Source organism: Streptomyces sp. BV286 (assembly GCF_019090165.1).
Taxonomy (GTDB): Bacteria; Actinomycetota; Actinomycetes; order Streptomycetales; family Streptomycetaceae; genus Streptomyces.
Genome location: NZ_JAHRIB010000141.1, coordinates 1 through 56,519 on the forward strand (window position 1 = coordinate 1; position 56,519 = coordinate 56,519).

Annotated in this window: 54 protein-coding genes (1 of these 54 running past the window's edge); 16 read left to right on the forward strand and 38 right to left on the reverse strand. The window is 72.4% G+C overall.

Annotation, left to right across the window (positions count from 1 at the left end):
- Together KUF83_RS19780 and KUF83_RS19785 are read right to left on the reverse strand one after the other, a co-directional pair.
- Positions 1-644: DUF3105 domain-containing protein (locus KUF83_RS19780; protein ID WP_217456061.1), on the reverse strand; the 644-nt coding region annotated here is incomplete at its 3' end.
- Between the two features lie 88 nt (positions 645-732).
- The gene (locus KUF83_RS19785; RefSeq protein WP_217456062.1) at positions 733-1,113 is read right to left on the reverse strand and encodes a hypothetical protein; all 381 of its coding nucleotides are present in this window, start codon (positions 1,111-1,113) and stop codon (positions 733-735) included.
- Between the two features lie 138 nt (positions 1,114-1,251).
- On the opposite strand from KUF83_RS19785, the gene KUF83_RS19790 reads away from it, so the two are divergent.
- Complete coding sequence (locus KUF83_RS19790; protein ID WP_217456063.1) at positions 1,252-1,830, forward strand: TetR/AcrR family transcriptional regulator; 579 nt, start codon at positions 1,252-1,254, stop codon at positions 1,828-1,830.
- Positions 1,827-3,218 (forward strand): MFS transporter, encoded by a 1,392-nt coding sequence (locus KUF83_RS19795; protein ID WP_308403064.1) that lies wholly within the window; start codon positions 1,827-1,829, stop codon positions 3,216-3,218. Before KUF83_RS19790 ends, KUF83_RS19795 begins: the two co-directional genes overlap by 4 nt.
- Positions 3,219-3,278: 60 nt before the next feature.
- On the opposite strand, the gene KUF83_RS19800 is transcribed toward KUF83_RS19795, so the two are convergent.
- Together KUF83_RS19800 and KUF83_RS19805 are read right to left on the reverse strand one after the other, a co-directional pair.
- Positions 3,279-4,487, reverse strand: a complete 1,209-nt coding sequence (locus KUF83_RS19800) for a damage-control phosphatase ARMT1 family protein (RefSeq protein WP_217456065.1) — start codon at positions 4,485-4,487, stop codon at positions 3,279-3,281.
- A 163-nt stretch (positions 4,488-4,650) separates the two neighbouring features.
- Complete coding sequence (locus KUF83_RS19805) at positions 4,651-6,048, reverse strand: S1 family peptidase (protein ID WP_217456066.1); 1,398 nt, start codon at positions 6,046-6,048, stop codon at positions 4,651-4,653.
- Positions 6,049-6,324: 276 nt separating this feature from the next.
- Between KUF83_RS19805 and KUF83_RS19810 the strand changes: the two genes are divergently transcribed.
- Positions 6,325-7,347 (forward strand): alpha/beta fold hydrolase, encoded by a 1,023-nt coding sequence (locus tag KUF83_RS19810; RefSeq protein ID WP_217456067.1) that lies wholly within the window; start codon positions 6,325-6,327, stop codon positions 7,345-7,347.
- A 103-nt stretch (positions 7,348-7,450) separates the two neighbouring features.
- Here KUF83_RS19810 and KUF83_RS19815 read toward each other — a convergent pair whose 3' ends face one another.
- From KUF83_RS19815 to KUF83_RS19880, 15 genes are all read right to left on the reverse strand, one after another.
- Entirely contained in the window at positions 7,451-7,984 is a 534-nt protein-coding gene (locus tag KUF83_RS19815) for a hypothetical protein (protein ID WP_217456068.1), read from the reverse strand.
- A gap of 18 nt (positions 7,985-8,002) precedes the next feature.
- Positions 8,003-8,887, reverse strand: a complete 885-nt coding sequence (locus KUF83_RS19820; protein ID WP_217456069.1) for an oxidoreductase — start codon at positions 8,885-8,887, stop codon at positions 8,003-8,005.
- Positions 8,888-8,909: 22 nt separating this feature from the next.
- The gene (locus tag KUF83_RS42025; protein ID WP_308403065.1) at positions 8,910-9,686 is read right to left on the reverse strand and encodes a class F sortase; all 777 of its coding nucleotides are present in this window, start codon (positions 9,684-9,686) and stop codon (positions 8,910-8,912) included.
- Positions 9,676-10,287, reverse strand: a complete 612-nt coding sequence (locus KUF83_RS42030; protein WP_254644098.1) for a hypothetical protein — start codon at positions 10,285-10,287, stop codon at positions 9,676-9,678. Before KUF83_RS42030 ends, KUF83_RS42025 begins: the two co-directional genes overlap by 11 nt.
- Before the next feature lie 373 nt (positions 10,288-10,660).
- A complete protein-coding gene (locus KUF83_RS19830) occupies positions 10,661-11,131 on the reverse strand; it encodes a GNAT family N-acetyltransferase (protein WP_217456070.1) in 471 nt (156 codons plus the stop codon).
- Between the two features lie 462 nt (positions 11,132-11,593).
- The gene (locus KUF83_RS19835) at positions 11,594-13,129 is read right to left on the reverse strand and encodes an ABC transporter ATP-binding protein (RefSeq protein ID WP_217456071.1); all 1,536 of its coding nucleotides are present in this window, start codon (positions 13,127-13,129) and stop codon (positions 11,594-11,596) included.
- Positions 13,126-14,052: an ABC transporter permease gene (locus KUF83_RS19840; protein WP_217456471.1), complete on the reverse strand. Its 927-nt coding sequence runs from the start codon at positions 14,050-14,052 to the stop codon at positions 13,126-13,128. The genes KUF83_RS19835 and KUF83_RS19840 overlap by 4 nt, the downstream gene beginning before the upstream one ends.
- 59 nt (positions 14,053-14,111) lie before the next feature.
- Positions 14,112-15,065, reverse strand: a complete 954-nt coding sequence (locus KUF83_RS19845) for an ABC transporter permease (RefSeq protein ID WP_217456072.1) — start codon at positions 15,063-15,065, stop codon at positions 14,112-14,114.
- Positions 15,062-16,642, reverse strand: coding sequence for an ABC transporter substrate-binding protein (locus tag KUF83_RS19850; protein ID WP_217456073.1), 1,581 nt, complete (start codon positions 16,640-16,642; stop codon positions 15,062-15,064). Before KUF83_RS19850 ends, KUF83_RS19845 begins: the two co-directional genes overlap by 4 nt.
- 98 nt (positions 16,643-16,740) lie before the next feature.
- Positions 16,741-17,520: a class I SAM-dependent methyltransferase gene (locus tag KUF83_RS19855; protein ID WP_217456074.1), complete on the reverse strand. Its 780-nt coding sequence runs from the start codon at positions 17,518-17,520 to the stop codon at positions 16,741-16,743.
- On the reverse strand, positions 17,517-18,749 hold the full coding sequence (locus KUF83_RS19860) for an MFS transporter (protein WP_217456075.1): 1,233 nt from the start codon (positions 18,747-18,749) through the stop codon (positions 17,517-17,519). The genes KUF83_RS19855 and KUF83_RS19860 overlap by 4 nt, the downstream gene beginning before the upstream one ends.
- Complete coding sequence (locus KUF83_RS19865; RefSeq protein ID WP_217456076.1) at positions 18,733-19,779, reverse strand: dipeptide epimerase; 1,047 nt, start codon at positions 19,777-19,779, stop codon at positions 18,733-18,735. The genes KUF83_RS19860 and KUF83_RS19865 overlap by 17 nt, the downstream gene beginning before the upstream one ends.
- On the reverse strand, positions 19,776-20,867 hold the full coding sequence (locus KUF83_RS19870; protein WP_217456077.1) for a PLP-dependent cysteine synthase family protein: 1,092 nt from the start codon (positions 20,865-20,867) through the stop codon (positions 19,776-19,778). Before KUF83_RS19870 ends, KUF83_RS19865 begins: the two co-directional genes overlap by 4 nt.
- Positions 20,864-21,784 (reverse strand): Rossmann-like domain-containing protein, encoded by a 921-nt coding sequence (locus KUF83_RS19875; RefSeq protein ID WP_217456078.1) that lies wholly within the window; start codon positions 21,782-21,784, stop codon positions 20,864-20,866. Before KUF83_RS19875 ends, KUF83_RS19870 begins: the two co-directional genes overlap by 4 nt.
- The gene (locus KUF83_RS19880) at positions 21,781-23,037 is read right to left on the reverse strand and encodes an ATP-grasp domain-containing protein (RefSeq protein ID WP_217456079.1); all 1,257 of its coding nucleotides are present in this window, start codon (positions 23,035-23,037) and stop codon (positions 21,781-21,783) included. Before KUF83_RS19880 ends, KUF83_RS19875 begins: the two co-directional genes overlap by 4 nt.
- 407 nt (positions 23,038-23,444) lie before the next feature.
- Between KUF83_RS19880 and KUF83_RS19885 the strand changes: the two genes are divergently transcribed.
- The 4 genes from KUF83_RS19885 to KUF83_RS19900 all read left to right on the forward strand — a co-directional run bounded on the left by KUF83_RS19885 (position 23,445) and on the right by KUF83_RS19900 (position 29,509).
- Complete coding sequence (locus KUF83_RS19885; RefSeq protein WP_217456080.1) at positions 23,445-24,191, forward strand: cyclopropane-fatty-acyl-phospholipid synthase family protein; 747 nt, start codon at positions 23,445-23,447, stop codon at positions 24,189-24,191.
- A 213-nt stretch (positions 24,192-24,404) separates the two neighbouring features.
- Positions 24,405-25,103 carry a peptidoglycan-binding protein gene (locus KUF83_RS19890; protein WP_217456081.1) on the forward strand — a complete coding sequence of 233 codons (699 nt, stop codon included), beginning with the start codon at positions 24,405-24,407 and terminating at the stop codon, positions 25,101-25,103.
- A gap of 292 nt (positions 25,104-25,395) precedes the next feature.
- Positions 25,396-27,996 (forward strand): LuxR family transcriptional regulator, encoded by a 2,601-nt coding sequence (locus KUF83_RS19895; RefSeq protein WP_217456082.1) that lies wholly within the window; start codon positions 25,396-25,398, stop codon positions 27,994-27,996.
- A 115-nt stretch (positions 27,997-28,111) separates the two neighbouring features.
- Positions 28,112-29,509, forward strand: coding sequence for an FAD-binding oxidoreductase (locus KUF83_RS19900; RefSeq protein WP_217456083.1), 1,398 nt, complete (start codon positions 28,112-28,114; stop codon positions 29,507-29,509).
- Between the two features lie 34 nt (positions 29,510-29,543).
- Here KUF83_RS19900 and KUF83_RS19905 read toward each other — a convergent pair whose 3' ends face one another.
- From KUF83_RS19905 to KUF83_RS19920, 4 genes are all read right to left on the reverse strand, one after another.
- On the reverse strand, positions 29,544-30,353 hold the full coding sequence (locus tag KUF83_RS19905; protein WP_217456084.1) for an SAM-dependent methyltransferase: 810 nt from the start codon (positions 30,351-30,353) through the stop codon (positions 29,544-29,546).
- A gap of 32 nt (positions 30,354-30,385) precedes the next feature.
- Positions 30,386-30,904 (reverse strand): hypothetical protein, encoded by a 519-nt coding sequence (locus tag KUF83_RS19910; protein WP_217456085.1) that lies wholly within the window; start codon positions 30,902-30,904, stop codon positions 30,386-30,388.
- A gap of 186 nt (positions 30,905-31,090) precedes the next feature.
- Positions 31,091-31,336, reverse strand: coding sequence for a DUF397 domain-containing protein (locus tag KUF83_RS19915; RefSeq protein ID WP_217456086.1), 246 nt, complete (start codon positions 31,334-31,336; stop codon positions 31,091-31,093).
- Positions 31,337-31,339: 3 nt separating this feature from the next.
- Positions 31,340-32,161: a helix-turn-helix transcriptional regulator gene (locus KUF83_RS19920; RefSeq protein WP_217456472.1), complete on the reverse strand. Its 822-nt coding sequence runs from the start codon at positions 32,159-32,161 to the stop codon at positions 31,340-31,342.
- A gap of 291 nt (positions 32,162-32,452) precedes the next feature.
- On the opposite strand from KUF83_RS19920, the gene KUF83_RS19925 reads away from it, so the two are divergent.
- Entirely contained in the window at positions 32,453-33,865 is a 1,413-nt protein-coding gene (locus tag KUF83_RS19925; RefSeq protein ID WP_217456087.1) for a hypothetical protein, read from the forward strand.
- A 35-nt stretch (positions 33,866-33,900) separates the two neighbouring features.
- Here the strand turns inward: KUF83_RS19925 and KUF83_RS19930 are convergent, their stop codons facing one another.
- Positions 33,901-34,725 carry an SDR family NAD(P)-dependent oxidoreductase gene (locus KUF83_RS19930; protein WP_217456473.1) on the reverse strand — a complete coding sequence of 275 codons (825 nt, stop codon included), beginning with the start codon at positions 34,723-34,725 and terminating at the stop codon, positions 33,901-33,903.
- 155 nt (positions 34,726-34,880) lie between these two features.
- On the opposite strand from KUF83_RS19930, the gene KUF83_RS19935 reads away from it, so the two are divergent.
- The gene (locus KUF83_RS19935; protein WP_217456088.1) at positions 34,881-35,441 is read left to right on the forward strand and encodes an ATP-binding protein; all 561 of its coding nucleotides are present in this window, start codon (positions 34,881-34,883) and stop codon (positions 35,439-35,441) included.
- On the forward strand, positions 35,438-36,217 hold the full coding sequence (locus tag KUF83_RS42815; RefSeq protein ID WP_308403066.1) for a DUF6624 domain-containing protein: 780 nt from the start codon (positions 35,438-35,440) through the stop codon (positions 36,215-36,217). Before KUF83_RS19935 ends, KUF83_RS42815 begins: the two co-directional genes overlap by 4 nt.
- 94 nt (positions 36,218-36,311) lie before the next feature.
- Here KUF83_RS42815 and KUF83_RS19945 read toward each other — a convergent pair whose 3' ends face one another.
- From KUF83_RS19945 to KUF83_RS19965, 5 genes are all read right to left on the reverse strand, one after another.
- Positions 36,312-36,668 carry a hypothetical protein gene (locus tag KUF83_RS19945; protein WP_217456089.1) on the reverse strand — a complete coding sequence of 119 codons (357 nt, stop codon included), beginning with the start codon at positions 36,666-36,668 and terminating at the stop codon, positions 36,312-36,314.
- 171 nt (positions 36,669-36,839) lie between these two features.
- The gene (locus tag KUF83_RS19950) at positions 36,840-39,842 is read right to left on the reverse strand and encodes a helix-turn-helix transcriptional regulator (protein ID WP_217456090.1); all 3,003 of its coding nucleotides are present in this window, start codon (positions 39,840-39,842) and stop codon (positions 36,840-36,842) included.
- A 74-nt stretch (positions 39,843-39,916) separates the two neighbouring features.
- Positions 39,917-40,267, reverse strand: a complete 351-nt coding sequence (locus KUF83_RS19955) for a UBP-type zinc finger domain-containing protein (RefSeq protein WP_217456091.1) — start codon at positions 40,265-40,267, stop codon at positions 39,917-39,919.
- The gene (locus KUF83_RS19960) at positions 40,264-41,712 is read right to left on the reverse strand and encodes an ATP-binding protein (protein WP_217456092.1); all 1,449 of its coding nucleotides are present in this window, start codon (positions 41,710-41,712) and stop codon (positions 40,264-40,266) included. The genes KUF83_RS19955 and KUF83_RS19960 overlap by 4 nt, the downstream gene beginning before the upstream one ends.
- Complete coding sequence (locus KUF83_RS19965) at positions 41,709-43,385, reverse strand: FAD-dependent oxidoreductase (RefSeq protein ID WP_217456093.1); 1,677 nt, start codon at positions 43,383-43,385, stop codon at positions 41,709-41,711. The genes KUF83_RS19960 and KUF83_RS19965 overlap by 4 nt, the downstream gene beginning before the upstream one ends.
- Positions 43,386-43,562: 177 nt before the next feature.
- Here KUF83_RS19965 and KUF83_RS19970 point away from each other — a divergent pair, with 177 nt between their 5' ends.
- On the forward strand, positions 43,563-44,390 hold the full coding sequence (locus KUF83_RS19970; protein ID WP_217456094.1) for a DUF1206 domain-containing protein: 828 nt from the start codon (positions 43,563-43,565) through the stop codon (positions 44,388-44,390).
- A gap of 178 nt (positions 44,391-44,568) precedes the next feature.
- Here KUF83_RS19970 and KUF83_RS19975 read toward each other — a convergent pair whose 3' ends face one another.
- Both KUF83_RS19975 and KUF83_RS19980 read right to left on the reverse strand, forming a co-directional pair.
- Entirely contained in the window at positions 44,569-45,735 is a 1,167-nt protein-coding gene (locus KUF83_RS19975) for a S1 family peptidase (RefSeq protein WP_217456095.1), read from the reverse strand.
- A 261-nt stretch (positions 45,736-45,996) separates the two neighbouring features.
- A complete protein-coding gene (locus KUF83_RS19980) occupies positions 45,997-46,437 on the reverse strand; it encodes a PPOX class F420-dependent oxidoreductase (RefSeq protein ID WP_217456096.1) in 441 nt (146 codons plus the stop codon).
- Positions 46,438-46,771: 334 nt separating this feature from the next.
- Here KUF83_RS19980 and KUF83_RS19985 point away from each other — a divergent pair, with 334 nt between their 5' ends.
- Positions 46,772-47,539, forward strand: coding sequence for a L,D-transpeptidase family protein (locus tag KUF83_RS19985; protein WP_217456097.1), 768 nt, complete (start codon positions 46,772-46,774; stop codon positions 47,537-47,539).
- A gap of 91 nt (positions 47,540-47,630) precedes the next feature.
- Here KUF83_RS19985 and KUF83_RS19990 read toward each other — a convergent pair whose 3' ends face one another.
- Complete coding sequence (locus KUF83_RS19990) at positions 47,631-48,152, reverse strand: putative immunity protein (RefSeq protein WP_217456098.1); 522 nt, start codon at positions 48,150-48,152, stop codon at positions 47,631-47,633.
- Between the two features lie 162 nt (positions 48,153-48,314).
- Between KUF83_RS19990 and KUF83_RS19995 the strand changes: the two genes are divergently transcribed.
- The 3 genes from KUF83_RS19995 (at position 48,315) to KUF83_RS20005 (ending at position 51,093) form a co-directional block, all read left to right on the forward strand.
- Positions 48,315-49,013 (forward strand): response regulator transcription factor, encoded by a 699-nt coding sequence (locus KUF83_RS19995; RefSeq protein WP_217456099.1) that lies wholly within the window; start codon positions 48,315-48,317, stop codon positions 49,011-49,013.
- Positions 49,010-50,830 (forward strand): cell wall metabolism sensor histidine kinase WalK, encoded by a 1,821-nt coding sequence (locus KUF83_RS20000; protein ID WP_217456100.1) that lies wholly within the window; start codon positions 49,010-49,012, stop codon positions 50,828-50,830. Before KUF83_RS19995 ends, KUF83_RS20000 begins: the two co-directional genes overlap by 4 nt.
- Positions 50,831-50,913: 83 nt before the next feature.
- Positions 50,914-51,093: a hypothetical protein gene (locus KUF83_RS20005; RefSeq protein WP_217456101.1), complete on the forward strand. Its 180-nt coding sequence runs from the start codon at positions 50,914-50,916 to the stop codon at positions 51,091-51,093.
- 166 nt (positions 51,094-51,259) lie between these two features.
- Here KUF83_RS20005 and KUF83_RS20010 read toward each other — a convergent pair whose 3' ends face one another.
- The 5 genes from KUF83_RS20010 to KUF83_RS20030 form a co-directional block, all read right to left on the reverse strand.
- Positions 51,260-52,603 carry a hypothetical protein gene (locus KUF83_RS20010; RefSeq protein WP_217456102.1) on the reverse strand — a complete coding sequence of 448 codons (1,344 nt, stop codon included), beginning with the start codon at positions 52,601-52,603 and terminating at the stop codon, positions 51,260-51,262.
- A gap of 204 nt (positions 52,604-52,807) precedes the next feature.
- On the reverse strand, positions 52,808-53,377 hold the full coding sequence (locus KUF83_RS20015; RefSeq protein ID WP_254644100.1) for an antibiotic biosynthesis monooxygenase: 570 nt from the start codon (positions 53,375-53,377) through the stop codon (positions 52,808-52,810).
- 60 nt (positions 53,378-53,437) lie between these two features.
- The gene (locus tag KUF83_RS20020) at positions 53,438-53,659 is read right to left on the reverse strand and encodes a hypothetical protein (protein ID WP_217456104.1); all 222 of its coding nucleotides are present in this window, start codon (positions 53,657-53,659) and stop codon (positions 53,438-53,440) included.
- 162 nt (positions 53,660-53,821) lie between these two features.
- A complete protein-coding gene (locus KUF83_RS20025) occupies positions 53,822-54,376 on the reverse strand; it encodes a hypothetical protein (RefSeq protein WP_217456105.1) in 555 nt (184 codons plus the stop codon).
- Between the two features lie 200 nt (positions 54,377-54,576).
- Positions 54,577-54,789, reverse strand: coding sequence for a DUF4287 domain-containing protein (locus KUF83_RS20030; protein WP_217456106.1), 213 nt, complete (start codon positions 54,787-54,789; stop codon positions 54,577-54,579).
- A 184-nt stretch (positions 54,790-54,973) separates the two neighbouring features.
- On the opposite strand from KUF83_RS20030, the gene KUF83_RS20035 reads away from it, so the two are divergent.
- The gene (locus KUF83_RS20035) at positions 54,974-55,771 is read left to right on the forward strand and encodes a VOC family protein (protein ID WP_217456107.1); all 798 of its coding nucleotides are present in this window, start codon (positions 54,974-54,976) and stop codon (positions 55,769-55,771) included.
- A 27-nt stretch (positions 55,772-55,798) separates the two neighbouring features.
- Here the strand turns inward: KUF83_RS20035 and KUF83_RS20040 are convergent, their stop codons facing one another.
- A protein-coding gene (locus KUF83_RS20040) for an SAM-dependent methyltransferase (protein ID WP_217456108.1) crosses the window boundary here: on the reverse strand, positions 55,799-56,519 show its 3' portion. Its footprint extends 89 nt past the window's final position; 721 of the gene's 810 nt are visible here — the last part of the coding sequence; its start codon lies beyond the right edge, outside the window; it ends in the stop codon at positions 55,799-55,801.

The window sequence follows — 56,519 nt, forward strand, 5'->3', positions numbered from 1 at the left end:
ATGCCGCCCGCGCAGGCGGCCCCCGGCTCCGGCGTCTGCGCGCCCTGCACGTACTTCGTCAGGAACTGCTGGACGCGCGGGTCGGACGCCTTGTCCACGGTCAGCTGTTTGCCCCAGGCCGACAGCATGAGGGCCCCGGCCTGGTCCTTCACCGGGCTCATCAGCGTGTACGGGGTCTTGGCGACCTTGTCGGCGAGGGCCTTCACGTCGGCGTCCGCCGCCTTGTCGTTGTACGTGATCCAGACCGCGCCGTGCTCCAGCGAGTGCACCGCGTTCTCGTTCGGTATCGCCTTCGTGTAGACCGAGCCGTCACACGTCATCCACGCCTGGTGGTGGTCGCCGCCGACCGGCGGGTTCATCGGGTACGACACGGACTTCGTGACGTGGTTCTGTGTCAGCTTCTTCGCGTTCCAGGACTTCTCGCCCTTGACGGGCTTCTTCGCGGCGGCCTGCCGCTGCTCGTCCTTGTCGTTCGCCCGGTCCAGGTAGTACGCGCCGAATCCGACGAGTCCCGTGACGATGACCGTGCTGACCGTGATGGTCAGGATGCGGTTCCTGCGCTCGCGGGCCTTCTCGGTGCGGCGCATCTCCTCGATGCGTGCCTTGCGGGCCGTGGCGGCCGACTTCTTGCTGGTTCTGCTCATGGGGATGCGTTCCTAGTCCCCGCCGCTGCGGATCGTCCGGGCGGCGGTGGGTGAGGGGTCTGACGGACGGCGTCGTACGGACGCCGGCCTAGATCCGCTGCACCTGGAGGACGTGGAGGTCCGGAGCCCCGTGCGCGGGCGTCGGCACGGGGGCGTGCGGGGCCTGGGCCGGGCGGGCCACGGCCGGCATCCGTGCCGCAACCGCGGGCAGCGGATGCGCTCCCACGGGGAGCACCGCGCGCGATTCCCGGGTGGGCAGGCCACAGCACTGGTCGCGCTCGGCGGGGGAGCCCAGCCTTTCGTGGGCGACGGAGACGGTGGTCACCGGTACGGACGGCGCCGCCGCCGGGCCGTGCGACGGCACGTAGCCCAGGCACGTCATCAGCACCGCGAGCAGCACGGCCAGGGCAGGGCACAGCGCCGCGTCCCGCATGACGCGGCGCGCTCGCTGGGGCCTCCGGCTGCTCATCACGGTGATGGTATGCGGTGCCCGCCACGGCGATGCCACGGCCCCGCGCAACGATGGGACGGGCGCCGCCACTTGCGAGTAGGCGCTGTCTACGAATGGTAGTAGACACTGTCTACGTGCGGCTGGTAGACAGTGTCTATGAGTGAAGAGGAAATGGGTCTGCGGGCCCGGCTGGTGGCCGTCGGCGTCGACATGGTGGCGCAGGAGGGCGTGCAGGCCCTGTCCCTGCGGGAGATCGCCCGCAGGGCGGGTGTGTCGCACGGCGCGCCGCGCCGCCACTTCCCGACCCACCTGGAGCTGCTGTCCGCCATCGCGCGCGAGGGCTTCGCCGAACTGGGGACGCTCGTCGCCGAGGAGTTGCGCGACGAGGAGAAGGGGCCGCGCGCCCAACTCGCGGCGCTGGCAGGGCTCTACGTCGACTTCGGCCTGTCCCGCCGCGGAATGTACGAGCTGATGTTCCGCCACGACCTGCTGGAGAGCGACAGCCTGGGACTGCGCGAGACGAGCCTGCCCCTCTTCAACTCCCTCGCGGACCTGGTGAGTCGGGCCCGCCCCGACGTGCGGGCCCCGGAGGTCGCGGGCGCCCTCTGGGCGAACCTGCACGGCATCGTGCAACTGTGGGGATGGGGCAGCCTCCGGCTCGCGACCGGAACGGACGGCGTCGAACCCTTCGTGCGGTCCGCCCTGGACGCCCACCTCGGCCCGGAACCCCGGTGAACCCGGCACGCCGTCAGCACCTCACGCTCGCGGCCGGCGTCACGGGCGCCGGGGTCGTGGCCCTCGACGGAACCGTGCTGACCGTCGCCCAGCCCACACTGCGGCACGACCTCGACGCCTCACTCGCGCAGGTCCAGTGGACCAGCACCGGCTATCTGATCGCGGTCGCCGGCCTGCTGGTCCTCGCCGGCCGCCTCGGGGACCGCTACGGACACCGGCGGGTCTTCACCGTCGGCGTGCTCGGCTTCGCCCTGACCTCGGCGGCCATCGGCCTGGCTCCCGGCATCGGCTGGGTCGTCGCCCTGCGCGTCGTGCAGGGCGCCTTCGGTGCGCTGCTGCAGCCGGCGACCCTGGGAATGCTGCGCGCCGCCTATCCGCCCGACCGGCTCGGCATGCCCGTCGCCCTGCGCACCAGCGCGATCGGAGCGGCCGCCGCGCTCGGTCCCCTCCTCGGCGGCGCGCTGGTCGCCCACTTCGGCTGGCGGTCGGTCTTCTTCCTGAGCGTGGTCCCCGCGCTGGCGGCCTGCGCCCTCGCCCTCGTCGGACGCGCACCGGCGAACACCTCGGACGTACGCCTGGACCTGCCGGGCGCCGCCCTCCTGGCGGTGACGCTGATCAGCCTGGTCCACACCCTCGTCGCGGGGCCGGACTCCGGCGCGACGGCCGCCACCGGTCTGGGAGTCCTGTGCACGGTGGCCGCCTGCGCGGCGTTCGTCCGCCACGAGCGCCGTGCGGCCGAACCACTGGTCCCGCCCGACGTGGTCCGCTCGGCGACGGTCGTCTCGGCGCTCGGGATGCTGCTGGCGGTGTCGGCGGCGATGTTCGGCGCGTTGTTCCTCGGCACGTACTACCTGCAGGACGTGCGGGGCCTGGACCCGTTGCTGAGCAGCCTGCACGCACTGCCGCTCGCCTTCATGATGGTGGTCGGCGCGCCCGTCTCCGCTCTGCTGTTCCGCCGCCACGGTCCGCGCCGGACCGCCGTGGCGGGCATGCTCCTCGTCGCTCTCGCCGCCTTCCTGATGTCCCGCCTCGGCCCGACGTCGGGTTCCGTGGCGATCGGCGGCTGCTTCCTGCTGCTCGGTGCCGGTTTCGTCTCCGTGATGGTCACCGCCACCGCGGTCGTCGTACGGGCGGCGTCCGTGGAGGCGGCGGGTGTGTCGGGCGGCCTCCAGCAGACCGCGATGAACATCGGGCCTCTGCTCGGGGTGGCCCTGGCCACGGCGCTCACGCCGGGGGACGTCCCGGCGACCGGTGTCGCGCTGGTCGTCCTCGCCGCCGTCGCCGTGCTCGGTGCGCTGCTGGGCGCGGGACTGCCCGCCGCGTCGGACGACGGGAGGCGCCCGGCCCCGGTGGGACCGGGCGCCCCGGACACGGCGGGCCATCCGTAGAGCGGACCCGGCGAGGAACGCGACGACCGGCCGCGCCCGATGTCCTCACCGCCACAACGGTCAGGCTTTGACCTGGATCAGGGCATGGGTCCCGCTCGTGCGCCAGGCCTCCGCGCCCGCGTCCAGCTCCTCGACCGTCCGGGGTGCCAGGCCGGTCACCACGTCCGACTTGAGCGTCCGCAGCGCCGCCACCGGGCCGGGGAAGTACGCGGTGGCCTCGGCGAAGGGCGTGGTGGCCGGCCAGTGCCGGTCGCCCACCAGGCGGCGGTAGTTGAGGTCGCCCTTCATGACGGTGAGCGTGGCGGACGCGAAGTCCTCCCGGAGGTCGGCGGGCATCCGGTCGTAGGGGTGCGGCGCACAGGAGAACGGGTGGGCACGCAGGATGAGCCGCCCGTCGCCCACGGCCTTTCGCAGCCGTCCGCCCACCTCCGCGGCACGGCCGGGCGCCTGGGCCAGACGGTCGAGGCAGGCGAGGGTGTCGGCGGTGGTGGCGTCGGAGACGTAGTACGGGTACGGCTTGAGGTGCAGGACGACGGAGGCGGCCCGCCCGGTGGTGAGCAGGTGATCGGCGAGGGCGAGGTCGGGAAGCAGTTCGGGGCCGGCGTTGTCGGCGACGAGACAGACCCTGCCCGCCTCCGCGGCCGAGAGGACCTCCCACAGCGCCTGCGAGTCGTCGACGACGAGTCCCTGTACCCGGTCCGCCAACCCGGCCGCGCCCGCGGACAGTTGGAAGCCGAGGTCGGCACGGTTGCCCCAGAGGGAGGACAACAGGAGCGTCCGGTCCCGCTCTTCTGGCGGGAGCCCGGGGAGCCGGTCGAGCGCGGACAGTTCGTCGTCGACGGCGGAGCCCGCCAGTTCGGCGTTCTTGAAGGGGGCGAAGGGGTCGATGCCCTGCCAGGGGCCCGGGACGAAGTGACCCAGGGTCGCGAGGAGTTTGCGGTAGAAGAAGCTCTCCGCCCAGAGGAACGGCACGTCGGCCCAGCTCTGCCCGTAGTACGGCTCGTCCTGCCAGTGCTCCGCGCCGGGTTCGTCCGCGTCGAGCCGCTCGACGGCCCCCTTGGTGATCTCGTCGAGGAGGGCGTCCAGGGCGCGCCGCTGCCCGGGCGGGTACGGGGTGGCCCGCCGTACCCGCTCGATGAGGGCCGGGTGCCGTTCGTCCAGCACGCCGCGGGCGAAGGAACCCGGGGTGCCGACGACGACGGGGGCACGGTCTGTGTCGGCTGCGGCGTCGGCGGGGACCTGACCGGTGTGGTGGCTGGGACTCGTCATGCCTCCAGTAAACCGCCCGTGCCGCTCGCCGGCCGCGGGCCGTCGTGCGGTGACGTCGACGCCCGGAGTCCATGGCGTGCCGACGCCGCCACGACGGAAGGCACCAGCCGGCACCGGACGGTGCAGGGGTGCCGGCCACCGGCCATCGGCTGACGCGTCCCGGTCAGCCCCAGCTCTGCGAGTACTGGCTGCGGTAGCGCTTGCGGCCCCGCTCCGAACGGATCCGCAGTGCCACCAGCGCGAGCAGGCTGCCGGCGATGACGAACAGTCCGGGCCCGAGGTTCCTGTACTCGCCGAGCCGTTCCAGCGCCGAGACCGTGCTGTCGGTCTGGCCCCCGGGAACCGTTTCCACCGGTCCCATGGCCCCCGGCAGGGCCGCGCCGGGGGCGGTCGACGCGGTGCCAGGAGGCACCGCCGCGCCCGCGTCACCGGTGCTTCCGGACGGGGGCGCCGCCTGACCGGCCGCTCCGGGATCGCTCGCCAGCTTCACCCCCAGCGAGTCCAGTGCCTTGGTCACCGGCTGGAAGAACGTCGTACCGCCCGCCTGGCAGTCCCCGCTGCCGCCGGAGGTGACACCCAGGGCCACTCCGTCGGCGAACATCGGACCGCCGCTGTCGCCCGGTTCGGCGCACACCGTGGTCTCGATGAGCCCGGTGACGGTGCCTTGCGGGTAGTTCACCGTGGCGTTTAATCCGGTCACCTCGCCGGACTGGAGACCGGTCGTGCTGCCGCTGCGGAAGACCTTCTGGCCGACGGCCGGATCGGCCGCCCCTGTGATCCGTACGCCCTGGCCGTTGCCGACGGCCACGATGTCGGCGCCTTCGAGGGTGGTGCCGGGGCTGTACGCCACGAGCGAGAAGTCACCGCCGGGGAACGAGCCGGAGACGGTCGACCCGACGAGGTTGCTGCCCTGCTGGTCCGAGAACCACGTCGTGCCCACGGGGCCGCAGTGGCCTGCCGTGAGGATGAAGTTGCTCTGTCCGTTGGTCACGTTGAAACCCGCCGAACAGCGTCCCGAGCCCGCGAAGAGCGAGTCGGCGCCGTTGAGCCGCGGGGTGAACGTGCCCTCCGTGCGCTCCATGCGCACGGACTTGCCGATGCCCTCGGCGACGGCGGTCATCCGCGCCCACTCGGCCGCGGAGACGGTGCTGTCGGCGCGCACCACCACCTGGTTGGCCGCGTAGTCCATCGACCAGGAGGTGCCGGCCACCTTGGGAGCGTCCTTCAGCGTCTCGGTCGCGGACTTGAGGTCCTGCATGGTGTAGCGGACGACCTTGGCGACGGCGCCCGCCCCCCGCACGTCGGCCGCGGCCTTCTCGTCCGTCACCGCGACCACCGGCCGCCCCTCGGCGTCGATCCAGGCCCCCGCCGTACGTGAGGTGCCCAGTTCGGCGACCAGGTCCCGGCCCGTCTCGGCGGCCCGGGTCTGGGCGCTCGGGGTCTTCGGATCGCCCGACGTCTCGCTCGCCATGGCCTGCGAGACCATCAGCCCTCCGCAGGCCAGCCCGCCGATGGCGGCGAACCGTGCGATTCGCTGAACATTACGTCGTGCATGCCTCATCCACGGCTCCCGTGCGACTGTCCTGACACAGCGTCACCTCTGCGGGCGCTCCCGCGAGGTGAACGCCCTCCTTCAGTACGTGCCGTCGCGCGCTCCGGTTCACCGAGCGGCCCGGGTGTTCGGCCGCACTTCCGAAGGCAACCTTCCTGAGCGGGCCGCGTCCACGGTCGTGCCCGTCTGCATCGGCGCGCATTTGCCGAAACGGCAACGCTCCTCGCGCCTCCGTGCGGGCACACCGATGATCGGCAGGAGCACACCCCATGCCGAGGAGGACGTATGCAGCAGGCCGTCAGTCCGTTCACACCGGCGGGCGCCCAGCATCGAATGGTGGACGTTCCCGGTGGCCGCATCCACCTGGTCGAGCAGGGCGCCGGCCCACTGGTCCTGCTGGTCCACGGCTTTCCCGAGCTCTGGCACTCCTGGCGCCACCAACTCCCCGCCCTCGCCGCGGCGGGCTACCGCGCGGTCGCGATCGACGTGCGCGGATACGGCCGCTCCTCGTGTCCCGAAGCCGTGGAGGCGTACCGGATCGGAGCCCATGTCGAGGACAACGTGGCGGTCGTCCGGGCACTCGGCGAGGAGACCGCCTTGATCGTCGGCCACGACTGGGGCTCGACGATCGCCGCCAACTCCGCCCTGCTCCGGCCCGATGTCTTCTCCGCCGTGGGGCTGCTCGGGGTGCCGTACGCGCCGCGGGGCGCCATGCGGCCGACCGACGCCTTCGCGATGATCGGCGGGGACGAGGAGTTCTACGTCAGCCACTTCCAGGAGCCGGGCCGGGCGGAGGCGGAGATCGAGCAGGACGTACGCGGATGGCTGGCCGGTTTCTACGCCACGCTGGCCGGCGACACGATGCCGGCGTCGGGCGAGGGCTCGGTCTTCTTCGTCCCGAAGGGCGGCAGGCTCTCCGACCGTTTCGTGAAGGACCGCCCTTCCTTTCTGACGGATCAGCAACTCGACCACTGCGCAGCCGAGTTCGAGCGGACCGGACTCACGGGAGCGCTCAACCGCTACCGCAACATGGACCGCGACTGGGAGGACCTCGCCGAGTGGGACGGCGCCCCCGTCACACAGCCGTCCCTCTTCGTCGCCGGTGAACTCGACGCCTCCATCACGTGGTTGGCCGACGCGATCGAGGCGTTCCCCAGCACCCTCCCCGGCCTGGTCTCCTCGCACCTCGTCGAGGGCAGCGGTCACTGGGTCCAGCAGGAGCGCCCCGACGAGGTGAACCGGCTCCTGACCACCTGGCTCAGGTCCCTCGACGACCCGACGCCACCAGCCCCAGCGCGTACGCGATGATGACGAGCCGGACCCCGTTCGCCGCCGTGCCCGGGTGGCCCGAGGGTACGAGCGGTGCCTGACACGGAACTACCCGAGAGCACGAGCGGTGCCTGTCACGGCACTACGGGGCACGTGTGCCGTGCAGGGCGGTGCGGGCGACACCGACGAACTGCACGACCGACTCCCAGAAGGGGGCGTAGCAGTCCTTGAACCGCGGGCCCGCGCCCTCCTCGCCGGCGATCATGGCACTGAGCGCGCGGTAGTTGTCACCGGTGGCGCGGCGCAGCCGGTCCGCGGCCGCGGCGACCTCCGGCGGGCCCTCCAGATCCGCCACCCAGACCCGCTGGCGCAGCACGGCGTACTCGCCCCGAAGGCGTATCCGCAGCTCCCGCAGCGTCTCCAGACGCTCGTCGGCGTCACCGATCTCGTGTGCGTCGGTCACCTTCCAGTACAGGTCGCCCATGCGCTGGGCCTGCTCGATGACGTCGACGTACGCCGCGCGCCGGGCGGCCCGGAGGCGGTCCGCCTGCACGGTCGCGGCGGCCGCGTCCGCCTGGATGCGTGCCGCCCGGGCGGTGCCGTGGCTGGTCACCCAGCTCGCGAGGACCGCGGTCGCGGCCGTCAGCGCGGCCACCCACAGAGTGCTGTCTCCCATGCCGGATCCGTCCCGCCGTCAGACGAGCCGGGCGAGGTCGTCGTCCGGCAGACGGATCGCGCCCGCGGCCACGTTCTCGACGAGGTGGTCCGGATCGCCGGTACCCGGGATCGCCAGGACGTGCGGCCCACGGTGCAGCGTCCAGGCGAGCCGGATCTGCGCGGGCGTCGCCCCGTGCGCGCGGGCGACGGCACGCACCTCGGAGTCGGCCGTGTCCGCCACCCCTCTGGCTCCGCCTTCGCCGGCGATGGCGAAGAACGGGACGAAGGCGATGCCCAGTTCACCGCAGATCCGCAGGACGTCGTCGTCCTCGGTGGTGCGGGTGCCCAGTGCGTACCGGTTCTGCACGCAGACGACGGGTGCGATGGCCCGCGCCTCGGCGAGCTGCTCGGGATCGACGTCGGACAGGCCGAGGTGGCGGACGAGCCCGGCCTCGCGCAGTTCGGCCAGCGCGCCGAAGTGTTCGGCGACCGAATGGCGGCCGTGCGTACGGTAGTTGACGACGTCGAGGTGGTCCCGGCCGAGCTGACGGAGGTTCTCCTCCACCTGGCCGCGCAACTGCTCCGGCCTGGCCGCGGGGAGCCACTCGCCGGACGGGTCGCGTCCCGGGCCCACCTTGGTGACGATGACCAGGTCGTCCGGGTACGGGGCCAGCGCCGAGTTGACCAGCTCGTTGGCGGAGCGCAGGGACGAGAAGTAGAAGGCCGCGGTGTCGATGTGGTTGACGCCCAGTTCCCTCGCACGCCTGAGCACGCCGAGCGACCGGTCGCGGTCGCTCGGCGTGCCCCGGTGGAAGGTGCCGCTTCCGGTCAGCCGCATGGTTCCGAAGCCGAGCCGGTTGACCGTCAGGTCCCCGAGCCGCCAACTCCCCGATGCCGCCGCGTCGATCGTCTCTGAGGTCACCGCAGGAGTCTGGCACGGGCTTCTAGGCGGGGCGCGAGGGACCCCGCGTCTGCGTCAGGTGCGCGAAGACGACGACGTTGCTCTGGTAGCCGGTCTTGCGGTCGTACGTCCCGCCACAGGTGATCAGCCGCAGCTCGGGGCGCTTTCTGGCGCCGTACACCTCCTGACTGGGAAAGTGTGCCTTCTCGTACACGCGGACGGCGTCCACGGCGTAGACGGCGGTACGGCCGTCGGCGCGCCGGGCCTCGACCAGCCGGCCGGGCGTCAGTGTGCTCAGGCCGGCGAAGACGGCGGGCCCGGTGGCGGTGTCCAGATGGCCGACCATCACGGCGGTGCCGGGCTCTCCGGGCGAGGGCCCGCCCTCGTACCAGCCGGCCAGATTGGGTTTGTCGACGGGCGGAGTGGTGAGCTGCCGTCGCCGGTCCAGCTGAAGTCCGACGAGCGGGGCCTTGAGGCCGAGATACGGGATGTGCAGGTCCGTCGGCTTGGACCGGGGAAGCGTCTGCGGCGGCGGGGGCGGCGGGCTGGAACGGCGGGCAGGGGGAGGTGGTGTACGGACGGGGGGCGGTGTGGGGACGGGGCTGCGCCGGGGCTCCGGTGTCGCGGAGGCGGGCGGGCCCGGGGACGCCTTCGCGTCCCCGGGTTCCGCCGCCGGGGCGGCGACCGGGCCCGCGGGCCGGCCGTCGTCCTCTGTCCACCAGATGCCGCCCACCACCAGCGAGAACGCCAGTACAACCGTTCTCGTCAGCCGGTAGGCGCGCGTGCGGTACCAGGGCCTGGGCGCGTGCCTACGCGGCACCGTCGGGCCGGCGACGCAGCATCCGGAAGTAGACGAAGCCGGACACGCCGACCAGGCCCACAGCTCCGGCGGCCGCGACGGCCGACACGGTCGGTGCCTCGGCAAGACCGCCGCCGCCGGCGGGCACGCCGCCGTTGGGCGCCGGCGGCGTGGCGGGCGGCTTGGTCGGCGCGGTGGGCTTGCAGTCGACCTTGAACACCTTGCTCTTGCCCGCCCCGTTGCCGCCCATGATCTTCCACGTGAGCTTGTACTGGCCGTCCGGCAGCGCCAGCGTGTCCGTGTAGCCCGTGCCGATGGGGAGGGTGAGGGTGCCGTTGAGCGTGGCGCTGGCCGAGGCCGCGGGCTGTGGCTCGATGGTCCACGTGACGCCCTGCACGCCGTCGAAGTTGAAGGCGGCCAGGTAGAACTTGCAGACCTTCGGCTCGTTGCGCTGGTCGGTCGGGGACGTCGTCTCCGCGTGAATCTTGACGTCGCCGTTGTCGCCCGGGGCGGCGAAGGCGGCCGGCGCCCCGAGGAGGGCGGTGCCCGCGAGGGCGAACGCGGTGAGGGCTGCGGCGCCGGAGCGGACACCGAGGGAGCGGGGGAGCGATGAGGCGGACATACGAGATCCTCCGAGCGGAATGATTGTCGTACAAATCGGTTGTGCATCCGACTCCCTTTCACATCCGGAAGCGGGAAACACGGCGCATCGCTGATGACACGTCAGAGATCCCCCGGCCGGACCAACGTCCCGGCCTGTGCGCGGGCGGATCCACCACCACGCCTGCGCCCTCGTGGCCCCCGCGAACGCTCCGACGGGCGGGCGGGGTGGCCCGGACCTGGCCGCCGCAGGCGCTGAGCCGGCGGTCCGGTGCCGCGGCTCTGCCGGTCCCGGCCCCGTACCGCGGGTCGCGGGTGGGACGGGCCATGTCCCGTGCCGCGGGTTCGTGCTCCCGGTCCGGCTCCGGTCCCTTGCTTCCGGCGGGGATCGCCGCTCAGGTGGGTCGCAGCCAGACGTAGTCGACCGGCTGCCCGGCGTTCCAGGCTTCGGCCGACTCGGCGTCGACCGGGCCGAAACCCGCTCCCCGGTGACAGCGCAGAGCACCGGCGTTGTCCGGGTGGACCCGCATGAACACTTCCGAGAGGCCGGAGCGGCGGGCCTCCGCCAGCAGGCCCCGCACCACTACGCGCCCCAGACCTCGCCCGCGGGCCCCGGGCGCCACGATGATCCGGGCCAGCTCGACCTCGTCCTCCTCGGCGTCGCACCACAACTCCCCGTACCCGACGAGCTGTTCACCCTCGACGAGCATGCGGGCCGACACGTCCGTCTCGTGCTGCCACGCCGCTACCGTCGACCCGGCCACGGGGAAGTCCCGCAGCCCGCACCACCTCACCACCTCCGCGGCGGAGACCGGCCAGCTCGCCACCGTCGTCGCGTGGCCGGTGTCGAAGGGCAGCAGATCCATGGAGAGTTCGTCCGATCTGGATGGGGCTCGATGTCCTACCCGCCCTCCATTTTGCAGGGGGGATCCCGCACCCCGCCCGAAGTGTGCCCGGGCCCGGACGCCTCCTGCCGACCCCCGTTCCCCGGCCGAACCAGCAGTCCGGACCTGCACGTCGTATTTCTGCGGGACAAAGGAAAGGATCGTTGACGCGGCCGGAGCGCGGTGCCAACGTGCTCGCACCGGTCCTCCCGGGCCGGGTCGACCCCACGAAGAGGCGGCACGCCGCCGGGTTCGGCGGGGCGACCCTCCGGGGACGGCACTCACGGGGGACCCCTCCGCCCGTGAGCGCTCTCCCCGGTCCCGGCTCTGCAAGTAGTGGTGCTTGCCTCGGGAGGAGTGGCTGCACAGTCGTCGGGCGACCTGGCCGTCCCCGAGCGCGCGGATGCTGCCCGCGTGCACCGGATCACGGAGTGGTCCCGCCGGTCACGGCCTCGCCGCCGCACGCGTCGCGGACCGCACCAGCGAGACGGTGAACGGGTGCGTGGGCGCCGTCAGGATGTCCTGTGCGGGTCCCTGCTCGACCACTTCTCCGGCGTCCAGCACGGCGATCCTGGCGGCGAGGCGGGCCGTGTCCAGGTCATGGGTGATGAGGACGAGGCAGAGGTCGGCGCGGTCGCGGAGCAGCCCGGCGAGCAGGTCGAGGATGCCGCGGCGGGTGACCGTGTCGAGCCCGGAGGTGATCTCGTCGCACACCAGGACCCGCGGCCGTGCGAGCAACGCCCTGGCGAGCGCGGCTCGTTGGAGCTCACCGCCGGACAGACGGTCGGGAGTACGGCGCGTCGACCCGCCCGGCAGGCCGAGTCCGTCGAGCGTCCGAGACGCCTCGGCCCGTGCGGTGGCGACCGGCATCCCACCCAGGCGCACCGCTGTCCGGGCCACCTGGTCGAGTACCGGCCGATGCTCGTCGAAGGAGGCGCGGGCGTCCTGGAAGACGTACTGCACGGCGGCGAGCCGAGTCCGATCCCGGTCACGCAGACTGCGCGGCAGTGCCACTCCGTCGAGCAGCACCTCTCCCTCGTACGTGCGATGGAGTCCGGCCATGCAGCGGGCGAGGGTCGTCTTCCCGCTGCCCGAGCGGCCGAGGACGGCAAGGCACTCGCCGGGGCGCACCGAGAGTTCCGGGACCCGCAGCACCTCGCCCCCGGCCCGGTGACGGGCATGGAGACCGCGGACCCGCAGCACCGCCTCCGGGCGAGCGCCCGCCGGAGCGAACTCCGCCAACACCGGCTGGTCCGCCAGGAGTTGTTGCGTCCACGGATGCTGGGGAGCCAGCCATACCTGTTCCGTCGGACCGGATTCCACGACGCAGCCGTCCCGCATGACCAGCACCTCGTCGGCGAGCGCGCGTACCGTCTCGAGGTCGTGACTGAGCAGGACGACTCCGATCCCTCGCGCCGCCACCGCCGCCAGTTCCTCGACGACCCGGCGCTTCGTGAGCACGTCCTGCCCGGTGGTGGGCTCGTCCGCGACGACGACTCGAGCCCCCAGCAGCAGCGCCTGGGCGAGCACGACCCGCTGCTGCTGCCCGCCCGAGAGCTGATGTGGAAAGCGCCGCAACAATGCCGCCCCATCAGGCAGTTGGGCTGCTTCCAGCGCCTTCAGGACGCGCTCGCGGGCGGCAGTCCGCCGTTTGCTGCGAGGCAGTTCGCACACCTGACCGCGTGCGATGTCGTGCAGCAGCGCACCGACCCGCCGTGCGGGATTGAGCACCGCCGCCGGATGCTGCGGGACGTAACCGACCAACGCCTCCTCGACCCGCACACGGCCGGTGACGCGGGCTCCCGGCGGGAAGTCGCCCAGCAGGGCACGCCCCGTGGTCGTCTTGCCGCTGCCGGAGGCCCCGACCAGCGCGGTCACCTTCCCGGGCAGGACCCGCAGGCTCACCCCGTCGACGATGCGTCGGCCCCCGACCTCCACGGTCAGCTCCTCGATCTCCGCGACCGCTGTCGGCCCGCTCATGGACGCGGCTCCTTCGTTCGAGCATCAGTACCAGCAGAGGAAGAGGCAGAAGGAGAGTCAGAGGCAGAAGTGCGGGCCGGGGCGCGGGCGCCAGAGGGTGTTCCGCCCGGGGCGTCGTCCTCAAGGGCGCCTCGGACCTCCGCGCGGTCGGTCCTGAGCGCCGCGTCGAAGAGCAGGTTGCACCCCATCGTCAGCGCGACGATCAGCAGCGCCGGGACGACCACGGCCCAGGGCTGCACGAACATCCCCGTACGGTTGCGGTCCACCATCACCGCCCAGTCGGCCGCGTCCGGCGCCACCCCGATGCCCAGAAAGGCGGCCGTGGCCACCAGGTACAGCACGCCGGTCAGCCGTATCCCCGCGTCGGCGGCGAGCGGCCGCAGGATCGACCGCCCCACATGGCCCACGGCGATCCGCCACCACGACTCGCCCTGCATCCGCAGCGCCTCCACCGCCGGCCGGGAGGCCACGTCGGCCGCGGCGGCCCGCACGATCCGGGCCGCGTCCGGGATGTTCACAAGCGCCACCAGCAGCGCGAGCCCGGCGGCGCCGGGTGAGAACACGGACGCCACCAGAAGGATCATCAGCAGTGACGGCACGGCCAGCAGCACGTCCAGCGGCCGCATCAGCGTCTCCTCCAGCCAGGTCCGGTGGGTCAGCGCGCTGACCAGCCCGAGCGGCAGCGCCACGAGGTACGCCAACGCCGTCGCCGTCAGTGCGACGACCACCACGGGCCGGCCGCCGAGCAGCACCTGACGCCACACGTCACGTCCCACGAAGTCGGTGCCCAGCCAGTGCCCGCCACCGAGCGTGAACGACGCGGCCCGCGGCCCGGGCCCGCCCGCGACCAGCGGCCCTAGCAGAGCGAGGGCGAGCGGCACACACACGAGGAAGGCCCCGAGCGCGAAGCGTCCCGGCGGCAGCCCTCTGCGAAGCCTCTTCCGGAATCCCGGTCGGCGCTCCTGCTCCTGCTCGTGCCCGTTCACGCGGCCGCCTCCGCCCGCGGTGCGAACCGGTGGGCGACGAGATCGGCTCCCAGGTTCAGCACCACGGTGAGCACCCCGAACACCACCGCGAGCCCCTGCACCACGGGCACGTCCCGCTCGGCCACGGCGTTCATCAGCACGGTTCCCAGGCCCGGAATCACGAACAGCGCCTCCACGACGATCACGCCGCACAACAACCAGTCGACGGTACGGGCGAGTTGCTGAGCGGCGGGCGCCACCGCGTTCGGCAGGGCATGCGCGTACCGCACCCGGGCGCCCGGGATCCCGTACCGGCGGGCCTGCGCGACATACGGTGAGGCGAGCGCGTCGATCATCCCGGCACGCACCAGCCGGGACAGCGAGCACACCGGACGGGACAGCAGGACGAGTACCGGCAGGACGAGCGCCGCCGGATGCCCGAGCAGATCGGTTCCGTACCCGACGGCCGTCGGGGGCAGCCAGTCGAGCCGCAGCGCGAACACCGTCACGAGCAGCACCCCGAAGGCGAACTCCGGTACCGCGTACACCCCGAGGGTCACCGCACTGACCAGCCGGTCCACGAACCGCCCCTCGAACCGTGCGGCCAGCACCCCGAGCCCGACCCCGACGGGCACCAGCAGCGCGACGGTGATCGTGGCGAGCAGGAGCGTGGGACCGAAAGCACCGGAGATGTACGAGGTGACGGGCCGCCCGGACGCCAGTGACGTACCGAAGTCCGCGTGCAGCAGCCCGGCCGCCCAGTCGACGAGCCGCTCGTACGCCGGCCGGTCCAGGTCCATCGCCTCGCGGATGGCGGCGATCCGCGCCGGGTCGGGCTGGTCCCCGGCGAGGGCCACCGCCGCGTCGCCCGGCAGCGCCTCGGTGAGTGCGAAGACCAGCAGCACCACGGCCACGGTCTGCGCACCCCCGAGCAGCAGCCGCCGGGCGACCCAGGAACCGAGTCCGCTCACGCCAGCCAGACCTTGTCGAACCGTGCCCAGTCGAGCGTGTTGGCGGGTGCCTTGCGCTCAACGCCCTTGACGGACTTGGCCGTTCCGATGATCCAGTCGGCGAACCCCCACACCAGGAAGCCACCCTCGGCGTACAGCCTGCGCTGCATCCGGCCGAACACGGCGGCGCGTTCCTTCTCGTCCTTCGTGGACTGCGCCTGGTGGTAGAGCGCGTCGAAGTCCTTGTGGTGCCACTTGGTGGCGTTGGTGGTGGAGTCGGTGAGGAGCCGCTGCGAGATGTGCGACTCGATGGGCATGGCTCCGGAGCGGTAGCAGCACAGGGTTCCGGAATCGAGGATGTCGGCCCAGTACGAGTCCTTGCTGCCCATCCTGACGTCGACGGTGACACCGGCCCCGGCCGCCTGGTCGCGGAAGATGCTCGCCGCCTCCGTGAACCCGGCCGCGACCGCCGACGTGTCCAGGGTGACCTTCAGCTTCTCCGCACCCGCCTTCTTCAGCAGGGCGCGGGCACGGTCGAGGTCCTGCTCACGCTGGGGCAGACCGTCGGCGTAGTACTCGTATCCCTTGCCGAAGAGATCGTTGCCGACCACGCCCGCCCCGGACAGGGCGCCGTCGACGAGTTCCTGGCGGTCGGCGATGAGGAAGAACGCCTCCCGGACCCGCTTGTCGTCGAAGGGCGCCCGGTCCGTCTTCATGGCGAAGGCCTGCATGGCGCTGTTGCGCAGCCGTACGATCTCGATCTGCCCCTTGCCCTCGTGGGCGCGGGCGGTCGTCGGGTTCAACTCGTGGGCGTACTCGACCTGTCCGCCGAGCAGGGCGTTCACCCGCGCGGACTCCTCGTTGGCGACGACGAACTCCACCTCGTCGAGGTGCGGGGCGCCGTCCCAGTGGTCGTCGTTGCGGCGGAAGACCGCAGAGCGGCCCGGCGCGAACGACACGAAGCGGAACGGGCCGGAGCCCACCGGCTTCTTGTCGAAGTCGGCCGCCGAGGACCCGTCGGGAACGATGTACGCGCCGAACGCGGCCAGCACGTTGGGGAATTCGGCCGTCGGCCGCTTGAGGACGAACTCCACGGTCCGCTCGTCGACGGCCCGGCTCGCCTTGAGGTCGATGGGTTCGAGGGACGCCTTGGCGCGGAACGCCTTCTCGGGGTCGGCGATACGGCGGTAGCTGAACAGGACGTCCTCGGCGGTGACGGGTCTGCCGTCGTGGAAGTCCGCCTTCCGCAGAGTCACCTTCCAGCGGTCGAGACCCGCGTTCGGCTCCCAGCCGGAGGCCAGGCGCGGCAGCGCGGAGAGGTCGTCCCCGTAGTCGGCCAGCTTGTCGAAGAGTGCCTTGGCGCGGGCGACATCGGCGAAGAGGTTGGCCAGGTGCGGATCGAGGGTCTCGCTCGCGCCGCCGCCGGCGAAGGCCGCGCGCAGCCGCCCGCCGCGCTTGGGTTTCCCGTCGTTTCCGCCGCCGGAGCCGCTCGCGCCGGTGTCGCCGTCGGAGCCGCCGCAGCCGACGAGAGCGAGTGCGCCGATTCCGGAGGCGGCCACGAGCAGGCCTCTGCGACGGAGACCGGGGTAGTCCTGCATGACGAAGTCCTTGCTGTTCGGGATGAGTTGAGGTGTGTTGAGGTGCGCTGAGGTGTATCGGGGGGCGTCGGGGGTGAGGGGCGGGAGGTGACGGGCGGTCAGCAGTCGAGCCGGGCCACCACGTGCAGCCGGTCGGCGTCGGCCGCCGTGCCCGGCAGGTCGCCCTCCTGCCAGGGCGGTTCGGTGCGGGGCCCCGGACCGTCGTGCAGCGCGAGCACGGTGAAGCCGTGCGCGCTCAGGAAGTGGCGCAGTTCCTGCGGGAGGAGCAGCCGCCACGCGGAGCGCTGTTCGACGGGGGCCGAGCCGTCGTCGGCCGTCCAGGTACGGGTACGGCGCAGGAGTTGCGCGGTGCGGTCGACGTACAGGGTGGTCGTCGACCGGTACGAAGTGCCCTGCCAGGCGAAGCCGTTGGTTCTCACCTTGTTCAGCAGGTCGTCGCGGCCGAGGAAGTAGGCGCCGTTGCGCATCTCGGCGACCAGGAGCCCGCCGGGCGGCAGACTCCGGCGGCAGGAGGCCAGGAACCCGTCGAGATCGTCGTTGGTGTGGCAGTAGAGGAGTGAACTGTCCAGGCACACCACCGCGTCGAAGCCGCCGAGGGTGAAGTCCCGCAGATCGGCGCGCACATAGCGCGGACCGGGGTACCGGGTCCGGGCGTACGTCAGCATCGCCTCGGAGAGGTCGGCGCCGACGACCGACCGGCCTGCCGCGTGCAGGTGCGCGGCGTCCCTCCCGGTGCCGCACCCCACATCGAGGACCCTCGGCCCGGCCCCGTGCCGTCGGAGACAGTCCTCGGCCCACCGTCCGGCCAGCCGGTCGGGATCGGGGAACCGTGCCTCGTACAGTTCCGGATTGTCGGTCAGGAGATTGCCGCTGGTCATACGCTCGCCCCCACGAGAGCGGGGCGTTCGGGCAGGGCCCCGAGGCGGCGCAGCCAGGTGATCCCGCCCGCCGACGCCAGCCCGACCGCCAGGCAGCAGGCCCACGGCAGCCAGGCCGTGTCCTGCCGGCCCCCGGCATCCATCGCCCAGCCCACGACCGTGTTGCCCACGGCCGCGGCGACGCCGGACACCATGTAGAAGATCCCGAAGTACGTGCCGGTCAGTTCCGGCCTGCCGAAACCGGGGATCAGCTCCATCACGAAGGGCTGCGCGACCATGACGCCGACGTACAGGAGCAGGACACCCGCGAGGACGGGTGCGGCGTGCCAGGCCTGTGGCGCGGACCCCGACACCAGCATCGGTGGCAGGAAGGCGAGCCCCATCAGGGCGAGTCCGGCACCGATGGCCTGCCGGCCGCGCTCCTTGAGCGCCCGGGTGAGCCGCATCTGCAGCGCGAGATTGGCGAGCGTGCCCACGAGGAAGACGAGTCCGGCCGCGCCCTCCCAGCCGGTGGCCCGGCGGGCGCCGTCGGGCAGCAGCAGGTACAGCTGGTTCTCCAGGGTGAACATGCCGACCATGGCCAGCGAGAAGGCCAGGAACCTCCGGTTGCCGACCACCTCGCGCCAGTCCGCGAGGACACCGCTGCGGCTCGGCGGCACCGCACGCGCGGGCAGCATCAGCGCCTGCGCCACGGTCAGCACCGCGAAGATCGCGGCGGCGGTCAGCGCGGAGGCCCGGAAGTCGACGAGCAGCAGCACACTGCCGAGCAGCGGACCGATCAGCGCACCGGTGGTCGCGAACATGTTGAACAGCGCGAACGCCTCGGCCTTGCGGTCGCCCGCCTCCTGCGAGAGATAGGCCCGCACGGCCGGGTTGAACAGCGCCCCGGCGAGCCCGCTCAGCACGGACGCGGCCAGCAGCACCGCGAGTCCGTCGCCGAGCGCGAACAACGCGAAGCCGACGGTACGCACCGCGCAGCCGGCGATGATGACGCCGCGCGCCCCGAGCCGGTCCGCGGCCGAACCCCCGATGAGGAACAGCCCCTGCTGGCTGAGGTTGCGCACCCCGAGCACGATCCCGACGACGGCCGCCGACATGCCCAGGTCCTCGCCCAGATGCGTGGCCAGATAGGGGATGAGCAGGTAGAAGCCGGTGTTGACGCCGAGCTGGTTGACCAGGAGGAGCCGGATCGCGGGCGAGAAGCCGCGTATCTCATGCAGCGTCTTCACGGCTCACCCGCCTCTCCCGTACGCCGAGCCCGGGCAGGTCACTCGCCCGTACGACTCCGTCGGCGCCCCCGATCCCGGTCCACGGGTCGTCGGCGAGCAACAGGTGCCCGTCGAGGTCGGCCCAGCGGGCGCGGTCGGCGAGGTGCACGGCGGGCGCGAGGCCGAGGGTGCTGGCGGTGAGGCAGCCGAGCATCAGGTCGGTGCCACTGCCGGCGATCGACTCGGCGATCCGCAGCGCCGCGTAGGGGCCGCCGCACTTGGCGAGTTTGACGTTCACGCCGTGCACACGGCCCGCCAGACGCCGTACGTCCTCCTGGTCGACGGCGTCCTCGTCGGCGATCAGTGGCAGTGGTGAGCGCTCGGCGAGCCGCGCCAGGCCCTCCGGGTCACCGGGCGCGACGGGCTGCTCGACGGCCTCGACACCCAACTCGGCGTAACGGGGTATGAGTTGGCGGGCCTGATCGAGGGTCCAGGCCCCGTTGGGGTCGAGGAGGAGCCGGGTACCGGGGGCGGCGGCGCGAACGGCACGTATGCGGTCGAGGTCGTCCTCGGGGTCCGGGGTGCCCGCCTTGGCCTTGATGAGGGCGAATCCGGCGTCCGCGAGTGCGCGGGCCTGCGCGGCGGCGTGCGGGGCCGGGACGATACCGATCGTGCGGGCGGTGGCGGCGCTCGGCGCGCTCCCGGATCCGAGGAGCCGGTGCACGGGAGCGCCGGCCCGCCTGCCGCGCAGGTCGAGCAGCGCGGACTCGACGGCCGCGTTCACGGCCGGCGGCCGTTCACCCGACGGCCGCTCACGCAGTGCGGTCTCGGGGTCGGCGAAGCGGCCCAGCTCCCGGCCGGACTCGTACAGGTGCCGTTCCAGAGTGCCGGTGTCGAGGCCGTAGTAGACGCTGGTGACGGCCTCGCCGTGGCCGTGCAGGCCTTCGTGCTCGACCGACAGCCAGACGGCGTCGCGGGCGGCCGTCGTCGAACGGGATATGCGCAGCGGCTCGGCGAGCGTGAGCCGTACGGTGCGCAGGGTGGCCTTCACGGGCTCCCTTCCAGGGTGTTGAGGGGGTCGGTGACCGTGGCGCAGCGGACCCAGCCGGTGGCCTCGACGGCGTGCGCGTGCGGGATCTCGACGGGGCGGGTGGCGGCGTTGGCCGGGTCGAGGCCGTGCGCGGCCGCGAAGTCGTCGTCGTAGACCGTGCCGAGGTAGCGGTGCGGGCCGTCGGGGAAGACGGTGGCGACCACGGCTCCGGGATGGACGCGGGCCGCCCACGCGGACACCAGCGCGACCGCTCCCGTGCTCCAGCCGCCGCTCACGAAACTGCCGCGGGCCAGGCGCCGGCAGGCGTCCGCGGACTCGGCCGGGCCGACCCAGTGGACCTCGTCGAAGGCCTCGTAGGCCACGTTGCGGGGATGGATGCTGCTGCCCAGACCGCGCATCAGCCGGGGCCTGGCGGGCTGGCCGAAGATGGTGGAGCCGGTGGCGTCCACGCCGATCAGCCGCAGCCCCGGCCAGTGCCTGCGCAGCGGCCCCACGACCCCGGCACTGTGACCGCCTGTGCCGACACTGCACACGAGTACGTCCAAGTGGTCGAGCTGGGTTGCGAGTTCGGCGGCGAGCGAGGCGTAACCGGCGATGTTGTCGGGGTTGTTGTACTGGTCGGGCCAGTAGGCGTCCGGCAGCGCGCCGAGCAGTTCGCGCAGCCGGGCGAGCCGGGCCGCCTGCCAGCCGCCCACGCCGGCGGGCCGGTCGACCAGTTCGAGGCGGGCTCCGTACGCGCGCAGCAACTGCCGCATCGACGGTTCGAGTTCGGTGTCACCGACGAGCACGATGGGGTGGCCCAGCGCCTGCCCGGCGAAGGCGAGTCCGATGCCGAGCGTGCCGGACGTGGACTCCACGACCGGTGCGCCGGGCCGGAGTTCACCGCGGTCGCGGGCGCCGAGCAGCATGGACACGGCGGCCCGTGCCTTCATGCCACCGGCGGCGAGCCCTTCCAGCTTGGCCCAGAAGCCGGGCTGCGGGCACGGCAGATCGGTGGTCACCCTGGCCAGCGGTGTGCGGCCGAGCAGGGCGAGGAGGTCAGGGTTCGCGGGGGAGGCGGTGAGAGGGCGCAGCGCGGCCGTGGTCACAGCGTGGCCTCCGTACTGCCGTACCGGTGGACGACACCCGGGCCGCCGTCCAGCCAGAAGAAGGGGTACGGCTCCGCGCACACCGCGCTCACTCCGGCGCCGAGGAACCGCGGGAGGACGGCGCTGCCGGTCTGCGCGAACATCACCAACTGCTTGCCGTGGCGCAGGGCATGCTCCCGCAGTGGTTCGAAAGAACCGTTGCCGAGCGTCATACCGGAGGCCAGCACGGCGTCGCAGCCGTCGAGTTCGGCGAGCGCGTCGGTGACGACCTGCTCGCCCCATTCCGTCGTGCCGCCCTTGAGGTCGCACGGTATGTACCGGATTCCTCGTGAACGCAGGCTCTCAAGCAGGGAGTTGACGACACCGACGACGAGGACGGTCTGTCCCGGCCGTACGTCCAGCAGCTCGACGACGGCTCGCGCTCGCGCCCGGGACTTCTCCAGGGACGTCCCGGCCGGCAGCGGCAGGGGCAGTGCCCCGTTCTCCGGCGTGTGCGGGCGGACGTGCATCAGATAGGCGTCCAGCGCCGCCACGCGGACCGGCGCGAGCGGGTGCTCCAGCAGGCGTGCGACGTCCGCCCCGGCGCAGTCGTCCACCGCGCCGCCCGGCAGCGCGCCCGGTTCGACCGCGCACGAGCCGACCGCCCGGCCGAGGCGCAGACTGAGCACCTCGTTGCGATAGCCGCCCCGGCGCCCCTCGTGCCGTACGGCCTGACTCGTGGTGAACGCGACGGCGACACACAGGGTGCGGGGGTCCGGACCGAGCTCGGCGGCCAGCACTCGTTCCACAAGATCGTCGTACGAGGTCGAGGTCGAGGTCGAGGTCGAGGTCGAGGCCGCGGCCGAAGTGGAGGCCGAGGCCGAGTCGGTCCTCTCGTGCGGGGCGGCAGGCGACCGCACGCCGCTCGACGCCCTCATCGGACGGACACCCGCGGTCGCAGCCCGGACAGCAGTGCCTCGACCCGGGCCCGCGCGCCGAGCCCTTCCGCGTCACCGGCCATCACGTGTCCGAGGTACTCGTTGTTGCTGCCAGCGGCCTTCACCACCCGGCCCGGCTCGGCCAGCTGGACCTCCAACACGCCCTGTTCGGTGTGCACTTCGGTCGACCCCTCGATCGACTCCAGGGTTCCAGCGACGTCCGGTACGAGAAATCCGACGGCCGCGCTGCGCAGTCCGGTGTCGCGCCGTCGCAGGTCGGGGGCCCGGCCAAGGGCGACGTCCACGCAGGCGGCGGCGAGATCGAGGCCGGTGACGTGACGGACCAGCTCGGTGATGCGGTTTCCGGCCGGGCGCGGGTTGACCTCGACCACCCGGGGTCCGGCTGCGGTCAGCCTGATCTCGGTGTGGGCCACGACGGCGTCCAGCCCGAGCGCCTTGATCGCCAGCACCGCGGTGTCCTGCGCGGCCTCCACGTCGGCCGGCGCGAGCGGGGCGGGAAACATGTGGCCGGTCTCGATGAAGGCGGGTGCTCCGCCGAGGCTCTTGTCGGTCACGCCCACCACATGCGTCGTACCGTCGAACGACACGGTCTCCACGCTGACTTCGGGTCCGTCGAGGAGGGTTTCGAGAAGGAGGACCGGCGCCCGCACCTGACCGCGGGCGTTCAGCGGGAAGTCGGCGATCGCCCGGCAGGCCTCGGTGAGCTCGCGCTCGTCGTCGACGCGCCGCACGTACATGCCCGCGCACAGGTCGACGGGCTTGACCACCAGCGGGAAGCCCAGCTCCCGCGCGGCCTCCTCGGCGGCGGCCCGGTCGGCGCAGACGGCGAAACGGGGGCCGGGGACACCGGCGTCGCCGAGGACACGACGGGTCGTGTCCTTGCGGCAGGCGTTCTCCACGGCCTCGGGCGTCGGCCCGGGAAGCCCCAGCCGGGCGGCGATCCGCGCCACGGTCGGCAGGTAGTAGTCGCAGGACGTGAGCACCCCGTCGAAGCCGAGTGCGCCGTGCAGACGCTCCACTTCCGGGAGCAGGGCGTCGATGTCGTTCGTCTCGGCGGTCAGCACGTTGCGGGCCGCGAGCAGGGGATGGGCCGTGCCCTCCGGAGCGGAGCGCAGGTAGTGGTGCAGGTCCCGGGTGAGGAAGGTGAACTCGTGCCCGCCCTCCCGGATCGCTCGTGGCAGGAGTCTGCTCATCGATCCGACCCAGCTTTCGACCACCAACAGATGAGCCACAACTCCCCTTCCGCGCACTCCGGTTGAGTGTCAGGGCACGCCAAGGGCACCCCGGGGCGGGGTGCGGACGGCGTGACCGACGCACACGCTATCGACAATCATTTTCATTGTCATCTGATTGCCCGGGCTTTGTTGCCGCGACGGCAAAAACCCGCAGCGGTGGCGACGGGGGCGGGGGTCCGCGGTGAGACCGCTCGTCCGCGGCGGCACCGCGCACCGCGGCGCGATCGACGGCCAGGGAAAAGCCGTGGACAGGCGCCGAGCCGTGGATCTACTCTCGGCCGGTCCGATTCGGTGATCCTTTTCGAGCGAGGTGCGGGAAATGACGGTTCTGACGAGCGCGGCCACGTACGACGGGCTGCGTACTCCGGCCCTCACGACCCCCTCGGACCGAAGGAATCCCAGAAGTGGATCTGCCACGTAGTTTCACCGTCCGCGAGAGCGGACACCGCATTCACAACCCGTTCACCAGCGAGAAGCTGGCCACCCTGGGCCGGGCCCTGCACCTGGCACCCGGGACGGACATGCTCGACCTCGCCTGCGGCAGCGGCGAGATGCTGTGCACCTGGGCCCGCGACCACCAGGTGACGGGCACCGGCGTCGACATCAGCACCGTGTTCCTGGCGAACGCCCGCGCCCGCGCCGAGGAACTCGGCGTCGCCGACAGGGTCGCCTTCCGGCACGCGGACGCGACCGGCCACGTCTCCGACGAACCCGTCGGTGTCGCCGCCTGCGTCGGCGCCACCTGGATCGGCGGCGGGGTGACCGGCACCGTCGAACTGCTCCGCAGGAGTCTCGCCCCCGGCGGGATCATGCTCGTCGGCGAGCCGTTCTGGCGCCGCGCACCCGACAGTCGGGCCGTCCTCGACAGCTGCCACGCCCGCAGCGAGGACGACTACCGGCCGCTCCCGGAGCTGGTCGAGCACTTCGGCCGGCTCGGCTGTGACGTCGTGGAGATGGTCCTCGCCGACCAGAGCGACTGGGACCGGTACGTGGCCGCGCAGTGGCTCAGCATCCGGCGCTGGCTGGACACCCATCCCGACGACGAGCTCGCCGACGAGATGCGTGAGGATCTCGCGACCGGGCCCGCGCGTCACGTCCGCTACCAGCGCGAGTATCTGGGGTGGGGCGTCTTCGCGTTGATGAACCGCTGACGCGTGCGGGTGGGCTCCGTCGGTGAACACGCACGCTCACCGGCGGAACCCGCCCGTTGCGCCTGCCGCGATCACGGCCGGGCACGGGCCGGTGCGCGGCGGTCGATTCGCCCTGCCGGGGCGGCCGTTGGCGCCCGGCCCGGCGACGCGCCGTTGAACCTCCGGGCGAGAGAACCCGTATCCCTTCTCAGTACCGCCCGGAGGGAGAGCAGGTTGTCGACACCGTTCGGCCCCGAAGAACCCACACGTCGGCCGACGCTGGAACCGACCCACGTCCAGCGCCGCCGCCGGCCAGGAGCCCTGTCGGAGCTGGTGCGGCAGGTCCAGGAGCGGGAGCGGGAGCGCGACCCGGACGAGGGCTACGAAGTCGTCGCCGTACCGGGGTGGAGAGACTCCGCCCTGCCCAGGCCGACGGAGGACGACACCCAGGAACTGCCGCCCGTCAGGGACGAGAGCAGGCCGGTGCCACGCGGCCGGGCGGCCGCACGCGTGTCGGCGCACGGCCGCACCACCGCGTTCCGCCGTACCGCGCTCGCCGGAGCCGCGGTGGCCGTGGCGCTCGCGGGATTCGGCGCGGCCCTGCTGCTCACCTGGGACAGGGGCGCCACCGAGGCCGCCGAGGCGCCGCCCCCCGCTGCTTCGTCCGCCCCGCCCGCCCCACCGCAAGGCGTCGACCCGGACGGAGCGGGCACCCTCCGCGAGGGCGACAGCGGGCCACAGGTGAGCGACCTCCAGGAACGGCTGCTGCGTATCCCCGACGTGTACGAGAAGGGCGAGGCCAGCGGTGTGTACGACGCCACGCTGACGGCGGCGGTGGCACGTTTCCAGCTCTGGTACGGCATCCGGGGCGACGAGACGGGCGTGTACGGCAACGACACCCGCACCGACCTCGAGTCCCGCACGGCGTCCTGACCAACGAGCCGGCGCCCTTGCGAAGCCGGGGGAGCCGAGGGAGCCAAGGGGGCCGCCGGGCGACGAGGCGCACTTCGTCCGGGGCTCCCGTCCGGCGGCGGAGACCGGGTCGGGTGCTGCGGGCTTCTTCTCGCCCCGCCCGCTCGTTCCCCTCGTTCCCCTCGTTCCCTTCGTTCCCCTCGTTCCACGTCCCGCGGTCAGGGCCGCAGCCTTGACGGCTCACGCATTGTTGAACAATTTTCGCAGTGCCGCCGTGGGGTTGCACAGGGCGTCCGTGTGCCAGCATGGCGCCGTGGATTGGGGGATCCTCGAACGGGACCACGAGCTGGACCGGCTGGCCGCCGCCGCGAGGGACGCGGCGGACGGAGCCGGTTCCGTCGCGCTCGTCTTCGGCGAGGCGGGCATCGGCAAGTCGAGTCTGGTCAAGGCAATGCCCGGGGTGCTGCCCGCCGCGTCACGTGTCCTGGTGGGGGAGTGCGACGACCTGGCGACGCGCCGGCCGCTCGGCCCCTTCCGCGATCTGATCGGTGGTGTCGGCGCGGAACTGGCGCGGGCGCTCACGGCCGGCGGCGACCGGCCCCGGGTCTACGACGCGCTGCGGGCGGAACTGACCGCGGCCCCGCACCCCGCCGTCCTCGTCGTCGAGGACGTGCACTGGGCCGACGAGGCCTCGCTGGACGCCCTGCGGTTCCTGGTCCACCGGGTGGAACGCCTCCCGGCCGTGCTGGTCCTGACGTACCGGGACGACGAGCTGGACCGCCGCCACCCCCTGCACCACCTCCTCGGCCAGGTGTCCCGGGCCGAGCGCGTGCACCGCCTGCCGCTGTCCCGGCTCTCCCCGGGCGCCGTACGCCGGCTCAGCGCGGTGAGCCGCCTCGATCCCGCGGAGGTGTACGCGGCGACCTCGGGCAACCCGTTCTTCGTCGCCGAGGTGGTGGCCGCCGGCGGCACCGGTGGTGTCCCGCCGACCGTGGTCGACGCGGTCCTCGCCCGGCTGCGGGACCTGGACGACCGGACCCGGGACGCCCTGGAGCAGCTCGCCGTGGTGCCGTCCGCGGTCGAGCGCCGCCTCGTCGACGCGCTGCTGCCGGACGGCGTGGCCGAGCTGGCGGTGGCCGAACAACGAGGGCTGCTGACCGTGACACCCGAACGGGCAGGCTTCCGCCACGAGTTGATCCGCAGGGCGGTCGCCGACTCGCTGCCCGCCGCCCGGCGCATCGAGCTCAACCGCCAGGTCCTCGCCGCCCTCGTCGCGCAGCCGGGCTCCGACCCGGCACGTGTCGTCCACCACGCGGCGCAGGCCGGGGACCAGGAGGCGATCGTTCGGTACGGCCCCGACGCCGCCCGGGACGCGGCCGGCGCGGGCGCACACCGGGAAGCCGCCGCCCACCTGCGGCTGGTCCTGCGGCAGCGCGACCGGTGCGACGCGGCCACCCTCGCCGACCTCCTGGAGCGGTACGCCGTCGAGAGCTACACCATCGCCGACTCCGCGGCCGCCGTCGACGCCGAGCGGGAGGCGGTCGCACTGCGCCGGGCCCTCGGGGACACCCGGGCGCTCGGCGCGGACCTGCGCTGGCTCTCCCGCATCCACTGGTGGGCGGGCGACGCCGACGAGGCGCAACGCGCCGCCCGGGAGGCCATCGCCGTCCTGGAGGACGCGGGCGACGACCGGCTGCTCGCCCTCGCGCTCAGCAACACCTCCCAGCTCCACATGCTCTCCGAACGCACCGCCCAGGCGGTCGACTTCGGTGAGCGCGCCATCGCCCTGGCCCGCCGCGCGGGCGACACGGCGATCCTCGCGCACGCCCTCAACAACGTCGGCACCGCCCGCTGGCGCGCGGGCGACCCGCTGGGCCGTGCCCAGCTGGAGGAGAGCCTGAAGGTCGCGCTGGCCGCCGGAGAGGTCGAACACGCCTGCCGCTCGTACGCCAACCTCATCTGGACGCTGCTCGAACGCCTTGAATACACCGAGGCCGACCGCTTCCTCGGCCCCGGCATGGAGCTTGCCGACCGGGCGGAGCACGTCGGATTCCTCAGCTACCTCCATGTCGCCATGGGGCTGCGGAAGTTCGCCGCGGGCGCCTGGGACGACGCGGAGCGGCACGCCGAGATCGGCGCCCACGACTTCGTCCCCGCCCGCTGCCCCGCGCTGACCGTCCTCGCCCGGGTCCGGGTCCGCCGCGGCCTGAACGGCGGCGACGAACTGCTCGACGAGGCCTGGGAGATCGCCGTGCGCACCCGCGAACTGCAGCGCACCGGGCCGGTCGCCGCCGCCCGGGCCGAGGCCGCCTGGCTCCGGGGCGACCAGGAGGCGGTGGCCGAGCTGGCCGGTGAGGTCTTCGAGCAGGCCCGCCGCCTTTCCGTCGTCCCGCACCGGGCGGAGCTCGGCCACTGGCTCACCAAAGCCGGGCACCCCGTACCCGAAGACGGTTCGGACCACCCGTACGCGCTCCAGAGCGCCGGCCGCTGGCGGGAGGCGGCCCAGGCGTGGCACACGGTCGGTTGTCCGTACGAGCATGCCGCCGCCCTCGCCGAAAGCCCGGATCCGCAGGACAAGCTTGCCGCCCTGGCCGGGCTGGACGCGCTCGGCGCCGAACCCCTGGCACGGCTGGTCCGCGGCGAGCTGCGACGCCTCGGTGTACGCCACATCCCGCGCGGCCCGCTCGCCGCGACCCGGGAGAATCCCGCCGGTCTCACCGAGCGCCAGCTCCAGGTGATGCGGCTGCTGGCCCAGGGGCTGACCAATCCCGAGATCGCGAAGCGGCTCGTCGTGTCGGTCCGTACCGTCGACAACCACGTCGCGGCCGTACTGGACAAGCTCGGTGCCCGCACCCGGCGCCAGGCGGCCGCCCGTGCCACGGAGCTCGGAATGCTGCCGGGAGGCGAGACGTAGGTAGGCGGGGGCGCCGAGCTGAGTGGCGGGCACGGATGCCGGAGCCCTGGCCGCCGGACTAGAACAGGCGCATCGGAGGGACCCCGAGAGCAGGGTCCCGGATCGGGGGATTCCCATGTCCGTCACGCCCGCACAGGCGGCCCGCCAGGAACTCGTCGGATTCAAGGGCCGGTTGACCGGCCCGGACGACTCCGGATACGACGAGGTCCGCGCCGTCTACAACGCGATGATCGACCGACGGCCCGCCCTGGTGGCACGCTGCACCAGTGCCGAGGACGTAACCCACGCCGTCGGGTTCGCCCGTGACCACGACCTGCCCCTGGCGGTCCGTGGCGGCGGACACCACGGAGCGGGGCTGGGGGTCTGCGACGACGGCGTGGTCGTCGACCTGTCACCGCTCAAGGACATCGAGATCGACCCCGGAGCGAGGACGGTCCGCGTCGGCGCGGGCTGCGTCTGGGGCGAGGTGGACCGCGCCACCCACGCGCACGGACTGGCCACGCCGAGCGGGATCATCTCCACCACCGGCGTCGGCGGCCTCACCCTGGGCGGTGGCCTCGGCCATCTCACCCGCAAGTGCGGGCTGACCGTCGACAATCTGCTGGAGGCCGACCTCGTGCTGGCCGACGGCGCGCAGGTGCGCGCGAGCGCCGACGAGAACGCCGACCTGTACTGGGCGATCCGTGGCGGCGGAGGGAACTTCGGAGTCGTCACCTCGTTCCGTTTCCGGCTGCACGAGGTGAGTACGGTCGTCGCCGGGCCCACGTTCTGGCCGGTCGAACTCGGAGCCGAAGTCCTCGCCGCCTACCGGGACTTCATCCCGCACGCCCCTCGGGACCTCAACGCCTTCTTCTTGTTCGGCGCGGTCCCGCCGGCCCCGCCGTTCCCCGAGGAGATCCAGGGACGCACGGCCTGCGGTGTCGTGTGGTGCTATGCCGGTGACGACCCCAAGGCGGCGGCCGGCCTGATGGCGCCCCTGCTCGACGCACTCCCGCAGCCGATGCTGCACGGACCGGCGCCGATGCCGCACCCCGCGATCCAGTCGGCCTTCGACGGTCTCTACCCGCCGGGCGACCAGTGGTACTGGCGCGCCGACTTCGTCAACGAGATCCCCGGTGACGCGGTCGGCCTGCACGCCAGGTTCGGTGCCGAGCTGCCGACGCTCAAGTCGACGATGCACCTCTACCCGATCGACGGTGCCGTCCACGACCACGCGCCGACGGACACCGCCTGGAGCTATCGCGACGCGCGCTGGGCCTCCGTGTACGCGGGGGTGGACCCCGACCCGGCCAACGCCGACCGCATCAGGCAGTGGACCGTCGACTACTTCGAGGCTCTGCACCCGTACTCGGCGGGTGGCGCCTACGTCAACATGATGATGGACGAGGGCCAGGAGCGCGTCCGCGCCAGCTACCGCGACAACTACGCGCGCCTGGCCCGGATCAAGGCCGACCACGACCCCGGCAACCTGTTCCGGTTCAACCAGAACATCCAGCCGGCCGCGCGGTCCTGACCGGACCCACGGGCCCTGACGCCGACGAGGGGCGTCAGGGCTTGCGGGCGACGCCGCCGTATACGTCCGTCGGCTGCGGGTCGGTGCCCGGCTCGGGGCGCCACAGCGGACAGGAGACGATGCCGGGCTCCAGCAGCTCCAGACCCTCGTAGTACGCGGACACCTCCCTCGGGCTGCGCAGGACGTACGGGACGGCACCGGTGTCGTCGTAGCCCTCCTGCGCCCGCTTCAGCTCCGCGTCGGTGTCGGTGCTGTCGTAGTGCACGAAGTAGCTGCCCGACGGCAGGGCGGCCTGGAGGCGGCGGACGATCGACTTGGCCTCCTCGTAGTCCTGGATGTGGCCCAGGATGCCCATCAGCATCAGCGCGACGGGCTTGTCGAAGTCGAGGATCTTGGCCGCGGCCTCGATGATCCTCTCGGGCTCGCGCAGGTCCGAGTCGATGTAGTCGGTGATCCCCTCGGGCGTGCTGGTGAGCAGCGCCTGGGCGTGCCTCAGCACCAACGGGTCGTTGTCCACGTAGACGATCCGGGACTCCGGCGCCAGACGCTGGGCGACCTGGTGGGTGTTGTCGTACGTGGGAAGGCCCGTGCCGATGTCCAGGAACTGGCGGATGCCCAGCTCGCCGGCGACGAACGTCACCGTGCGGATGAGGTAACCGCGGGAGGCGCGGGCCATCGTCTCGATGTTCGGGGCGATCTGGCGGTAGGCGTCGCCCGCCTCCCGGTCGACCTCGTAGTTGTCCTTCCCGCCCATCCAGTAGTTCCAGATGCGGGCCGAATGCGGCACCGTGGTGTCGATCTTGGACAAGGCGTCCTGGTCGGGAGTGGGCTGGCCGTCTGCCATGAAGAATCTCCTGCCGTGCGTCACGCGGTCCGTCACAAACCTACCGTCAACTTCTGCTTGCATCGCCCCAGTTGAAGAGACGGGACGTCGGGCGCACGGATGGGGGGACCGGGGCCGCCGGTGTCCACCGTGACGACGGGGACGTGCTGGGCGAGGGTGGTGAACGCGCGTTCGTAGGCATCGGCCGCCGCGGTGCTCTCGGCGTCCGCGGCGCGCCCGGAGTCCGTCAGGCACAGGAGGGCGCCGTCCCGTTCGGCCACGGCCTCGGCGAAGTCGAGCGCCTGGATCCAGGTCACCCGGGAACGCCCGTGGCGCAGCGGCCCGTAGACGAGTTCGTGGACGATGCCGCCGTCCACGGCCAGCAGGCCGGGCACGGCGAGGAGTTCGCGGTACGGGCGGGTCGGGTCCACATGGTGCAGAGGACCCCGAGAGCGTCTGATCATGAATCCGGCGCGGACCAGCCCGGCGAGAAGTCCGTTGCGGCCGATGTCCTCGGGGCCCTCGACGACCAGCGTCCGGCACCGGGCGACGGCCTCGTGGAGTGTGCGCATACCACTCCCTCCAGGACGGCCGACTTCCTCAGTGTGACCGGGTGACCCGCACGGCGGGAGGGCGCGTGCGGGTTTTCCGGTTGTGCGGCCGTAGTGGTGGATGGTTGTGCGGGTGTGGTGGTGCCACCCGAAGTGGGCGGGTGGCGGTGTCCGGGAGTGAGCCCGTGGCGTGGGGCCGGGCGGGAGTCAGGCGACGAGGAAGTCGGCCTGGCCGGACTTCGCGCCCTGCAGGAACGAGATCATCTCGTCCCGGGTGTAGACCAGCGCCGGGCCGTCGGGATCCTTGGACTGCCGGAAGGCGACGCTGCCGTCGGGCAGCCGCTTGGCCTCGACGCAACTACCGCCGTTGGTGCCGCTCCAGGGCTTCTGCCAGCCCTCGGTTCCCAGCTCGCGGGCGGGCATGCCGCTGTGGATGGGGTCCATGGAACTCATGGCTCACAACTCCTTACGCAGTTCACCCAGGATGGTCCTGGTTCGAGCGACCGGCTCCGCCTGCACGGACATCCGGTCCATTACTTCGAGGTACGTCACGACGTCGGAGGGCTGGTCGACGTAGACCGAGCCGACGAGGCTCTCGGTGTAGACGACGTCGGGAAGTTCGGAGAAGCCGAAGCGGAAGTAGTGGAACGGGCCGAACGCGCCGGGGTGCGCGCCCACCGAGAAGCGCAGGATCTGGATCCGGACCTTCGGCATGTCCAGGACCTCGTTCAGGCGGTCGATCTGGGCCCGCATGACCTCGGCCCCGCCCACCGGGCGGCGCAGCACCGTCTCGTCCAGGATGGCCCAGACGGCCGGTGCGTCGGGTTTGGCGAGCAGGTCCTGACGCTTCAGCCGCAGCGCGACACGGCGGTCGACGTCCTCCTTGGTCTCGTTGGGAAAACCGATGTGCATGAGCGCCGCCGCGTAGTCGTGCGTCTGCAACAGGCCCGGCACGTAGTGGGGTTCGTAGAGACGGATGACGCTGGCTTCGCTCTCCAGGCTCACGTACGCGCTGAACCACTCGGGCAGTACGTCGCGGTACGAGTACCACCAGCCGGGCTGGTTGGCCTCCCTGGCCATCGAGAGGAAGTCGTCGACCTCCGACGCGGGAACTCCGTAGGTGTGCAGCAACTCCCTCACGTAGGGGATGCGGAGGCCGACCTCGGCCTTCTCTATCCGGCGGACCGTCAAAGGAGTGACCTCGATGGCCCGCGCGGCGGCCTCGAAAGAGATTCCGGCCTGTTCCCGCAGATGCCGGAGCCGCTTTCCGAGGACCATCCGCAGGACGGTCGGCGCGCTGCCGCCCGAGCGGTTGTCGCTCACGTCCTACCTCCCGGAACGGCCGTCACAGCGAGCAGTGTGCCACGCCGTGGCTGACAGAGACAGAGCGATGCGGATCGTTCTGAAATTATCAGAACGCTTGTTGCGAGTTGAGTGTGTCCGCCATCATAGTGATCGAGTGACCTGCCCCACAGTCCGGCGGCGACGGCGCACAACGGTGCGCCGCAGCATCGGATTTGACGGCCCGGCAGACCGGGCGACCCCGCAGCACCTTGATGCGAGACCTGGATGGCCACCGTGAGTGACGGACAACCGAGGAGCCCCGGCAAGGGTCCCGCCGGGGCCAACAAGGCGCTGGCTGCCGCCCTCAGGGACGCCGGTTGCTCCTACGCGGCCCTCGCCCTGCGCGTCAACGAACTGGGGCGCAGGCAGGGCGCCGAATCGAGCTACGACAAGGCGTCGGTCACCCGCTGGCTGAACGGTCAGCAACCACGGGGAAACACCCCGGAGTTGCTCGCCGCCGTGCTGTCCGAGCGGCTGGGGCGGCCCGTCTCGCCCACGGACCTCGGCTTCCTGCCCGAGCCGCAGCGGCCGGTCGCGGGCAGGGCGCTCGTCTACCGCGAGGACCTGGCGGACACCTTGCACACACTGGCCGAACTCGGCTCCACGGACGTCTCCCGCCGCAGCCTCCTCGGCACGGTCCCCTTCGTCGCGGCCGCCCTGACGAACCCTCAGCGCGAGTGGCTGCTCTGGCTGGTCGAGAACCCCGGGACACCCCGCCCCGCCCCGGTGGCCGACGGCGGGCCGGTCGAGCAGGTCCACGCCATGATCGGCATGTTCGACCAGATGGACAACCACTTCGGCGGCGGGGGCGTGCGCACCAGCATCGTGCACTACCTGTGCACCGAGGTCGTCCCCCTGCTGCAGCGCCGCGGCACGCCCCCGCACCAGCAGCGCCTGCTGTACGCCGCCGCGGCCCGCCTCGCCGCGATGGCGGGCTGGAGTTCGTACGACGCGGGGGAGTACGGACTGGCGCAGCGCTACATGACCCAGGCGCTGAGGCTCTGCGCGGGTGGCGGTGACCGCGTCCTGGGCGGGCAGATCCTGGCCGGCCTCTCCCATCTGGCCACCAACCTCGGCCGCCCGGACGAAGGGGTGGCGCTGGCCAGGGTCGGCATCGCCACGGCCAGGGACTCGGGCAGTCCGCTCGGCCTGATGCGGCTGTACGCCATGTCGGCACGCGGCCACGCCGCGCAGGGCCGCACAGGTGAGACGACCGAGGCCCTTCGCCTGGCGGATCAGCAGCTGGACGCGAGCCGGGGAGCGGCGCAGGAGTCCGTCTGGGTCCGCTTCCTCGACCACCACTACCTCCAGGCCGAGTCCGCCCTGTGCTTCCGGGACCTCGGCCTGGCCGCGCAGGCGGAGCGCACGGCCGAGGAGTCCGTGCTCGCCAACGCGGACCGGCGCAGGCGCCAGGCCATCAGCCGTTCCGTGCTGGCGACCGCGCATCTGCAGCAGAACCGGCTCGACGAGGCCGTCGGTACGGCGACCGAGGCGCTGGGCACTCTCGCCTCGGTGCACAGCGAGCGTTCCATCCAGGCCCTGCGCGACTTCCGCGGGAGGCTGGCGCCCAGCCGCCACGAGCCGCTCGTCCAGGAGTTCGAGCGCAGGTCCCGCCCGGTGCTGGGGGTCGTGGCATGACGACCGGTCCAGGTGGAAGCGGCCCCCGCGCCGGCTCAGTAGCCCTCGGGAGAGGGCGCGTTCTGGGCGCGGTCCACGGGCAGGTTCGCTCCGGAGATCCCGCTCGACCAGTCGGACAGCAGGAACGCCACCACGCGCGCCACCTCGTGCGGCGCGACCGGCTCCCCGCCGGGCAGTTCCGCCTCGCTGAAGGCGGCGAAGGCTTCGGGCTCCTCCGCGCGCATCCGGTCCCAGCGGCGGCCCGGAATGAGCATCGACCCCGGCGAGACCGCGTTCACCCGGATCCCGTCCGGACCGAGTTCGCGGGCGAGCGAGGCGGCCAGGTGGATCTGGGCGGACTTGGCGCTTCCGTACTGCGCGTTCGGTCCCGGCTTCCAGCCGGAGATCGACGAGATGACCACGACCGAGCCGCCACCGGCGCTCCGCAGGTACGGGACCGCGGCCCGCACCAGCCGTGCGGTGTGCCCCACGTTGAGTTCCCAGGTCGCGGCCCAGTCCTCGGCGTCCGCCTGTTCGAGGTTCCGTCCGCGCGAGCCGCCCGCGGAGGCGACTATCCCGTCCAGGCCGCCGAAGCGGCTCGCCGACGCGGCGACGAACTCCTCCAGCCGCTCGGGTTCGGTGACGTCCAGGGCCTGCGTGAACAGCAGCCCGGAGTCCGCGGCGGCCAGCGAACCTCTCAGCGCGTCCAGGTCGCCCACCGTGCGAGCGCACGTCGCCACCCGGGCGCCCTCGGCCGCCAGCAGCCGCACGATCTGCTCGCCGAGTCCGCGCGTACCGCCGGTGACCAGCACGCGTCTGCCGCTCATGCCGGACCACCCGCGGGCGCCCTGCCCGTCGCCGACGGTCCGGCTCTCGCTCATGTTGCTCACGCGATCGAACATACATGCCATCCCACTACGCGGCTGCAACCGGACAACCCCCTCACCCCCTGGCCGTTCCACCCGCCCGGACGGTTGGCTGCAGGAGCAGCCACCGCGACCGTCCCCCCACCCGTGCTGCACACGAAGGAGGCACGATGACGGCATTTCGTGCGCACCACCGCCGGCAATCGCCCTCACTGACGCACGGCGCGGACCGCGACACGCCCACCGCTCTGGCGTGGGCCGGTGAGAGCACCCAGGCCGTGGCCGCCCCGCCCGCGACACCGGCCGTTCCCGTCGTGGTGAGTCCGCCACGGGTCCTTCGCACAGTGGTGGCGGCTCAGCCGGCCCGCGCCTCCGGCGTGCGCCGCACGGTCGCCGCGCAACTGGCGCACCTGCGGCTGCCCGCCGACCAGCTGGACAACGCCGTCCTGGCCACGGACGAGCTGTTCGCCAACGCCGTCCGACACGGCAGCCCGGGCCCCGGTGACACGGTCACGGTCACCGTCGAGTGCACCGCCCACGAAGTGCGCGTCACGATTGCCGACCGCTCGACCGGCCTGCCGCACCACCGCACGGCGGACACCGCCGAGGAGTCCGGACGCGGGCTCGCCATCGTGGCCGCGCTCACCGACGACTGGGGTGTAGCCCCGCCCGAGCCCGGCGAGAGCGGGAAACGGGTGTGGTTCTCGTTGCACATCCGGGAGGTGTCATGACCGGCCCCGCCGTCTCGGGCCACCTCGCCCGTGCCACGACGCGTGACGGACATACCGCACGTACGCCCGTCGACGAGGGCCGCAACACCGACGCGGCACGCGCCGGCGACGCGGAGCGCGGCGGACGGGAGCAGCGCGACGGGCAGGTGGGCCGCCGGCCGGGCGACGCGGGGGAGACCCGCACCGGAGCGGGGGAGACCCACAGGGGACGCGTGCCCGAAGAGGACCGTGCCGGGCTCGCGCACGACGAGATACGAGAGGGGCACCCGACCGTGCTTCCGGCGCTCGCGAGCGCCCTCGCCCGTGAACTGGTGCGCCGGGTGGAGGAGGACAGGCGGGCGATGAGAGAAGCGCACCGCAGCCCCACACCGGCCACGCGCCGCCGTATCGCCGAGTGCCGCGAGGACAACGCCGAGGCGCTCAGGACGATCGTCCGACGCCACGCCTGGCCGACCGCCGACCTCGTCGGCGCACCCGCCTCGACGGCGGCGCTGATGATCCTGCTGCACGCCCCGGACCTCGACTTCCAGCTCGCGTGCCGGGACCTCATCGCCCAGGCCGCGGCGGACGGGCGCTGCCCGGCGCCGCATCACGCGTACATCGCCGATCACTGCGCCGTCGAACAGGGTCAGCCGCAGTTCTACGGCACCCGTGTTGACCCCGCGACGCTGCACCCGTATCCGGTCCGTCAGCCCCAGACCCTCGACGAGCGACGCCGGGATGTCGGGCTGGCACCCCTGGACGAGCAGATGCGGACCCTGCGCCTCGGCGGGTGAGCACGCCACGCCGGGCTCGTCGGGTTGGTCGGGAATGTTGGGCTCGAAGAGTGAGGCGGCGTCGCCGCTCACCGAGGTGGGTCCGACCGGCGGGCTACGGCTCCAGTCGCAGCTCCCGCTCCTGCTCCTGGTCGCCCGCAGCCACCCCCTCCTCGTGAACGGTGAAGGCGGAGGACAGCGTCTCGTCGGCCCGTCGCACCGCCTCCGGGCTGCCCTGCAGGGTGACGGTCACGGACGTGGAGAGCCCGGACGCCTCGTCGGCCGGTGCCTGGGCACCGCCGGCCGGCGCGCCGTTGTCGAAGGACGCCGTGTAGACCGTGGCGTCGCCGTCGCCGGGCATGGCGTCCGCCGACCCGAAGACGGGTTCGAGCGTGTGGACGACAGCCCGCGCGTCGGCGGCCGTGCCGCCGGTGAGAGTGAGCGTCAGAGCGAGATGCGTGCCGGACGTCATGAACAGCCACCTTTGCTTGTACGGATGCGGGCCACCCGCTCGTGTAACCGGTAGCCCCGGACACAAACGACGGCTCGGCCCTGCGTGCGCCTTTCCTCCATGACACCGCCATCCGCCGGACCCCGCAGCCGCTGACCCCGCAGCCGCGGGCCGCGCCGATCCGGCCGGCGCTCACCCGGAGGCGGACGGTTCCGCCTGCACCAGCCCCTCGCGGTACGCGATGGCCACCGCCTCCGTACGGCTCGCGGCGCCCAGCTTCGCGAGGATGTTGGACACGTGCACGCTCGCGGTCTTGCCGCTGATGAACAGTTCCTCGCCGATCTGCCGGTTGGTGCGGCCACGCGCGAGGAGCAGCAGGACGTCGTTCTCCCGGGCGGTCAGCGCGGGGGCCCGGCCGTCGGCGGGGGCGGTCTCCGCGAGGCGGGCCCGGCGGACCAGCCGCTCCACGTCGTCGCGCAACGGCCCGGCGCCCAGCCGGACCGCCGTCGCGTGCGCCGCCCGCGTGTGCTCGGCGGCCTCCTCGCGCCGCCCCGACGCCACCAGGCTCTCGGCGAGCCGCACCCGGCAGCGGGCCTGCTCATAGACGTCCCCGTAGCCGTACGCCGCGACGGCCTTCTCCCACGCCTCGATGTCCGGCTCGGCGAGGGTCCGCGCCCACTCGGCCTCGGCGCGCGCCAGCCACGCCCGGCCCTCGGGCCCCTGCGGCGAACCGTCCTCGCTCTCGGCCGCCGTGGCCCGGGCCGGCTCCACCAGGTTCTTGCCCGCCCGCACCCAGCGCCGGGTGCCCTCCTCGTCACCGGCCAGGCGGCAGGTGACGGCCGCGTCCGAGACGGCGGTCAGGGCGAGCGCCGCGAGCCGCACCACCACGTCGGGTGTCGTACCGGACTCGTCGAGCAGGGCGGTCACCGTCGTGTCGAACTGCTCCACGGCCGCCTCGGCGTCGCGTCGCAGTACCGCCGCGTCGGTCAGGAGGATCCCCATGACGAGTGCGGCCATCCAGTCGAACGGCCCGTCGAGGAGGGCCCGGGCCCGCTCGGCCGCATCCTGGTCACCACGCGCCAGCGCCACCGACAGCGCCGGTCCGATCGCGTACCTGCCCGCTGTCGGCAGCTCCTCGGCGTCGCACTCCGCGGAGCGGACGCACTCGTCCCACTGGCCCAGGGAGTACAGCACCAGGGAACGCAGATAGCGCATCTCCACCGGATAGACCGAGGAGAGCAGCCCGGCGTGGTCCGCGCGCTCCAGCCCGTCGGAGAGCCAGGCCAGGCATTCGTCCAGGTCACTGGACTCGTACGAGCCGATGGAGAGGTTGAACAGCGCGCGCATCTCGATGGACGTGTTCCCCGCGCGCCGGGCCAGCTCGCGGGCCTCCCGCAACCGGGCCCGCCCCTCCGGAAGGCTCCGGCCCGCTCCTTCGAGACCGACGAGGGAGATCATCAGATCGGCCTGGGCGTCCAGAACGCCGAGTTCCTCCGCGATCCGCAGGGCCCGGTTCGCCACGCTGCGGGCGGTCTCGTCGTCCCCCACGTACCGCGCCGCCATGACATGGGTGGACGCCGCCCAGACCCAGGTGCGCGACGGCGGGTCGGCGGGGATCATCGCGAGAGCCTCGCTGCTGTACGTGAACGCGGCGGCGAGGCTGTCGATCCGCATGAGGTTGCCGGCGAGCGTGTAGCGGACCCGGGCGGCCAGTTCGGAGTCCTCGTCCGAGCCCACCCGGGCGAGCGCCGAGCGCGTCAGCGAGACCGCCCGGTGTGTCTCACCGGCGTGCGCGGCCGCCGCGGAGGCGCGCAGTGTCAGCGTGACCGTGTCGAAGCCCTCGGGCCGTGCCGAGGGCGGCACCGCCGACCACAGATCGAGGGCGGCTTCCAGATGACGCAGTTCCTCGGCGGGCGCGCGCACCCGCCCGGCATGGTCGGCGGCCTCCAGTGAGGCCGCCAGTGCGTCGGGCAGGTCGTGGCTCTCGCGCGAGTGGTGGGCGCGCTCCGCCGCGCTCTCGTCGGACCGGCCCCGCCCGGCCAGAACGTGGGCGAACGCCCTGTGCAGGCGCACCCGTTCACCCGGCAGCAGATCCGCGTATACCGCCTCGCGGATCAGGGCGTGCCGGAAGGAGTAGGTGTCGTCCTGGTCGGGGACGAGGAGCTGCCGCCCGACCGCCTCGCGCAGAGCCGACTCCAGTTCCTCCTCGGGCAGTTGAACGGTGTCGCGCAGCAGGTCGTGCTCGACACGGCGCCCGGCGACGGCCGCGGTACGCAGCACCTGCTGGGCGGTCGGCGGCAGTTGCTCGAAACGGATGAGCAGCACGTCCGCCAGCCCGCTGGGTACGGCGGACGCGGACCCGGACATGGTCTCCGACGCGGCGGCGAGCAACTCCTCCGCGTAGAACGCGTTGCCCTCGGCCCGTTCGACGATGCGGCGGACCGTGGCGTCGGGCATGGGCGTCGCCCGCTGGGAACGGACGAGCCGGGCCACCTCGCCGTCGGGCAGCGGACGCAGTTCGAGCCGCTCCACGACGGACAGGCGCACCAACTCGGCGAGCAGGGGCCGCAACGGGTGTCTGCGGTGCAGGTCGTCGGCGCGGTACGACGCGAAGACGGCGAGGCGCTGCCCCCGCGCGCCGCCCGCGCCGGGGGCCACGCCGTCCGCCTGCAGTCGTGCGCGGCGGTTCTGCAGTATCCCCCTGCTGAGCAGGAATCGCAGCAGGTCGCGGGAGGACTGGTCCGCCCAGTGCAGGTCCTCCAGGACCAGCAACAGCGGTGCGACCTCGGCCAGTTCGGCCAGCAGTGCGGCCATGCCCTCGAACAGCTGAGGGCGCCCGTCCGCGTCCCGCGCGCCGTGACCGCCGTCGCCGAGGAGGCGGTCGACCACGGGATGCGCGGCCAGTGCCCCGGCGAACCGCTCGTCCCCGGCGAGCCGGCCCAGGATCTCGGTGAACGGCAGATACGGCAGACCCACGTCACCCAGGTCGACGCAGTGGCCCGTGACGACGGTCGTGCCTGCCTGCGCGGCGTGCCCCGCGGCCTCGGCCAGCACCCGGGTCTTGCCGACTCCCGCGTCTCCCGCGATCAGTACGGCCCGCGCCTCGCCGGCCCGGGCCCGGTCCAGAACGAGGGTCAGGCGGGCGAGTTCGTCTGCACGCCCGATGAACGGCGTGGTGAATGCGGTGGTCGGCACGGATCCATCCTGGCACGTCCCGCCGACGGCCCTCCGGCCCGCGGCCGGCGGAGGGCCGGGCAAAGGGGACCAGGTCAGCGCAGGGTCCGTGCCCAGTCCGCAGGCACCCGTCCCGCGGGCCCGGGCGTGGGCTGGTCCGCCGGGTGGCTGAGCGGCGGGGCGAGGTCCGGACCGGACTCGTACAGCTCGGACGTCTCGAAGTTCCAGAACCAGGCCTCGCCCGGTTCGTAGCTGCGGATGAGGGGATGGCCCGTGCTCCGGTGATGGGCGGTGGCGTGCTTGGCGGGGGAGTCGTCGCAGCACCCCACGTGACCGCACTGGGCGCAGCGCCGCAGATGGAACCACCAGCCGCCCGCGGCGTCGCATTCGACGCACCCGGCGCCGCTCGGCGGGACACTCGGGTCGATTCCGTCCGGGGTGGTCATGGCGCCTCCTGAGCAGGGTCGGACTCCGCCGCGGTGAGCGGGAGGAATACCTGGAAACGGGTGTCACCGGGCACGGAGTGCACCTCCAGATGCCCGTGGTGTTTGTTCACGACGATCCGCCAGGAGATGTCCAGACCGAGCCCGGTGCCCTCACCCACGGGCTTCGTGGTGAAGAACGGGTCGAAGATCCGGCCGCGGATCTCCTCGGGCACACCGGGCCCGGTGTCGCGGAACTCGACGAGGAACTGCTCCCGTTCGAGTGCGGTGCGCACGGTCAGGACACCCTCGCCGCCCATCGCCGACACGGCGTTGTCGATGAGGTTGGTCCACACCTGGTTCAACTCACCCGGGTAGGCGGGGATCCTGGGCAGCGCGCGGTCGTAGTCCTTGACGATCCTGACGCCCGAGCCGATCTTCCCGGCGAGCATCATCACGGTGCTGTCCAGCAGTTCGTGCACGTCGGCGACCTGGTAGGGCGCCCGGTCGAGCTGGGAGTACTGCTTGGCCGCGTCCACGAGGTGCGAGATGCGGGTGGTGGAGTCCTCGATCTCGTTCATCAGGAGTTCGGTCTCGACCGTGTAGTTCAGCCAGCGCACGGCCCCTTCGAGGGTCTGCTCCTCGACGGCCGCCGCGACCTGGTCCAGCCAGGCGGTGTCCAGCCCGGCCTGTACGAACGTCGGCGCGAGCTGCCAGCCGCCCGCGATGCCGTGGTCGTCGAACCAGTCGGCGAGCGCGTCCTCCCGGTCGGAGGCCTCCAGCGGGCTCAGCGGCGTGGCCTTGGCGACCTGCTCCGCGGTGCGTTCCTGGATCTCGACGAGCGTCTCCAGGGCGTCGCGCGCATACGGGCCCGACGCGATCATGCCGAGCTTGTGCCGCATGCCGGCCACCCGGTCCCGCAGCGCGGACGTGGCCCGGACGGCCGCTGCGGCCGGGTTGTTGAGCTCGTGCGTCAGCCCGGCGGAGAGCGAGCCGAGCGCCAGGAGCCGCTCACGCTGGCCGATGGTCCGCTGGGTGTTCTGGCTGCCGAAGAAGAGCCCCTCCAGCAGGTGCACGGCCATGGGGAACCACTCCCGCAGGACCGCGGAGAACGTCTCGGCGGGCAGGACGAAGAACCGCGACGGCTCGGTGACCCGCAGGGAGCCCTTGTAGCGCGCCTCGTCCGGCGCGGCCAGGTAGGCCTGCATGGCGCCCGCGTACACCCCGCGCTGGGAGGTACGGCTGATCTCCACGTCGTCGCTGCCGACCCGGCGCGACATCACGAGCGTGCCTTCCAGGAGAACGAAGAAGCACGTGGCGGGCTCCCCCTCCTGGTAGACGTAACCGGGCTCGAACCTCTCCACCCGGCCCTCGCTGCACAGCCGTCCCAGCTGCTCCGCGTCCAGCTTCTCGAACAGGAACAGCGTGCTGAGCTCGCCGACGTCGCACGGCATCGGCTGCCCGCTCACGACTGCTCCAGATACCGGTGTACGAGCATCACGGCCATGGCTCCCTCTCCGACGGCGGAGGCGACACGCTTGGCGGACTCGGCACGCGCGTCACCCGCCACGAACACCCCGGGCACACTGGTCTCCAGGTGGTACGGCGGCCGGTCCAGCTCCCAGCCGGGCGGCTGCTGTCCGCCCACGGCCAGGTCGGGGCCGGCGACGATGAACCCGCGCTCGTCCCTGAGGACCGTGCCGTCCAGCCAGTCGGTGAGCGGGGCCGCCCCGATGAACACGAACAGCCACTGCGCGTCGACGAGTTCGGTGTGCCCGCTCGCCAGATCGCGCAGGGTGAGCTGTTCCAGGTGGCCGGCGCCGTGCACCGAGTCCACGACCGTCCCGGTGCGCACCGAGATGTTCGGCGCGTCCGCGATCTGCTCGATCAGGTAGTGGGACATCGACGCGGCAAGGGAGGAGCCGCGCACCAGCAGGGTGACCGACTTCGCGCCCTTGGCCAGGTGCATGGCGGCCTGCCCGGCGGAGTTCGCACCGCCGACGATGTACACGTCGTGTCCCTGGCAGGCGGCGGCCTCGGTCAGGGCCGACCCGTAGAAGACCCCGCACCCGGTCAGGTCCGCGGTGCCGGGCGCTTCCAGCTGCCGGTACGACACACCCGTCGCCAGGATCACGCTGTGCGCGGCGATCGCCGAACCGTCGGAGAACCGCACGGTGCGCGAGGCGCCGGTGACCTCCAGGCCGGTCACCTCGCGCGCCGTCAGGATCTCGGCGCCGAACTTGGCGGCCTGGCGCCGCGCCCGGTCGGTGAGCTGCCCACCGGACACACCGTCCGGGAAGCCCAGGTAGTTCTCGATGCGTGAGCTCTGACCTGCCTGCCCGCCGGTCGCCGAACGCTCCACCAGTACGGTCCGCAGCCCCTCCGAGGCGCCGTACACCGCCGCGCCGAGCCCGGCCGGTCCACCGCCGATGACGACGAGGTCGTAGAACTCGGCGGTCGGCGTCGTGGCCAGCCCCACCTGGGCGGCCAGCTCCGGGTCGCCGGGCTCGACGAGGACCGCCCCGTCCGCGGTGACCACGAGGGGCAGCCGCTCCCCGTCCTGTCCCGCGCAGGCCAGCAACCGGGCGCCCTCCGGCTCGTCCGAGGAGTACCAGCGGTACGGCACCTGGTTGCGGGCCAGGAACTCCCGCACGTCCGACGAGCGCGCGGACCAGCGGTGACCGACGACCTTCGTGATCGGGACGGCCCGGTGGTCGGAGGTCCGCCAGGCGGCGAGCAGGTCGTCCAGGACGGGGTAGAGCTTCTCCTCCGGCGGGTCCCAGGGCTTGAGGAGGTAGTGGTCGAGGTCGACCACGTTGATCGCGTCGATCGCCGCGTTCGTGTCCGCGTACGCGGTCAGCAGCACCCGGCGGGCGCCCGGATACACGTCCAGGGCCTGTTCCAGGAACTCGATCCCGTTCATCTGCGGCATGCGGTAGTCCGCGAGGATCACCGCGACGAGGTCACCGCGCAGCTTCAGCTCGCGCAGGGCGTCGAGAGCACTCTCCCCGGACTCCGCGCGCACGATCCGGTACGCCTCGCCGTAGCGACGCCGGAGGTCACGGGCCACGGCACGCGAGACTCCGGGGTCGTCGTCCACGGTCAGGATGACGGTCCGTGCTGCGTCGGTGCCCTGTGCCATGCGTCTCCCACCCCGAGAGGTCCACGTCCCGGAGCGGCCCCGCGCGGCGCCGCCCCCATGCGGCCCATCGTATGTTCGATCGCCCCTCCGCGCTCCGGAACAGGGAGGTATCGCCTGGTCGCAGCCGTCGGGTGTCGTAATGCCGAGCCGGGGCACCTGGAAGTCGGGAGGCAAACGATGGAAGCAAGAACGTTGACGCGAGGCAGCCGGGTGGGGAAGAACAAGGCTGCTCCGGCTATCGAGGGCGCGGCCCGGGCGGGATTCACCGCGCGCGGTGTCATCTACCTGCTGGTGGGCATGCTGGCGCTGCAGATCGCCTTCGGCGACAGCGGGAAGCAGGCGGACCAGGGGGGCGCGCTGGAGGAGGTCGCCCAGAAGCCCTTCGGGGGGTTCCTGCTCTGGGCTCTGGGCATCGGACTGGTCGGCATGGCGCTCTGGCGGCTGTCCGAGGCGGTCTTCGGTGCGGCGGGCCCTGATGGGCACAAGTGGAAGAAGAGGCTGGCGTCGGCCGCACGGGCCGTCTTCTACGGCTTCGTCGCCTACACCGTGCTCTCCTTCGCCGCGGGTTCCGGCGGGAGCGGTTCGAGTGACGGCAAGTCCCGGGACGCGACGGCCAAGGCCATGGACCTGCCCGCCGGGCAGTGGCTCGTGGGAGCTGCGGGCGTGGGTGTCCTGTGCGCGGGCATCTGGATGGCGGTACAGGCCATCCGCCGGAAGTACCACAAGCACATGAGGCTCGGGGAGATGTCGCACCGGGTGCGTCAGACGGTCGACGTGACGGGTGTCGGTGGCGGTGTGGCCCGTGGCCTGGTGTTCGCCGTCGCCGGAGGCTTCGCGGTCCGGGCCGCCATGGACTACGAACCGGACAAGGCGAAGGGCATGGACGACACCCTGCGCTCGTTCACCGAGACCCCGGCGGGGCCGTGGCTGCTGGTCGCCATCGCGATCGGCCTGATGCTGTTCGGGGTGTTCTCGTTCGCCATGGCCAAGTGGCGCAAGGTCTGACGGACACGGCGAACACGGCGGGCACGGCGTGAGGGGCGCCCCGGGACCGATCGGTCCCGGGGCGCCCCTCGATTCGTCTCGGCCATCCGGGCGGCCCGGCGGGCACGGTTTCCCGTGTCGGAGGATGCGGGCTCCGCCACCTGTCGGTGGCGGAGCCCGTCCGATCCTGGCGCGGATGTCAGGCCGTGTGCAGGGTGAGCCCGTACCGGTTGAGGATCTCGTTGACCGGCTGGTACCAGGTCTCGCCGCCGGTGGAGCAGTTGCCCCAGCCGCCGGAGGTGACGCCCTGCGCCTGGTCGCCGCTGATGAAGGAACCACCGGAGTCGCCCGGCTGCGCGCAGACGCTGGTCTTGGTCATCTGGTGGACGGCGCCCTGGCTGTAGTTGACGGTCTCGTTCTTGGCGAGCACCGTGCCGCAGTGCCAGTGGGTGGTCGATCCCGACCGGCAGATGGAGGAACCGACAGGCGCCTCGGCGGACCCGCGGACGAGCCGGTCGGAGATGGTGCCCCAGCCGAGCACGACCGGCACGGTCCACCAGCCGCTTCCGACGTTGACCCAGGCGTAGTCGTTGCCCGGGAACGAGGAGCCCTGGATGTTGCCGATGTAGGAGCGGTCCCAGCCGCTGACGCCCTGCCCCGCCCCGCCGCAGTGCCCGGCGGTGACGAAACCGCCGTGCACCGAGAAGCCGATGGAACAGCGGACGTTCCCGGTGTAGAAGGGGTCGCCGCCGACGGTCCCGGCGGCGAAGGTCTCGGGCGCCGCGGCGGTCTCCTCGACGGTGACCGGACCTGCCGCGCGGGCCTTCGACAGGAAGGTGCGGACATCGTTGTCAACCCGCTTCGCGGCGACGACGGCCACGACGACCGAGCTCGACTCGGCGTCGACGTACCAGTTGCTGACTCCCTTCGGTGCGGCCAGTTTGTCGATACGCGCCTTGGCGGCGTCGAGCTGCCGGGCGCTGTGCCGGACGGTGGTGACTCTCGCCCCGGCTCCGCGCACGGAGTCGAGGGTGGCGGCGGACGCGACGGCCGTGAGGGCGACGGTCAGTTTCCCGCTGTCGGCGTCGAACCAGGAGCCTCCGTACGCGGCTCCGGCCGCGCGCCGGACCTTCGGCTCGGCCGCTGTCGCCGCCTTCTCCGCGGCGAGGCGCGTCCTGGCCTCGGACTGTGTCAGGCCGAGGTCCCGTCGCATGGCGTCGATGAGGCCGGCGGAGGCCGGGGCGTCGGAGGTGCGGGGGGTGTCGGGGGCGTCGGCGGCCGAGGCGGGTGCGGCGACGGCGGTTGCCCAGGCGCCGACCAGGAGGAGTGCGGCCAGGCCGGTGCGCATGGATGTAGTGCGTCTCAAGGCGATAGCCCTTCGTTGTTCCAGCATGGTGGGGGCGGAACAGCTGAACTGTGAGAGCGCTCTCATGGAATGGCGGGGCAAAGCCTAGCGAGGGATACCGGTCAGGTACATACCAAAAACAGCCGTTGTCGGAGACATCGGCCCGGCCGCCCGGCGACACCCCTCCCGTGAGGCCAATGAGGCCAACTCACTGGTTCTACCGGAGACTTGGGTGACCTGAAAAAGTATCGGAAGAAGTGGGGGACAGGTGTCCTCGTCGGATCACCGGGCGAGGGGGATGCCGTACGCGCGCTCCACACGGAGCCGCAGGACGAGACGGCTGTCGCGGATCATGGCGGCCCGGTAGTCGTCCCAGTCGGGGTGTTCGCCCTGCACGTCCCGGTAGAGCCGGATCAGCTCCTCCACGGTCTCGTCGCGCGGGTCGCGGGCCACCGGCGAGAGGTCGGCGACGCCGTCGGCGACGGTGTAGGCGGACCTGTCCGCGCTGGTCACATGGTAGGAAACACGCGGATCCCGGCGCAGATTACGGGTCTTGGCGCGTCCGTCGGTGAGCGAGACGCGCACGATGTGTTCATCCGGGTAGTACGCGTGGTTGACATTGGACAACTGCGGGCGCCCGTCGCGCCGGAGCGTGGTCAGCACCCCGCCGTCGTACTCGGAGAGAAGCGCGAGCAGTGCGTCCTGGCTGGTGTCATGCGTCATGCGCTGCTCAACGCCCGTGACAGCAGCGGGCATTCCGGCCCGGCCCGGCGAGTTCATGCGTAACGCGTGCGCGCAGGGGTACTGCGGGAAGTGGTGGCGCGGCGACCGGAACCGTCGCGCCACGTGCTCCATCACGCCCTTGATGCCGTGGAGTTCCCGGGGCCCGCCTTCAAGAAGCGGTGCAGGAACCGATTGTTGGAGGCGAAAGACCCTGCCGGTCGCCCAAGTCCCCCAAGTCACCCAAGTCCGAAGTCCACCAAGCCGTCCGAGTGGGCAGGATCATTGGTCGTGGCGGCCTGACGAGTTCCTCATATGTGTCCGTCAGGGTCGACACATGACCACAAGCTTGCGCGGTGCCGCCCGCCGTCCCGTCGCCGTTCTCGCGGCCACCCTTCTCCTCGCCGGCTGCGGCGGGGGAGCGGCGGCGACGCCGGACCGTGAACCGGGCGTGATGGCGACGACGGCGGGCGCGGACAGACCTGCCCCCGCGCCCCGGGTCTCCCCGGACGTGGCACCGCGGCACCTGCCGGGCCTCGGCCCCAGGACGATCGCCCAGGTGCCGTCGAAGACCAGCCAGGCACTCGTGGTGACCGGCCAGGGCCGGAACTCCCCCCTGTCGACGGCGGTGTTGTACGAGCGCACGGCGTCCGGCTGGCGGGCCGGGCCCAGTTGGCCCGCGCACAACGCCCTCAAGGGCTGGACCGGCCACCACCGGGCCGGTGATCTCCGCTCACCCGTCGGCGTGTACGCGCTCACGGACGCGGGCGGACTCCTCCCCGACCCGGGCACCCGCCTCCCGTACGACCGCTCCGGCGGCTTCTCCATCGGCGGCACGGGCTTCGAGGGCGAGCCGCTGGCCGGCTCGTTCGACTACGTCATAGCCATCAACTACAACCGCGCGCCCGGCACCACACCCCTGGACTGGACACGGCCCCTCGGGGCGGGCCGGGGTGGCGGCATATGGCTCCACGTCGACCACGACGGCCCCACGCAAGGCTGTGTCAGTCTGCGGAAGAACCACATGAAGGCCCTGCTGCGCGCCCTGGACCCGGACCGCCGACCGGTGGTCGTCATGGGTGACGCGGCCGCCCTCGGACGCTGAGCGGCACCGAACCGGCCCGAGGAGGACCGGGGGCGCCGGGCGGGGCGGATACCGGACGAGACGCGACCGCCCTCCGGGTGCCCCTCATCGCTCAACTGCGAAGAGCCTCGTCGAGCTGGTGGTAGAGCGTGTCCAGCCGACTGCGGCCGGGGCTGCGGGCCGGCATCCGCCGCACGAGCTCGCGAACCTCGGGCGGGGCGTGCTCGATCGCCCGTCGGATCTCCTCGTCGCCGACCCCGGCGTCGTCCCCCGCCGCCAGCTCACGGGCGAGCGCCCCGTACACCGCGGGAGCCAGGGCGTGCTTCGACTGGTGAGGGGTGGCCAGGGGGTGGATGTAGGGAGTTGCCGCCGCGTAGCACGCGGCGCGGGCGGCCGCCGTGGCAGCCGGGTCGCCGACCTCGCGGGCCGCCGCGTGGGCCGCCCAGCCGAGAGACCGCAGCCGGGCCGTCCGCCTCCCCTCGCGCACGAACGCCCGGATGCCCTCGATCGCCTCACGGGGACGGGTGTCGGCGGGAGCCTTCGCTTCGAACAACGGGAGCACCGGCTCGACCCGGTCGGCGGCCCAGAGCCCGAGCAGCCGACGGTCCTCATCACTTATGTTCACCTTGTCCACCGGCTCATCATGCCCGTCGGGACACCTCCCCGCCGCCGCCGGCCGCGCCTGCGACCACCCGCCGACCGTGTCCCTACCAGCCGGTTGTGAGGAAGGTGTCAGGGCGTGGGAAGCCCCTCACCCATGGTTCACCAGGGCTCGGAGCGCCTAGCATCGGGCCTCGTGTGCGCACACGTGATGGTTGCCGAGGACGACGAGAAACAGGCCGAGCTGATACGCCGCTCCCTGCTGAGCGAGGGCCACACCGCCACCGTGGTCCACGACGGCGGGGCCGCGCTCGAGGCCGCCCGGGAGCGCCGGCCCGACCTCGTCGTCCTGGACCTGATGCTCCCGGTGATCGACGGCTTCGGGGTGTGCCGGGCGCTGCGCCGCGACGACGACATCCCCGTCCTCATGCTCACCGCCCGCTCCACCGAGGAGGACATCCTCCTCGGCCTCGAACTCGGCGCCGACGACTACATGACCAAGCCGTACAGCCCGCGCGAGCTGATGGCCCGCATCCGCACGGTCCTGCGCCGCAGTGGGCGGCAGACCGCCGGGCAACGCGACGACCCGGTCGTACGGGCCGCGGGGATCGCCGTGGACCCCGTACGGCACGAGGTGACGTGCGACGGATCGCCGGTGGACTGCACACCGGCCGAGTACGAGATCCTGCTGGCGATGGTCGCCGAGCCGGACCGGGTCTTCTCCCGGCAGCAGTTGCTGCACCGCACCCGGGGGATCGACCGGGCCTCGACGGAGCGGGCGGTCGACGTGCACATCATGAACCTGCGCAAGAAGACCGAGGCTGATCCGCGCAGACCGGTCCGGCTGCTGACCGTCTTCGGGGTGGGCTACAAGCTCAGTGGGGCTCGCGGGTGAACCGCCCGATACCGCTGCGCAAGAGACTCCTCGTACGCCTGTTGATCACGTCCGTGCTGATCGCCATCTGCTCCGTGGCGGCCACGGCCTGGCTGGCCGTCGAGACCACGACCCGGGCGATCCAGGAGGAGCAGGGGCAGGTACTGGCCGAGGACATGGACATCCTCCGGCAGCTGAGCGGGTACGCGGCCACCCACCGCGACTGGACAGGCGTCGAGGAGACCCTGCGCGCCCTGTCGGACAAGACCGGTCGGCGCATCGCCCTGACGACCCCGGACCGCACCCCGATCGCGGACTCCACGAAACGCGGCACGACCCTGCCGCCCCGGGCCGCCGCCACGGTCGACCCGCTGCACACCGACACCTTCACCGAGCCGGGCGCGCAGCTCACCGGCATCGATCCGCGCGCGGTGGGCCCCTACCGGCTCACGCCCACGGAGCGCGAGCGCGTGACACTGCTGGCCCAGAAGCGGCGGCAGTGCTTCGCGAACAACGGCGTCGAGACCCACATCACGCGTCTGCCCAGCGGCCGTTCCGTCCTCACCGACGAGGACGGGACGATCGACGGGGGCCAGGTGCCGACCCCCTGCGCGGACGGCCTGCTCAACACCCCGACCCCGACGGAGGAGAAGGCCCTGGCCGAGCTGACGACGAACGCCGGGAAGTGCCTCGACCGCACCGACGTGAAGCTCACCGCGCCCCTCGCCGTCACTGTCGCCTTCAAGGACCGCTCCATGCTGGCCCGTTACCTCGTGCAGAAAAATCCGACGGTCCGTGACAGCACCCCCGAGCAGGTCGAGAAGGTAGAGGAGTGCGTCGACCGGGCACGCCGTCAGCAACTGGAACCGTATGTCGCCCCGGCGGCCGAACTGTTCCTGGGCCACGGCGACAGCGCCGTCCCGCACTTCGACATGTCGACCGCCAACAAGGCCAAGGTCACGGGCGTCGCCGGTCTCGTCCTCGCCCTCACGGTGGCCGTGACCGCCCTGGTCGCCACGCGTCTGGTGCGGCCCCTGCGCGCGCTGACGCACGCCGCCCAGCAGCCGCCCGAGCAGCATGTACGCGTTCCCGTGACCACCCAGGACGAGACGGGCATCCTGGCGGTCGCGTTCAACGACCTCACCGAGCGCCGGGAACGCATGGAGGCACAGCGCAAGGCGATGGTCGCCGACATCGCCCACGAACTGCGCACCCCTCTCACCAACATCCGCGGCTGGCTCGAGGTGACCCGCGACGGCGTGGTCGACCCGGAACCGGAACTGCTCGCGTCCCTGCACGAGGAGGCGCTGGTCCTCCAGCGGGTCATCGACGACCTCCAGGACCTCGCGGCGGCCGACGCGGGCACCCTCGCACTGCACCGCGAACCGGTCCGCGCCGACGAACTGCTCGAACAGGTCGTCGCGGCACACAGCGTCGCCGCCGAGGCCGCCGGAGTCGGCCTGCGCACGGCCGTGGACGGCACCCCCTGGCTCGACGCCGACCCGCTCCGGATGCGCCAGGCCCTCGGCAACCTGGTGTCCAACGCGATCCGCCACACGCCCGCCGACGGCACCGTCACCCTCTCCGCCGGACGCCACGGCGACGAGGTGCGCTTCCAGGTGGCCGACACGGGCAGCGGCATCGCCGCGGGGGACCTGCCCAGCGTCTTCGACCGGTTCTGGCGGGCGGAGAAGTCCCGCAGCAGGCGCACCGGAGGCAGCGGCCTGGGCCTGTCCATCGTGCGCCAGCTCGTCACCGCCCACGGCGGTACGGTCACGGTGACCAGCGAGGTCGGAGCCGGTTCGGTCTTCACCCTGCGCATCCCCGACGCCCGGTGAGTGGTGGCCGGGATACCAGGATCCGCGTTCCTGCTTCCAGGAGAGATCTGGTTGCTCCGGCGTCCCCGGCGCAGTGTGGACCCATGGACAGCACCCAGCAGCCGGAGGTCAGGATCCGTGTCACGCCTCTGCGTCGCCTCATCGGGGGCACGTACGTGCCGCGCGGCAGCCGAGCGGTCTCCGCCCACGGCGACGAGGACCTGTGCACACGGAGTCGGGAGCGGCCCGCCCGGACGGGTGGTTCGCGCGCGGCGCACGGCTGACCCGCGGGACACCGGCGCGGCACGTGCGACCGAGCCCGGCGCACACGAACCGACGGCGGCCGTCCGACACCCACGGGTGTCGGACGGCCGCCGTCGTCCCATGCGAGGCAATCTCTGCGGGTTCGCCCCGGCTGCCCCGTGAGGGGCCCGGCCTCGTCGCGGTGGGTCAGCCCGCCGCTCGGTCCGAGCCGGCCAACTGCCGTACGTCGGGGCGCGGTCGGGGCCGGTCCGAGGCCAGGAGCGCGATCAGCGCCGTCAGGGCCGCCAGCGCGGCGAGCACGGCCGCGAGACCGGCGAGCCACGGTGGTGCGAGCGTCAGATCCAGGGCCCGGGACAGTCCGGACGACCGGACCCGGCCTTCCAGGAGCTGGGCGACGGCGAGTGCCGCGGGCACCAGGATCCCCAGGACGAGCACCGGAAGCGTGCTTCGGCGGAGCAGGGCCAGACCCACCAGGACGCACAGACCCGCGGCGCCGAGGGCGAACCCGTACGAGGTGATCGAGGCACCGTCCCGCTGCGGCGGGAAGTGGGCCGCACCGCACACCAGGAGCGCCAGCATCGCGACCCAGCGCGGCCAGGCGGGGGAGTCGCCGTTCCTGGCCGTCCGGCCACGGCGGGTCCGGGGCGCACCACCGATGGCGACCGGGCCGGCCGCGGCGAGGAGCGGGTCCCCGGCAGGCGGCCTGCTGGTGGACGAGGCCGCACGCTTCGCGCCGGGAGCCGGTTCCGCCCGCTCCTGCGCCGCCGACTCCGCCCGCTGCCGCTCCTCGCGTACGTCCTGCTGCTGGGCCATGCGGCCGATCAGCTCGACGAGTTCCTCGACCGGCCGGCTGGTGGCGGCCGCCCGCACCGCGGCCTCACCGCAGTGGGGCTCCAGCGGAGGCCGGTGCAGCAGCGCCATCAGCCGGGTGACGTCCTCCACGGGCCGGCCCTCGGCGGCCGCGCGGATGGCCTCGTCGGCGCTGTCGGCGTTCCTCGGCGGCCGGGTCAACAGGGCCACCAGCCGCGTGACGTCCTCCACGGACCGGTCCGTGCCGACCGCCCGCAGCGCGTCGACCGTGGCCCTCGCGTAGGCCGGTGACTGCTCCAGCAACTCGATGAGCTGGACCACCTCGTCCAGTGGCCGGTCGGCCACGGCCGCGTGCACCAGTCCGTCGACCGGATCGACGTAGGCGGGGTCGGCGTGGTCGGCCGGCTCGGGGTGCGGGTCGTCGGCCTCGTCGGCGGGATGGGCGTACCGGTGGTCGGCCTCGTCGGGACCGGCGTAGCGGTGGTCGGTCTCGTCGGCGGGGTCCGGGTACGCGTGGTCGGGCTCTTCGGCCGGGTCCGGGTACGGGTGGTCGGCCTCGTCGGCCGGTTCGCGGTACCGGTCACCGGTCTCGTCGGCCGGTTCGGCGTACTGGTGGTCGACCGTGTCGGCGTATCGCTGATCAGCCCTGTTCGTCGCCTCGTCCGGCGCCGCGTGCCAGGGGGCGGCGACCGGTGGTGGGGGTATGGGGGCTTCGACCACGCTCTCAGGGGATATGCCAGGTCGATCGGAGTCGAAAGGCGAACGGGTTGTCATACTCGGCTCCCTACCAGGGGTGCAGTCGCTGTCGTGACCCGGACGTGCGGCCCGAGAGTTGCTGTTCGACCTTTCTAAGCGCCCGCGCGAAAGGCCGCCAACGGGACGAGGCACACGTGTGACGCGGACGGAACCGGCCAGGTCACGGCCTCAGCGGTCGGGCGTCCCGTACAGCCACAGCCGCAGCAGACGACTGAGCCCCGGCATGATCACGTACGTCAGGAGGGGAAGCAGCACGACCGGGAAGACGGCGGCACGCAACGGCAGCGGCCACGAGGCCGTTCCGGGCGCCGCCAGCCACTGGACGAGGAACGTCAGCGGGTAGGCGCCCACGAAGGTGGTCAGGACCATCTTCCAGCGCGGCGGGGCCTGCACGGTCGTGCCGGGCAGACGGAACCAGCTCTCCATCCCGGTGGTCGACTGCCGTTCGTCACGTACCTCGGTGGCGATGCCCTCGATCCGCGCGTGCCACCGCGCCCGCTCGGGCGAGGTCAGCCAGGCGGCGAGGCGCTGCGGATCGGCGAAGCGGAGCACCGCGTGGAACCGGTGCCCGGGCTCCGGGCGCAGCCACGAGATCCCCTGGCTGCCGGGGAACCGCGAGACGCAGTCGGCGACGCCCCGGGTCCACTCCTCGAATTCGGCCTCCCGGCCCGGGCGTACCTGCCAGGTGAAGACCGTGGTGACGGGTTCGGCGCATGGTGCCTGTGTCGTGGTGCTCATGGCCGCGACGGGTTCCATGCGCACCGCGAGTCATGCAGGACAAGGACGCGCGAAGGCGGTTCAGCCGTCTGTGTCGTGCGTGCCCGGGGCGACGATCTCGTCCAGCGCCCTGCGTACGGCCTCATAGGTGTGCCCGCGCAACTCGGCGTCCCGTGAGCCGTCAGGATCGCCGGTCCTGAGCTCTTCGCTGCGCGTCTTCCACGTCCGCTCCTCCTGCCCGGCCCAGGAGCGGGCCCGCTGGATGCGGCGCAGGAGTTCGTCGGAGTCCACCACGTCGGTCATGGGGGACGGGTACCCGCGGAACCCGGTTCGACAAGTAGGAATTCCGTGTTGTGTCGCAATGCCAGGGGGACGCGCGACACGAAGAGGGCCGCCGACCGTCCCGAAGGGAACGGCCGACGGCCCTCTCACCTGGCTCGACCAGGGTCCTGTACTTCCGGCGGATCAGGGTGCCGGCAGCGCGGGCAGCTTCGGCAGGCCACCGCCGAGGAGCCCGGTGAGTACCCCGAGCAGGGATGTCAGGACCTTCGGCACCGCGGCGACCACCCCGCCCACGTCGAGCGAGGTCAGCGACGAGAGCAGACCACCGAGGGCCGACTGGAGCCCGGCCACCACGTCCGACACGGGGTCGGCCGCGGCCGCCGACGGCGCGGCGCGGTCCGTGCCCTGAAGCTCCAGTCGGAGGGAGGCCGCCGCCTCCTCCACGGCCCGGGCGTGCTCGGCGGCCTCGGCCGCGCCGAGCGGGCTGTTCCCCCGCTCGGTCAGGTCGGTCAGCGCGGTCAGGAGAGGAACGAGAGCGTCACCGTGCTCCGCCTGGGCCGGCAGGCGCAGGCGCTGCGACGTCAGGTCCGCCGGGGAGAGCGACAGCTCCGCGACGCGGCTGTCCGCCGCACCGGGCTGTGTGTCGACGACGGCAGCGGCCGAGGCCACCGGGCCGAAGGCGAGCGCGGCGCAGACGAGGGGCGGGAGGAGCAGCCCGCGGGATACCAGGGCGCGCATACAGGTTCCTTTCCAGAACGGCTGTCTTTGCGCCCACCGTGGGAAACCCCCCAGCCTGCCGCAACCGGTCACGCAGCGACGACAGGGTCACGAAACTCGGCCACCACCTCTCCGACCAGGGCGTTTCCATGTCCGGCACGCCCGCTCCCGGCGGGCTGCGGCGTACGGCCGTCGGGGTGCGACAACAGGACGCAAGCGGATCACCTGCCGCTGTCCTCGGCGAGCGTGTGCGCGACGAGCGCGTTGGCGTGCCCGTGGCCGAGGCCGTGCTCGGTCTTGAGCCAGGTCACCAGCTCCATGTGCTTGGTGAGCGGCGAGGAACGGATGAGGTCCTTCCAGTGGGCCACGGGATGGCCGTACTTCTTCTCGATCGAGGGGAAGTAGCTCGCGGGCCCCTTCACGGTCTCGCTCATGTCTGTGTCCCGTCCTCCGGTGCTGCCTGTCAGGTTGTCGCAGTCTTCGACCGGTGCGGGGGCAGAACATCATCGCTTCCCGCGTGTGACCCGCGTCACCGCCCTCTCCGCTGTCGCCGCGCGCGTCCGCCGACGGCTGGCTAGCGTGAGAGGCACAGCCTTCAAGGACGAGGGAGTCGCAGTCATGGCCGCACGACCTGAGGGAACACCCTGCTGGGCCGACGCGATGTTCGGCGATGTCGAGGGAGCCAAGCGCTTCTACGGTGAGGTGCTGGGCTGGACGTTCGGCGAGTCGTCGTCGGAGTTCGGGAACTACACGCAGGCCTACGCGAACGGGAAGGCCGTCGCTGCCGTCGTGCCGCCGATGCCCGGCGCGGAGGGCCAGTCGGCCTGGTGTCTGTACCTCGCCTCGCCGGACGCCGCCGCCACCGCGGGGAAGATCCGCGACAACGGCGGCCGGGTACTGATGGAACCGATGCAGGTCGGCGACTTCGGCACCATGGTGCTGGCCCAGGAGCCGAGCGGCGCCGTCTTCGGCGTATGGCAGGCGGGCGTCCACGAGGGCTTCGAGGCGACGGCCGTCCCGGGCGCGTACTGCTGGGCGGAGGTCTTCACCAGGGAGCCCGAGAAGGCGGATGCCTTCTTCTCGGCGGTCTTTCCCTACCGTGTCCGGCAACTCCTCCATGAGGACATGGACTTCAGGCTCTTCGACCTGGGCGAGGAGACGGTCCTGGGCCGGATGGAGATGACCGACGACTTCCCGCCCGAGGTCCCGTCCTACGTCAACGTCTACTTCACGGTCGACGACTGCGACGCGGCCGTCGCGAAGGCGACCGAGCACGGCGGCGTGCTGCGGTTCGGCCCGATGAGCAGTCCGTTCGGCCGCTTCGCGGCGCTGAGCGACCCACAGGGCGCCTTGTTCTCCGTGATCGACGTCTCCACGACCGAGGGCGAGATGCCGGAGATCTCCGACGTGTCCTGACCGGCAGGTCCGCCGGGGCGGCCGGGGTTACGGCTTGCGGCCCACCGCGCCATAGGCGTCCACCACCGAGCCGGGGGAGTCCGGGCGCCAGCGGGTGACCTGGGCGACGCCGGGTTCGACCAGATCCAGCCCTTCGAAGAAGCCGGCGATCTCCTCGATGCTCCGCACGTGGTACGGGACGGCTCCGCTGGAGTTGTACGCCTCCGAGGCGGCGATCATGCCTTCGCTGGTGGCCGTGCTGTCGCTGATCACCAGGCAACTGCCGGACGGCAGGCCGGACATGAGATGGGCGACCAGTTTCCGGGCCTCGTCGTAGTCGGCGACATGGCCGAGGGTGTTGAGGATCATCAGGGCGACGGGCCGGGACAGGTCGAGCGTGTGAGCCGCCGCTTCCAGGATCGCCGCGGGCTTGTAGAGATCGGCGTCGATGTACGCCGTCCGGCCCTCGGGCGTACTGGTGAGCAGGGCGCGGGCGTGCGCGAGCACCATCGGGTCGTTGTCCACGTACACGATCCGCGCGTCCGGGGCCACCCGCTGGGCGACCTCGTGGGTGTTGTCGGCGGTCGGCAGCCCCGTGCCGACGTCGAGGAACTGCCGGATGCCCTGTTCGAGGGCGAGGTGCCGGACCGCGCGTCCGAGGAACTGACGGCTCGTGCGTGCCACATCGGCCAGGCCGGGGAAGATCTCCTTGATGTGGTCCCCGATCTCCCGGTCCACCTCGTAGTGGTCCTTGCCGCCCACGAAGTAG

Coding starts and splice junctions, on each gene's coding strand:
- KUF83_RS42815 (WP_308403066.1), top strand. CDS start 35,438: ATGACCGGCCCCGCCGTCTCGGGCCACCTCGCCCGTGCCACGACGCGT.
- KUF83_RS20005 (WP_217456101.1), top strand. CDS start 50,914: ATGGACAGCACCCAGCAGCCGGAGGTCAGGATCCGTGTCACGCCTCTG.
- KUF83_RS42030 (WP_254644098.1), bottom strand. CDS start 10,287: ATGTCCGCCTCATCGCTCCCCCGCTCCCTCGGTGTCCGCTCCGGCGCC.
- KUF83_RS19970 (WP_217456094.1), top strand. CDS start 43,563: ATGGAAGCAAGAACGTTGACGCGAGGCAGCCGGGTGGGGAAGAACAAG.
- KUF83_RS19900 (WP_217456083.1), top strand. CDS start 28,112: ATGTCCGTCACGCCCGCACAGGCGGCCCGCCAGGAACTCGTCGGATTC.
- KUF83_RS20030 (WP_217456106.1), bottom strand. CDS start 54,789: ATGAGCGAGACCGTGAAGGGGCCCGCGAGCTACTTCCCCTCGATCGAG.
- KUF83_RS19815 (WP_217456068.1), bottom strand. CDS start 7,984: ATGGGAGACAGCACTCTGTGGGTGGCCGCGCTGACGGCCGCGACCGCG.
- KUF83_RS20035 (WP_217456107.1), top strand. CDS start 54,974: ATGGCCGCACGACCTGAGGGAACACCCTGCTGGGCCGACGCGATGTTC.
- KUF83_RS19915 (WP_217456086.1), bottom strand. CDS start 31,336: ATGAGTTCCATGGACCCCATCCACAGCGGCATGCCCGCCCGCGAGCTG.
- KUF83_RS19850 (WP_217456073.1), bottom strand. CDS start 16,642: ATGCAGGACTACCCCGGTCTCCGTCGCAGAGGCCTGCTCGTGGCCGCC.
- KUF83_RS19945 (WP_217456089.1), bottom strand. CDS start 36,668: ATGACGTCCGGCACGCATCTCGCTCTGACGCTCACTCTCACCGGCGGC.
- KUF83_RS19785 (WP_217456062.1), bottom strand. CDS start 1,113: ATGAGCAGCCGGAGGCCCCAGCGAGCGCGCCGCGTCATGCGGGACGCG.
- KUF83_RS19875 (WP_217456078.1), bottom strand. CDS start 21,784: ATGAGGGCGTCGAGCGGCGTGCGGTCGCCTGCCGCCCCGCACGAGAGG.
- KUF83_RS20015 (WP_254644100.1), bottom strand. CDS start 53,377: ATGAGCACCACGACACAGGCACCATGCGCCGAACCCGTCACCACGGTC.
- KUF83_RS19930 (WP_217456473.1), bottom strand. CDS start 34,725: ATGAGCGAGAGCCGGACCGTCGGCGACGGGCAGGGCGCCCGCGGGTGG.
- KUF83_RS19805 (WP_217456066.1), bottom strand. CDS start 6,048: ATGAGGCATGCACGACGTAATGTTCAGCGAATCGCACGGTTCGCCGCC.
- KUF83_RS19790 (WP_217456063.1), top strand. CDS start 1,252: ATGAGTGAAGAGGAAATGGGTCTGCGGGCCCGGCTGGTGGCCGTCGGC.
- KUF83_RS19965 (WP_217456093.1), bottom strand. CDS start 43,385: ATGGCACAGGGCACCGACGCAGCACGGACCGTCATCCTGACCGTGGAC.
- KUF83_RS19800 (WP_217456065.1), bottom strand. CDS start 4,487: ATGACGAGTCCCAGCCACCACACCGGTCAGGTCCCCGCCGACGCCGCA.
- KUF83_RS19980 (WP_217456096.1), bottom strand. CDS start 46,437: ATGACGCATGACACCAGCCAGGACGCACTGCTCGCGCTTCTCTCCGAG.
- KUF83_RS19910 (WP_217456085.1), bottom strand. CDS start 30,904: ATGCGCACACTCCACGAGGCCGTCGCCCGGTGCCGGACGCTGGTCGTC.
- KUF83_RS20020 (WP_217456104.1), bottom strand. CDS start 53,659: ATGACCGACGTGGTGGACTCCGACGAACTCCTGCGCCGCATCCAGCGG.
- KUF83_RS19985 (WP_217456097.1), top strand. CDS start 46,772: ATGACCACAAGCTTGCGCGGTGCCGCCCGCCGTCCCGTCGCCGTTCTC.
- KUF83_RS19905 (WP_217456084.1), bottom strand. CDS start 30,353: ATGGCAGACGGCCAGCCCACTCCCGACCAGGACGCCTTGTCCAAGATC.
- KUF83_RS19810 (WP_217456067.1), top strand. CDS start 6,325: ATGCAGCAGGCCGTCAGTCCGTTCACACCGGCGGGCGCCCAGCATCGA.
- KUF83_RS19855 (WP_217456074.1), bottom strand. CDS start 17,520: ATGACCAGCGGCAATCTCCTGACCGACAATCCGGAACTGTACGAGGCA.
- KUF83_RS19920 (WP_217456472.1), bottom strand. CDS start 32,161: ATGGTCCTCGGAAAGCGGCTCCGGCATCTGCGGGAACAGGCCGGAATC.
- KUF83_RS20025 (WP_217456105.1), bottom strand. CDS start 54,376: ATGCGCGCCCTGGTATCCCGCGGGCTGCTCCTCCCGCCCCTCGTCTGC.
- KUF83_RS19955 (WP_217456091.1), bottom strand. CDS start 40,267: ATGACCACCCCGGACGGAATCGACCCGAGTGTCCCGCCGAGCGGCGCC.
- KUF83_RS19835 (WP_217456071.1), bottom strand. CDS start 13,129: ATGAGCGGGCCGACAGCGGTCGCGGAGATCGAGGAGCTGACCGTGGAG.
- KUF83_RS19830 (WP_217456070.1), bottom strand. CDS start 11,131: ATGGATCTGCTGCCCTTCGACACCGGCCACGCGACGACGGTGGCGAGC.
- KUF83_RS19935 (WP_217456088.1), top strand. CDS start 34,881: ATGACGGCATTTCGTGCGCACCACCGCCGGCAATCGCCCTCACTGACG.
- KUF83_RS19925 (WP_217456087.1), top strand. CDS start 32,453: ATGGCCACCGTGAGTGACGGACAACCGAGGAGCCCCGGCAAGGGTCCC.